Here is a 57,671-nt window from a genome sequence, read left to right as displayed (position 1 = left end):
GGCAAAGACAGAGTCCACTTGATGACCAAAGTTTTGAACTATGTGATTGAAAATAATAAATAGTTTCTTTAGAAGCTAATCCTGCTGTACACTATATCTTTGTTGCCGAACACCGGCAACAAAGGATGCCGTTTCCATCAGGGCTAAAAACCCCAAATTCCATTACAATTATTATTGGAATTTGGGATTTTATTTTCTATTAGGTCTTTTGTTTTTTCTTTCTCGCTGCAGGAAACAACACATTATTCAAAATCAACCGATATCCTGGAGAATTGGGATGTAAATCAAGAACTGTGGGGGCGTCTCCCACTCTATGTTGATAATCTTCGGGATCGTGTCCGCCAAAAAAAGTATACATTCCTTTTCCTTTTTCCCCATGAATGTAACGCGCTTCACCGTTGAGTTCACAACTTCCCATTAGTAACACATTCGATTTGATAAGATTCGAATCGAAAGCTGTTGTTTGCCCCATAAATCCTTTTATTAATTGAGTGTGATTTTGACACAACATACTTGGAATTGGGTCCCATTTGGCCGAGAATTCCATCAAAGTAAAATAATCTTTCTCCATTGGAATTCTTCTTTTTTCGGTCATATCAATATCAGAAAACTCATAATGTTCTGGTCTTCGGTCTAAAATAAAATCTTTGAACGCAAAAGAATTGGCATAATTTATCTTTGATTGATAATTAGGTTCACTCGCATCTCCATCGAACATAGGTTCGCAAATATCAACACCATCAGCCGCCAACGCAATATCAAAACTATCGGTCGCGGAACACATGGCAAACATAAATCCTCCTCCGATGACGAAATCTCTAATTTTTTTGGCAACTGCAGCTTTTTGAACAGATACTTTTTTGTACCCTAATTTGGTCGCTAAAATTTCAGATGCTGCCTTTTGTTCAATATACCATGGTGAATTTCTGTTGGAACCAAAAAACTTACCGTATTGCCCAGTAAAATCTTCGTGATGCAAATGCAACCAATCATAAAGAATCAATTGATCCGCTAAAACCTCTTCGTCATAAATGGGTGTAAACGGAATTTCGGCATAGGTCAAAACCAGCGTTACTGCATCGTCCCAAGGCTGTTTTCCTTTGGGAGTATAAACCGCAACTTTGGGCGCTTTTTCGAGCACAACCGCTTCCATATTTTGTGAGGGACTGGCTATTTCAGCAAGAATTTGATTCGTTTCGGCATCGCTCAGTACTTCAAAACTTACACCACGAATTTGGCATTCTTTCCTAATTTCTGGTGCATCGGCCAACAAAAAAGAACCACCACGATAATTGAGCAACCAACTGGCTTTGTATTTTTTATCAATACACCAATAGGTAATTCCGTATGCTTTCAGATGATTTTGCTGCGTGGTTTCGTCCATTGGCAACAAAATAAAAGAAGCCTTAGACGAAAACGAAATCAGGATTAATAGGATAATGAATAGCTTTTTTGGATGCATTTTGGATTAATTATTTATATCGACGAGATATATTGCAAATCACAAAAATAGGCAAAACAACTCATTTTTACGGATTCTATCTTGAAATACATTTCTTCTATTAACTGTGCAATCCTATTTATCTGTAAAACCTGTAGTTAAAAAACAATAAAAAGTATTCCATCTAAATAAAGTAGATCTCACTAGTCGAGCAAAAATGAATTTTAGAAAAATGTCGTTTTAACGAATATTTATGCAATTTGTAGAAAAAAAATACAAATATGATTTCACTTACCTAATTTAGATTTTTTTAAATAATGACGTACAATAAAATAGTATAAAAATTAAATTGAGCAATTAAGAAGCAACTAAACTATTGATACAAAAACAATTATTAATCCACATTAAAAAAAAATTATTTACCAATTATTTATTACACTTAAACCAATTTACAAATGAAAAAAACACGACTCTTGCTTTTTGCTTCGATATTATTTTCGAAGTTTTTGTTTGCACAAACACCTTACATTGGAGAAATCAGGCTTTTTGCTGGAAATTTTGCTCCCTACGGCTGGGCTTTTTGCGATGGTAGCTTACTGCAAATTAGTGAAAATGACACTTTATTTGCCTTGATCGGAACCACTTATGGTGGAGATGGTCAATCGACTTTTGCTGTCCCAGATTTACGTGGCAGAGTCCCGATTGGGGTTGGGCAAGGAGCAGGTCTAAGCAATCGTGTGTTGGGAGAGAAAATCGGCCAAGAAACTGTAACTATTACTGCAGCCAATGTACCTTCACATTCGCATACAGGGCGCATTGTAGTTAGTAATGCTAACGCAACTACGACCGTCCCTAGTGCTAGTTCAAGTATTGGTACATCAGGAAGTTTTTCAGGAAGAACTTTTTTGCCTAATTTGAGCTATAATACATCTGTACCCGACATTCTCTTACAAACAGTGACAACTTCGTCCGTGGGAACATCGACCCCTGTAAGCATCACAAAACCTCGGTTAGGAATAAACTATATTATTTCTTTATTTGGAATTTTTCCATCACAAAACTAAAAGCTTAAAAAATGAAAAAGAAATACATTCTACTAGTATTATTTATAATTTCCGCAAATTCAATTTTTGCACAGGATCAATTAGTTGGAGAAATTAGACTTTTCCCCTTTAATTTTGTTCCTAAAGGATGGGCTAAATGCGAAGGTCAATTAATACCCATTTCCCAAAATACAGCTCTTTTCTCACTTTTAGGAACAAATTACGGGGGAAATGGAACGACTAATTTTGCCTTGCCAGACCTCAGAGATCGTATGGCGGTGGGTGCTGGCCAAAGTCCGGGATTAAGTGCTATAGTTTTAGGCCAAAGTGATGGTAATTCAACTATAACCTTAACTCCAGCCAACCTGCCAGCCCACACACATTCAGTCGATGTAAAAGTGAGTTCAAGCCTTGGAACTACGAGTGTGCCCTCTGCAAATACATCACTTGCTGCACCAGTACAAGTATTTAATAGTGCTTCACGTCCTGTAGCGGAATATAACGCAACTGCTCCTGACATAACTCTATCTAATAACACAACTTCTACAACAGGAGGCTCCTTACCATTCAGTAAAGAACAACCTTTACTTCCATCGGTATATTGTATTGCTTTGCAAGGAATTTTTCCACTACGAAATTAAACATATAACACATGAAAAAGATATTTTATACTGCATTAGTTTTGTTTCTATTAACAAAATCAATTTATGCTCAAGAACAATATATTGGAGAAATTAGACTTTTTGCGGGCAATTTCGCGCCAAAAGGTTGGGCTTTATGCCAAGGACAACTACTGCCTATCAATCAAAATCAAGCCTTATTTTCTCTTTTGGGAACCACTTATGGGGGCGATGGCAGAACTACTTTTGCTTTGCCAGATTACCGGGGCCGTGCAGCCGTTAGCGCTAGTTCGGTATACCAACAAGGAGTAAAAACTGGAACTGAAAATATTACTATAACAGCAACTAATTTGCCTGCTCATAGTCATAGTGAACCTTTAAAAGTGAGCTCAGCTAAAGCTGCTGCGAATGCACCTACAGCGAATTCATCTATCGCGTCACCTGCTATAACCGTTAATTCTGCAACACGAGATATTCTTGGGTATAATACTGCTAGTCCAAACACGCCGCTATTAGGAACAACCTCGACCACAGCCGGTAGCACAACGCCAACAGCAATAAATATTATGCAACCCTCTATCGTTCTGACTTATATCATTGCTTTACAAGGAATTTTTCCATCACAAAATTAAAAAACAAATCAAATGAATAATAAATACAGACACCTATTAATAGTTTTTCTGTTTGGAGGAACCATTATCGCTCAAACGACGGAAACTTTCGAAACCGAAACGGATAATAACACTAGTTTTACAGATAATAGCTTAGTTTTTTCAATTACATCTCTTGCAGGCGGAATATTTGATATTGGAAATTTTACAGGAACAGGCTGGAATGGTACTGCAGCCGATAATAAATATATTGATAATTCAGGAACCGCAGATATTGGAATTCCTGTTCAATTTAAAATTAAAAGTCCAGTGTCAACTTCCTTCAAATTAAAATCTTTTTATTTATTTTTAAGTCAATCCAACTTAAATGCAGGATCCGGGTCTTGCACAATAACTGGAAAACTTGCAGGATCGACAGTTTTCACAGCGACCGCAAGTACTGGATTTAACTCGAATCCATTGGTAAATAATGGCTTTACATTTATAAATTTGACTACTTACGGAGGAACTGATAATTCAAATAAATCTATAGATGAGTTCACAATAACTACTACAGGTACATTTGAATATGTCGCGCTTGATGCTATGACTTGGACAAATAATGCTCTTAGTGTAGATCAATTTGATGCAGCTGCATTCAATTATTATCCAAATCCTGTAAAAAACACCCTGAATTTAAGGTATTCAAAAGAAATAACATCAGCTAAAATAAGTAATATGTTAGGTCAAACGATTTCTGAAAAAATGATAAATGCAAAAGAGACAGAAATTGAAATGTCAACTCTTTCAAAAGGAACATATATATTAGAAATAAAATCTTTGGATAGCTCGAAAACATTCAAAGTAATTAAGGAATAATTTACAATTTGGTTTAAAATAAAAAAAGAGGTTTTGATCGACCTCTTTTTTTATTATCCAAAAATCACCTTAAAAGGGCATGTCATCATCCTCATCATCGTTCAAATTACTGCCAAAAGCTTCATTTGCAGACGGCAGATGTTTGGTTTGAAAAGCATTTTCATCGTGGTTCATGCTTGAAGGCAAATCATCATAATTACCACTAGAATCATCAAGGTTATCAAACTTACCGAGATGCCCAATAAATTTTAATCGGACATTGTCGATTCCACCATTACGATGTTTGGCGATCATAATTTCTGCTTGACCTGCCGTTGGGGATTGTTCGTCGTCATCCCATTCATCAATTTTATAATATTCTGGACGATATAAAAACGAAACGATATCCGCATCCTGCTCGATAGCTCCCGATTCACGAAGGTCAGAAAGCAAAGGCCTTTTGCTCGAACCACGAGTTTCAACGGCACGCGACAACTGCGACAGTGCAATGACAGGCACATTTAACTCTTTGGCTAAAGCCTTTAAGTTTCGAGAGATGGTTGAAATTTCCTGTTCCCTATTGCCTCCCCCTTTACTATTTCCGCCGGCAGTCATCAATTGCAAATAATCAACAATGATGATTTTGATCCCGTGTTGCGAGACCAAACGCCTGGCTTTAGCCCGCAAATCAAAAATGGAAAGTGAGGGTGTATCATCTATGAATAAGGGTGCTTTTTCCAAATTTTTCACCTTTGTGCTCAACATAGTCCATTCGTGAGGCTCTAATTTTCCGGTACGCAATTTCTCAGAAGACAAACCTGTTTCTGAGGAAATCAAACGTGTTATCAATTGTACTGATGCCATTTCTAAGGAAAATAAGGCTACAGGATGCCCGAAATCAATCGCAATATTTCTAGCCATCGAGAGTACAAAAGCAGTTTTCCCCATAGCCGGTCTGGCTGCGATAATAATTAAATCACTGGGCTGCCAGCCAGAAGTTAGCTTATCTAAATTTGTAAACCCGGTTTCTACACCACTCAATCCCTCTTGTTTACTGATTTCTTCAATTCGTTTTTTGGCTTGCAAAACCAAACTTTGAGCCGTTTCCGAACTGCGTTTGATGTTTCCCTGAGTTACTTCATATAATTTGGATTCGGCTTTGTCTAATAAATCAAAAACATCCGTTGTCTCATCATAAGAATCCTCGATAATTTCGGTCGAAATTCGAATTAAACTCCGTTGAATAAACTTTTGCAAGATAATTCTAGAGTGAAATTCAATATGAGCTGAAGACGAAATTTTCTGAGTCAGTTGAATTAAGTAAAAATCACCTCCTGCCAGTTCTAATTTTCCGTTTTTTTTGAGTTGAGCTGAAACGGTTAATAAGTCTATAGGTTGCGTATCGGTAAAGAGTTGAACTATAGCCTCAAAAATATATTTATGAGAATCTTTATAAAAAGCATCGGATTGCAAAATATCGATTACATCATCGACCCCTTTTTTGTCAATCATCATCGCACCAAGCACTGCTTCTTCTAGGTCGATAACTTGTGGGGGTAATTTTCCTTTTTCAAGGTTGATAATTGTAGTTTTGTCTATACGAATTGGGTTTATATTTTTAACGTTTTCCATAGAACGAAAGTAATCAATATTAGAAAAAAAAACCAATAGAGTTATTACAAAATATTGTTCATAAACTATTTATTTTTGTTAACAAGTCAAAAAAAATCCGAAACGGTAAGGCTTCGGATTTACATAATATTTATAAGATTTTACTCTTTAAACTCTCCCATTTTACTGTATTTATCCATCCTTTGGGCTACTAATTCTTCTGTTGATAAGTCTTTCAATTCATTAAAGCCTTTCATGATATATTGCTCAACTGTTTTGAAAGCTGTATCTCTGTCGAAATGAGCACCACCAAGAGGTTCTGGAATAATATCGTCGACTAATTTTTGTTTTTTCATGTCTGAAGATGTCAATTTCAGTGCTTCTGCAGCTTGTTCTTTGTAATCCCAACTTTTCCATAAAATCGAAGAACAAGATTCTGGAGAAATTACAGAATACCAAGTATTTTCCATCATATATACTCGATCTCCCACGCCAATTCCTAATGCACCACCTGAAGCACCTTCGCCAACGATAACCACAATAATTGGCACTTTCAATCGAATCATTTCGAAAATATTTCTTGCGATAGCTTCTCCTTGTCCGCGTTCTTCGGCTTCGATACCCGGAAAAGCCCCTGGAGTATCAACAAAAGAAAGTACCGGAATTCCGAATTTTTCGGCCATTTTCATCAATCTCAAGGCTTTTCTATACCCTTCAGGGTTTGCCATTCCAAAATTTCGGTATTGACGGGTTTTAGTATTGAAACCTTTTTGTTGACCAATAATCATAAAGGATTGCCCATCTATCTTTCCTAAGCCACCAATCATCGCCTTGTCATCTTTGAAACCTCTGTCGCCGTGAAGTTCTAAAAAAGTATCGCCACAAAGTGCTTTTATATGATCTAAAGTGTAGGGTCTGTTCGGATGTCTTGACAATTGAACTCGTTGCCAAGCGGTTAGATTTTTGTATATTTTTCTTTTCGTTTCTTCGAGTTTTTTGTTGATTTGTTTACACGTATTCGACACATCAACCTCAGATTCTTGTCCAATAATTTGGCACTTATCCAACTGGTCTTCAAGTTCTTTTATTGGAAGTTCAAAATCTAAATATTCCATAAGTTTTATTCGTTTATGCTTTGATTTGCAGTGCAAATATAAAATTTAAAATTATCAAAAACGCATATTTAGCATCAAATTACTAACAAATTGATAGTGAAACGCTTTGGTGCAAATTAATTTTTTTTGGAAAGATAATGCTTCAGAATTCCGTTGAGAATAACGGTAATTACGATCAAAACGGCGCCAATATAAAACTCAATACTCATTTTTTCCTTTCCACCGATAATAAAATACGCCAAAACAATGCCGTATACCGGCTCTAAACTAGTGGTGAGCATCACCGTGTAAGGCGATAGAATTCGCATCACTTTCACAGAAGCTGTAAAAGCATAAGCCGTACAAACTGACGATAAAATAAGTAGGTACATCCAATCACTACCCGATAATACAAAGAAATCAAAGTTGAATTTATTTTGGAATAGAAAGTAAATTGTAATAAAAAAAACACCCGCAAGGAATTCGTAAAAAGTAATCACCGAAGGCTCGTGTTTTTCGATTAATTTGCCGTTCATCAGTGTAAATAAAACCCCAATTACTATCGAAAGTAAGGCATAGAGAATCCCCGTGAAATAATTGATTTCTACTTGCAAAATCATAGCGAGAGCACTGATAATGATAAGACCAAATAAAACCTCGTACCACAGCATTTTTCTACCATAAAAGATGGGTTCCAAAATAGAGGTTATAAAAGCTCCTAAAGAAAACACTGCTAATGTAATCGACACATTAGAAAGGTGTATGGCTTCGAAAAAAAAGATCCAATGCACCGCAATCAGGAATCCGACCAAAATTAATTTGACAAATTCTTTGATATGAATTCGGAAAGACCCTTTTTTGAAAAGAATAAAAAGAAATAAAAAAACGGCCGCCAACAGCATTCGATACCAAACTAGCGCGTCTGCCTGAATGGAAATCAAGGCTCCCAAAATGGCGGTAAATCCCCAAATAAAAACAATGAGATGAAGATTTAAATAGCTTTTTATATTACTCTTTTGCATTCCGTAATAATATAATGGCTAAAATCCCGAAAATGATATTGGGAAACCAAACTGCTAATAAGGGAGGAAAACTTGATTTTTCGGCCAAAGTGCCAAAAATTTTGTCAAAAAACACAAACGAAAAGGCCACTGCAATGCCAATGGCAAGACTCAATCCCATACCGCCGCGTCGTTTCATTGAGGAAACCGAAACGGCAATGATGGTCAAAATAAATGCAGAAACTGGAATACTGTATTTTTTATACAAAACCACCAAATACACATTAACATTGGAGGAGCCACGCTTTTTCTCTTTTTCGATAAATCGGTTTAATTTCACCAAACTTAGGGTTTCAGCGATATACACCACAGGCGTTAAATCCTCTAAATCAAAATTGAATTTGGCTTCTTTTTTATCTAACTTTTCAATTTTATCATCCAATCCGCCTACTGTTCTTTTGACATAATCATAAAGGGTGTATCGCTTGGTTTTGGGGTTCCATTGTATCCTTGAGGCCGATATTTTGTAGGCTAATTTGTCTTTGGTAAATTTTTCATAAGTAAAATTATAGGCCGTTTTAGAAGCCACATCAAAACTATTGACGTAGATAAATTCATCATTACTAATTTGTCTAAACACATCCGTGCTTTCGCCTCGCATCGCCTGCTTGCCGTCGCCGCGGAGATAGGTGTACCTAAAATTATTGAACCCTTCACTGGACTTGGGAACAATAAAAAAGCCCATTAACAAGATAATTATCGAAACGATGGAAGCGCCGATGATAAAGGGTCGTAGAAAACGAGTAAACGAAATTCCAGAACTGAGTATCGCAATAATTTCAGTATCATTGGCTAATTTTGAAGTAAACCAAATTACCGATAAAAACAAAAATATGGGAAATAATAAATTGGTAAAATAGATTGTAAAATGATAGTAATAAATCAAAATATCCACAACAGGAATTTTGTTTTCGATCATTTTATTGATCTTTTCTGAAACATCAATTACAATTCCAATAGGGGCAAATAATCCCAACATCACCCCAAAAGTGGTCAAGTATTTTTTAAGGATGTATTTGTCTATTATTGTTAACATTTTTTTGTTTAAGGTTTAAAAGTTTAAGAGTTTAAGGTTTAAAATTGTTGGGGTTGAACAACTTTAAACAACTTTAAACTTTAAACAATTTTTATAATCTCTGGCTCATATTTCGCACCATCATTTCTTTCCAAGTTCTGAAGTCGCCGGCTAAGATATGTTTTCTGGCTTCTCGAACCAACCACATATAAAAACCAAGGTTGTGTATCGTGGCAATTTGCTTTCCAAGATATTCATTGGCTGCAAACAGGTGACGCAAATAAGCTTTGGTATATTCGGTATCTACAAAAGTATGCCCCATTTCATCTACCGGCGAAAAATCGTCTTCCCACTTTTTGTTTTTGATATTGATAGTTCCGTTGGCGGTAAACAACATCCCGTTTCGAGCATTTCGAGTGGGCATCACGCAATCGAACATATCAATTCCAAGTGCAATATTCTCTAAAATATTGATTGGAGTTCCCACTCCCATCAAATATCTTGGTTTGTCTTCGGGTAGAATTTCGCAAACCACTTCGGTCATGGCGTACATTTCCTCGGCAGGTTCTCCCACCGAAAGTCCACCGATGGCGTTTCCTTGTTGTCCAGCATTGGCAATGTATTCCGCAGATTGTCGACGCAAATCCTTATACGTACTCCCTTGAACTATCGGGAAAAAAGTCTGGTCGTATCCATATTTTGTTGGCACTTTTTCCAAATGATTAATACAACGATCCAACCATCGATGTGTCATGTGCATCGAACGTTGCGCGTAGCGGTAATCACAAGGATAGGGCGTACATTCATCGAAAGCCATAATAATATCAGCGCCAATGGTACGTTGAATTTCCATCACATTTTCGGGCGTGAAAACATGATACGAACCGTCGATATGCGATTTGAATTTTACGCCTTCCTCCTTTATTTTTCGGTTGGCCGAAAGCGAATATACCTGATACCCACCAGAATCGGTCAAAATATTGCGATCCCAATTCATAAATTTGTGCAAACCACCAGCTTTTTCAAGGATTTCGGTCTGTGGTCGTAAATATAAATGGTAGGTGTTCCCAAGAATAATATCTGGGTTAATTTCTTCTTTCAGTTCGCGTTGGTGTACTCCTTTTACCGAAGCAACGGTGCCGACAGGCATAAAAATTGGGGTTTCGATCACGCCATGGTCAGTAGTAATGCTTCCTGCTCTGGCTTTGGTATGTGGATCTTTTTGTACTAAATCAAATTTCATAGATCATTTTTCAGTTGGCAAAGATAATTTATTTAAGATTTAGTCCCGACACTTCGGGCTAGGTTTTAAGATAATATTTAACAAACCCATTTGTTCCCTTCCAAAAATTCATCAGGGCATACTAAATCAGTTGTGCTGCTCTTTGAAAATTTCCAATAAAACATCGGCTTCAATAATGGGGCTGGAATGCATTTTCATCATTTTGAGCATCCGGTTGGTCACAACAGGATTCAATCCCATATCAATTCCAATTTGGATAATGGCAATTTCTTCCTTGCTATGAATGACCCCGTCCGAATGCATTAATAAGGCCAAACGGTAAAATTGATGAAAACGCTCGTATTCCGATTTAATAACAAGAAGTGGTAATTCCTGATGAAACAAATCCTTGAAAACTTCCGTACTAATGTTCAACTCTTTGGCAACGATGGCCAAAAAAGCATATTCCTTTGGATGCAAATTACCATCTATTGTGGCAAAAGCGATCATTTCTAAAAGTAAACTTATTTTTTCTTCGTTTGTTTGCATCAAATTATTATTTTTAGCTAAAATATTCTTTTTAATCCAAAATACAAAACCTAACAAATGATTCAGCGATTGGCACTATTCCTTTTTGTTTTTATTGCGACAGACCAAATTTTAGCCCAAGCAAATACCGCTTCAAAACAAGTTACAACTTTCAGTATTGAGGCACCACAATTGAATTGTACCAAGAAAATTTGGCTGTATTTACCCAAAAATTATCAAAACAGCAAAAAGAAATATCCTGTAATTTACATGCATGACGCCCAAAATCTTTTCGATGCCAAGACCTCTTTTGTTGGTGAATGGAATGTGGATGAAAAACTCGATAGCCTCAATGCTCAGGTGATTGTCGTAGGTATCGAACACGGAAACGAGAAACGAATGGACGAACTTACACCCTATAAAAATGCTAAATATGGCGGAGGAAATGCCGATCAATACCTTGATTTCATTGTAAAAACACTTAAACCAGCAATTGATTCCAAATACAGAACAAAAACCAACACCAAAAACACAGGCATTATGGGGAGTTCGCTCGGCGGATTGGTTTCTTATTATGCCATTCTGAAATATCCAGAAGTATTCGGAAAGGCAGGAATTTTTTCGCCCTCTTTTTGGTTTAACCGCAAGGAAATAATGGAATTGACCGAAAAAACTACAAAGATAAAAACGAAAATATATTTCCTTTGCGGGGACAATGAAGGTGATGCCGATATGGTTTTGGACCTCAACAAAATTGATGATTTAGTATCGGAAAAAAGGTGCGAATGCAAAAATTTGACCAAAAAGCAAATTGTAAAAGGCGGACAGCATAACGAAAAATTATGGCGAGATGGATTTGCAAATGCTTATATTTGGTTGTTTTAAAAATTTATAAATGAAATACACGCTATTATATATCTTATTATTGCTTTTGTCGGTCAATGCATTTTCTCAAAAAATTCCGCATCGAAAAATCAAAAAATTGATCGAAAAATCCGAAATTCTTCAGGAACATTTTACCGGTTTTGCGCTTTTTGATCAAGATAAAGACCAAATGATTTTTGAACAAAACGGAACTAAAAACTTTGTCCCGGCATCGAATACCAAAATGTACACATTGTATACGGCTCTAAATATGCTAGGCGATTCGATTCCCGCTCTAAAATACAGCACCAAAGGTGATTCCTTGATTTTTTGGGGAACCGGCGACCCAACTTTGACGTACTCTAGTTTCAAATCGACAAAGGTGTTGGATTTTTTGAAGGCTTCAAACAAAAAACTGTTCTTAGTTTCTAACAATTACAAAGGTAATTTTTATGGCTACGGTTGGAATTATGATGATTATTTAGAAGATTTTCAACCCGAGTTGACCGCTTTTCCGGTGGATGGAAATACAGCCAAAGTCTACAAAAATGAAGCTGGTGGCATCACCGTAAATCCTCCTTTTTTGCAATCTTTTTTCAAAGTGGATCCTAATTTTAGTGATGACTATTTCCTGATTCATCGCGATTTTTATTCCAATCAATTTAGCTTTCCTGCTAAAATTGATAAAACAGGTTACCTTCAAGAAATTCCATTCAAGACCAGTCCTGAACTGACCATTTCGCTTCTCGAAGAAAAAATTAACAAAGATATTAGCCTCATCGACATTCCATTGCCAAAAGATTTCAAAATAATTTACAGCGAAAAAACAGACGATGTATTAAGAAAAATGATGTTGGTCAGCGACAATTTTATAGCCGAACAATTGCTACTGGTCTGTTCGTCGACGATGGCAAATGATTTGTCTACCCAAACGATAATCGAATACAGTAAAGCCAATTTTATGAAAGAATTTGCCAACGACATTTCTTGGGTGGATGGTTCTGGCTTATCACGTTATAATTTATTCACGCCTAACACCTCGATTAGTTTGTTGAAAAAAATTAGTGCCAAAATCAATGATGAGGAACGACTGCACAGTTTATTTCCAGCTGGCGGTGTTTCGGGAACTTTAAAAAGAGCTTATAAAACAGATAATGACAAGCCATTTGTTTGGGCAAAAACAGGTACACTTACAAATGTTTACAACCAAAGTGGTTACATTATCACTCGAAAAGGCAAGAAATTAATCTATTCGTTTATGAACAACAACTTTACCAGAACAACGGATGAAATTAGAACTGAAATGGCGCGAATCATTACTGCAATCCATAATAAATACTAGATCTTGTGCAATGTAATAATTGTTTTCCACATTACTTTTAAAACGTACCTTTGTAAAAAATAAAAAAATGACCAATAACGATATCCTCAAAAAATTGCGTGTCGCACTGATGTTGCGCGATGACCAAATAGTTGACATTTTAGAACTTGTTGATTTTAGAATTTCTAAATCAGAATTGAGTGCGTTTTTTCGTGCCGAAGACCATCCTAATTATGTAGAATGTGGCGATCAAATACTGCGTAATTTCCTCAACGGATTGGTGATTCATTTGCGAGGTACAAAAGAAAATCCAAAGAATCCGAATGAGGTTTTAGCCAAACATAAAGCTCAAATACCAGCAAAAGAGGGTGCTTCAGAGCGCAAGGAGTTCAAAGCGAAACCAATAGATCAGGAAAAAGCCAGAGGCGATCAAAGTCCTGCTAAAACGAAACCATCAGCCAAAAAGAAACCTTTCAAAAAACCTGCTCCAAAAGTGCAAGTCGTAGAGAAGGTAAAATTCAATTTTGGGAAAAACAAGAAATCCTGAAAACTCAGGATTTCTTGTTGATATTCGATAAAATTTAAACAGTGAGATTTTAGCCCATAAAAACAGAATCCGATTATCAAGCTGCGTTAAAAAGATTTGAGCTTCTTTTTGATGCTCCAATGGGTGACGCCTGAAAGTGATGAGGCAGATATTCTTGCGCTATTAATTGATGAATTTGAAAATAGAAATTATCCCATTGCTGCACCGAATCCTATTGAAGCTATAAAAATAAGAATATCAGAAATGAAACTTAAACAAACTGACTTAGTTGATGCCATGGCTGGAAAAAGCAGAGTTTCCGAAATTTAAAATCGTGAACGGAAACTTGCCGTTTAGTAAAATTTTAAGTTGATGACTTTTTTTTAATTCTTAATTATTCAAATAACTGATAAACAAAACTTACCGATAAAAACTACTCCTCTTCCTTCTTAATCACTTTTTTAGCTACTTCAATTTTAAATTTCTTGCCTTTCATTTTTTCGTCCTTGATATTATGCAGTAAATCTTTCACCTTGTTGAATTTTACTGCGGCGAAGGAAATAAAATCTTTCACTTCGATTAATCCTAAATCGCCTTTCTCCAATTTCCCCTTTTGGGAAAAGAACCCTACAATATCAATCTTATTCAATTTGTTTTTCTTTCCTCCGCTGATGTAGATGGTTTGGAACTCTGGTGGTTTTGGCAAAGTGGTTGCATTTTCCACCTTCAAAACTTCCATTCCATAATCGACGTAATCTAGTTTTTTCTCGCTTTCGTTTATGATAAGATAAGCCGTTCCGGAAGCCTGCATTCGAGCCGTTCTACCGTTTCTATGCGTGAATTCGTCTTCTTTCAAAGGCAAATGATAATGAATCACGTGTTTCATTTCGGGAATATCGAGTCCACGAGCTGCCAAATCAGTCGTGATTAAATAACTCATACTGCCGTTTCGGAATTGGATTAAAGCGCGTTCCCGTTCGTCCTGATCCATTCCGCCGTGATAATACGTAGCATAAATACCTTTTTCGTTCAAAGTATCGCTTATTCGTTCGGCAGCGTCACGATGATTGCAAAAAACGATGGCCGATTGCGATTTCAAGGAACAAATCAGGTTGAATAAACTTCCCATTTTGTCTTTCTCTTTCGAAATGACCATTTTCGTGGCCAAATTACTGGTTACTTCTTCATTTGGAATAAAATCCAAAATGGTAGGATTGACCACTCTCGTATATTTTGGAATTTCAATATCGGATGTTGCCGAAACCAAAATACGTTTGTTTAGTTTGGATAATTTTCCAATGATGAAAGACATTTGCTCGTGAAAACCCAATTGCAAGGATTTATCAAATTCGTCCAGAATCAAGGTTTCTATTTTGTCCAAACGAAAAGTGCCTCTATCAATATGATCGGCGATTCGTCCCGGAGTTCCAATTAAAACCGCAGGTGGATTGCTTAAATTTTTGATTTCGGTTTCGATGGAATGACCGCCGTAGCAAACATTTACTTTATAGTCTGTTCCCATTTTTTTCCAAACTTGCTCAATTTGAAGCCCTAATTCACGTGATGGAACCAGAATCAAACATTGAACGGAAAGTATTTCAGGTTTCAACATTTCTAAAATGGGCAAGAGGAAAGCCAGTGTTTTCCCTGAACCTGTTGGCGAAAGGAGTAAAATATTGTTGTCGCTCAAAATAGTTTCTTGGGCAGCGACTTGCATTTCATTTAGGTTTTCGATACCTAAATTGAAAAGTATATTATTGGAATGATGTCTTCTATTCATTTTGCAAAGATAAAGGCAAATCTGAATTAAAAATTAGCTTTTACAAAATACTAGTTAGAAAAAGTTAGTTACTTTTGGAAAATCGATAAAAAACTCAACTATGCGCTTTATAAAATTAGCTGTACTCCTTTTTTCAACGATGCTGTTGGCACAAAAAAATTCGAAATATGATACTTATTTTGAGAAAGGAAATGGCAACCAAAGTGCTGATTATGCTGAAATACTGCGATATTATCAAGAATTAGACACCGATTTTGAAACGATAAAAGTCAAAAATATGGGTTTGACAGATAGTGGCGAACCATTGCAAATCGTAATTTTTAACGCAGACAAAGAGTTTAACTTTGATGCAACATCTTCCAAAGCAATCATATTAATCAACAACGGCATTCATCCTGGCGAACCTGATGGGATTGACGCAAGTATGCAATTGTACAGAGATTTAGCTTTGGGAAAAATTAAAATTCCAGCAAATGTGATTCTTATTGCAATTCCAGTGTACAATATTGGCGGCTGCTTGAATAGAAATTCCACAACTCGTGTCAACCAAGATGGACCTGAAGCCTATGGTTTTCGGGGTAATGCTAGAAATTTTGATTTAAATCGTGACTTCATAAAATCAGATACTAAGAATACTTTGAGTTTTGTTGAAATTTTTCAAAAATACAATCCGGATGTTTTTATTGATAACCACGTGAGTAACGGCGCCGACTATCAATACACCTTGACTTATATTATGACTGAACCCAAAAAACTAGGAAATACTTTGGGAGATTATATGAAAAATGAAGTTACACCATCGATTACTAAAGATTTGCAACAAAAAAAGATAGAAACTACGCCTTACGTCAATGTTTGGCGCGGAACTCCTGACGAAGGTTTTCAGCAGTTTTTTGACAGTCCAAGATATACCACAGGCTATACATCATTATTCAATTCTATTGGTTTTGTGGTAGAAACACATATGTTAAAAGACTATGCAAGTCGCGTAAAAGCCACCTATGAATTTATGACGTCCACAATAAATTATGTAGATAAAAATTATAAAACCATTAAAAACAAGCGTTTAGAAAATGAAAAACAATTTGAACCCCAGAAAAAATATACTTTAAAATGGGAGATTGATTCTTCGAAAATTACTAAAATACCCTTTTTAGGATACGAAGGGAAGATCAAGAAAAGCGATCTTACTTCGGGTTCTCGATTGTATTACGACCAACAAATTCCTTATTCAAAATCGATTCCATTTTTGGCCGATTTTAAGTCCGCTCAGGAAATCACCATTCCGAATGGATACCTTATTCCGCAAGGATTTTGGCCTGTAATCGATTTGCTTAAAGCTAACAACCTAAAATTTTCAAGATTAAAAAATGACACTATTATAGTGGTCGAAAGCTATCGCATTGCCGATTATTCCACTTCAAAAAACGCATACGAAGGACATTATGCCCATTACAATACAAAGGTGACATCTTCTACAATAAAAATGCACTTTAAAAAAGGTGATTATCTATTTACAACCCAACAAAAAGGAGTCAAATTTTTATTAGAAACACTAGAGCCTGCAGCAGTGGATAGCTATTTTAATTGGAACTTTTTTGACACTATACTGCAACAAAAAGAAGGTTATTCCGATTATGTTTTTGAAGATTTAGCCAATGACTATTTGAATAAAAATCCTGACCTGAGAGCAAAATTAGAACAAAAGAAAACAGAAGATAAAGCTTTTGCCGAAAACCCAGAAGCACAATTAGATTGGGTTCACAAGAACTCGATTTACTACGAAAAAGCACATTTACAATATCCTATTTATCGAATTGTGGAGTAATTATTGACTAATCCCATCCACTTCGAATAATAATTTTATGTTTTCATACGATTTTTTCAGTACTTCAGGAATTTCATTAGGACTAAGCCAAACCGCTTTTTCGATGCCTTCCTCCTGCTGGCCTACTGGAATTCCTTCAAAATCGGACTGCATTTCAAACCATTGGGTAATTTTGAGTTTATAGACACCATTCCGTTTGAAAATATGATAGGTCTTTTGCAATTTTTTGGTAATTCGCAATTGGTCGACACCAGTTTCTTCTTCGACTTCTCGCATGGCGGTTTTTTCAATATCTTCCCCTTTCTCGGTGCCTCCTTTCGGTAAATCCCATTTTCCACCTCGATAAATAAATAGAACTTCGCCCTTTTTATTATAAACTAAGCCTCCACCAGCTTTAGAAACCGGAATTTTAGATTTCAAAGTTTTCAAAATTTCCTTTTCATCAGGATGATAAAGATAGGCTTTTTGAATTTTATTTTGAAAAATTTTGACTATAATTTGCTCTATATCAACACTTTCTAATAAAAAAAGTTGAAAATTAGTCTCCTTAGAGATTTCATTTGTCAAAAAAAGTGGTTTGTCGTTCACAAAAACTTTATACATTTGTACTATGATATTTAATAAAGATACCGCCGAGAAAACTGCCGAATTACTTTTGCAAATTAATGCAATTAAATTGAATCCAAGAAATCCTTTTACCTGGGCTTCAGGATGGCAATCCCCTATTTATTGTGATAATCGAATAATTCTTTCATTTCCAACCATTCGGAATTATGTAAGAGACGAATTTTCGAAAAATATTGAAAAAAAATTCGGCAAACCCGATGTCATCGCCGGTGTGGCAACAGGCGCGATTGGAATTGGAATATTGGTTGCCGAAAGTATGGGTTTACCCTTTGTATATGTAAGGCCGGAACCCAAAAAGCATGGCCGACAAAATCAAGTTGAAGGCTTTTTGCAAAAAGGGCAAAATGTAGTGATTGTAGAAGATTTGATCAGCACGGGCAATAGTAGTTTGCTTGCCGTAGAAGCCTTGCGGGCTGCAGGCGCTAATATTAAAGGAATGGCAGCTATTTTCACCTATGGATTTGATGTTGCCCAAGAAAACTTTCAAAAAGCCAATGTCGATTTATTTACCTTGAGTAATTATCAAAATTTATTGAATTTGGCAGTCGCCAAACGATATATAACCGAAATGGAAGAAGCTACCTTGAGAGAATGGAATCAGAGTCCATCGACTTGGGGTGTTGAAAAAAATGAATAATAAAATTTCAACCATAAACAATAAACAATAAACTTCAAACAATACACTTAAATGAACTTAGAAAGTCCAAAAGTTACGGTCGAAAAATCGGCTGAATATTTATACACTCAATTATCAGATATCAGAAATTTTGAAAAATTAATGCCCGAAAACATCGCCAAATTCGAAGTTCTTGGCGACGATATTTTCAATTTTGGTCTGAAAGGCATGCCCGAAATAAAATTAAGATTAAAAGAAGGAGTTCCTCATTCCAAAGTGATTTTGAATGCTGCCAGCGACAAACTGCCATTTACTTTAGTGGCCAATATTGATGCAGTTTCTGAAAATTCATCTGAAGTAAAACTAGATTTCGAAGGCGAATTTAACCCGATGATGGCCATGATGATCAAAGGACCGATTTCTAAATTTATCGAAACTTTGGCATTGAATATGCCAAAATTGTAAATTCAAACTCATTATAAAAAAACCTTTTAGTGACCACTGAAAGGTTTTTTTAGTTAATACAACATCTGAATTTCCTTGATATCAAATTCAGCAATGGAATCATCTTCTAAAAGTACGCTTAGTTTTCCTGAATCGGAAACGCCTTGAATTATCCCCATAAAATTTTGCTGATTTTGGTCTGCAAAAGCCATTGGAATTCCTATTTTGAACAGTCTATTGGAATATTCCGACCAAAACAAATCTGAATTTTGTGCCCAAATCTGACTATTTTGTTTTAATTTTTCGATAATTTTCATCAGAATTTTTTCTTTATCGAAAGTCGTTTTGCAAATTACCGCCAAGGAAGATGCTTTGGGTAAATTTTCAAAATTGATTTGGTTCACATTCAGCCCCAAACCCACAATCGAATGAATTCTTCCGTCACTTTTAATACTATTTTCAATCAAAATGCCACCTACTTTTTTAGTATATGACATAATGTCGTTAGGCCATTTGACACTTAATTCTGGAATGTTAAAATCTTCTAATGCCTGAATAATCGAAATAGAAACTACAATATTAATATCAAATAAACGATTCACATCAGTAACAAAATCATAAACTAAAATACTCATTATTAGATTTTTACTTGGTTCAGAATCCCAAACCGCCCCCATTTGTCCTTTGCCCTTAGTTTGATTTTCGGCCGTAACCACGGTAAAATTATCCAGTATTTGCTTACTTGCTAATCCCCTGAGGAAGTCGTTCGTAGAATCTATGGCATCGAGTTTGATTAGTTTCATAGGCAGTTATTTAGGAAACAGAATTTAATATTATGTTAACGTTCAAAAATAATCACAAAAAATGGTAACTTTACCAACTTATATTAAAAATATTTCATGACAAAAAAGATAGTAAATAATGATGTTCTATTGGCAAACATCATCAAAGGAATAGAAGAAGTAAAAGGAAATGATATTGACATTCTTGATTTAAGAGAAATAGACACCGCCGTTTGTGACTATTTTGTTATCTGCAACGGAAATTCAAATACTCAAGTTAACGCCATTGTTAACTCTATCCAAAAAGTAGTTTCAAAAGAATTGAAGGACAAACCTTGGCACGTAGAAGGATCGGACAATGCCGAGTGGGTGCTTATGGACTATGTGAGCATTGTCGTGCACGTTTTCCAGAAACACATTCGCGAATATTACAATATTGAAAGCCTTTGGGGCGATGCCAAAATTACTAAAATCGAAAATAAATACTAAAGAAATAAACCTCCAATGGCAAAAGATAATAAACCGAATTCGAATAATTTTAAAGTAAGTCCATGGTTAGTGTACACGGCTATCTTATTGATTTTCTTAACCATAAGTTTTTTCACGGGTGGTTCCAATTTACAAGAACCCGTTTTATTAGATCAAACAAAATTCAATGCTCTATTAGAAAAAAGTCAGATTGAAAAAATAGTCATCTTCAATAAAAAAGATGCAGAAATTTACTTAAGCCCTTCTGCACTAAAGGATGATGCCAATAAAAAAGTGGCCAAAGATCTATTGAATAATCAAAACAAAGGTCCACATTATAAAGTGAGCCTTGGAGACGTTCAAATATTTGAAAGAAAATTAGAAAAAGCAGTTACTGAGGGTAAACTTAAAAATTATGATTTTCAAGAAAGCAGCAATTGGAGCGAAATCATAATCAGCCTTTTGCCCATCATCATTATCATCGGCGTTTGGATTTTTATTATGAGAAGAATGTCAGGCGGCGGAGGTGGCGGCGGACAAATTTTTAATATCGGAAAATCGAAAGCCAAACTTTTTGACGAAAAAACGGATATCAAAACCTCTTTCAAAGATGTTGCAGGATTAGAAGGTGCCAAAGAGGAGATACAAGAAATTGTTGAATTCTTGAAAAACCCAGAAAAATACACCAATTTAGGCGGAAAAATTCCGAAAGGAGCATTACTCGTTGGTCCTCCGGGAACCGGAAAAACACTTTTGGCAAAAGCCGTCGCAGGTGAAGCTCAAGTGCCATTTTTCTCGCTATCGGGTTCTGATTTTGTGGAAATGTTTGTTGGAGTTGGTGCCTCGAGAGTTCGCGATTTATTCAAGCAAGCCAAAGAAAAGTCCCCTTCAATCATTTTTATTGACGAAATTGATGCGGTGGGAAGAGCCAGAGGAAAAAACAATATGTCGGGTGGAAATGACGAACGCGAAAACACATTAAACCAGTTACTCACCGAAATGGATGGTTTTGGAACCAATTCGAATGTAATCGTTTTGGCTGCCACCAACAGAGCCGATGTTTTAGACAAAGCCTTGATGCGTGCAGGTCGTTTCGACAGACAAATTTTTGTAGATTTACCGGACATTCGCGAACGCGAAGAAATTTTCAAAGTGCATCTCACTCCATTGAAAAAAGTTGAGAATCTAGATACCGACTTTTTAGCCAAGCAAACACCCGGTTTTTCAGGTGCCGATATTGCCAATGTTTGTAACGAAGCCGCTCTGATTGCCGCTAGAAATAACAAAACGGCAGTAGACAAACAAGATTTTCTTGACGCAGTAGACCGAATTATCGGTGGGCTTGAAAAGAAAAATAAAATCATTACTCCTGAAGAAAAGAAAGCCATCGCAATACACGAAGCTGGACACGCCACCGTTAGTTGGATGCTGGAGCACGCCGCTCCACTGATCAAAGTGACGATTGTTCCTCGTGGTCAAAGTTTGGGTGCCGCATGGTATCTTCCCGAAGAGCGACAAATTGTTAGAACAGACCAAATGCTAGACGAAATGTGCGCTACTATGGGCGGAAGAGCTGCTGAGAAAGTAACTTTCGACAGAATTTCGACGGGGGCGTTAAGCGACTTAGAAAAAGTAACCCGCCAAGCGCGTGCAATGGTGACGATTTATGGTTTGAACGAAAAAATCGGGAATGTAACCTATTATGATTCCACAGGCCAAAGTGAATATAGCTTTTCTAAACCCTATTCGGATGAAACTGCTCAAACAATCGATAAAGAAATTTCAATATTAATAGAAAGCCAATACGAACGAGCCATCAAAATCTTAGAAGAAAACAAAGACAAACTCAATCAGCTCGCAGATATTCTTATTGAGAAAGAAGTGATTTTCAAAGACGACTTAGAAACCATTTTCGGAAAAAGAACCTTTGACGACAATCTGACAGAAGTAGTGTCGTAATCATAAAAACGCATATTATTTTAAAATCTTAATTCAAAAGTGACTTTTGAATTAAGATTTTTTTATCTTTGAACGTTTTCAATTAATTTATCAAGTAGCATCGAAATATATGAGTCTTTTTAAAAAAATATTTAGCTCTATAAACCCCTCTTCAGACGAAGGAAATGACATCGAAAAGAATAAATTTTCTATTCAGAATGATGCGCCAATAGAAGAAAAATTCATTTATAATTTCAATAAAAATGGTGGTAAATTTTTGTATTGCGAAAATGAAACGGAACTAAAAGATCATTTTGAACACATTCTAGAAGAAAACGATTGGTTTGAAGGCGAAGCGCTCTGCTATGAACCGGATCTTCTTGGTATGCTAGAAGAAAATAAAATCAAGCATCATAAAACAAAAACACCTTCTTTCCTCTTGGCTAATTGCGAAAATTTAATTGCAGACGAGGGATCTATCTTGTTTTCATCGAAGCAAATAAAACAGCACAAACCCAACGAACTCCCTGTAAACATTGTAATTATTGCTACTACTAGTCAAATAATCGAAACCAAAAGCGATGGTTTGAGCGTAATTAAGAAAAAATACATTAAAGACTACCCTACCAATATCACAACCATAAAATATTTCAAGAAAGCGGTTGACGAAGATTTTACGCAGTACGGAAGTTCTGCTAAAAATCTGTATTTATTGCTTTTAGAAGATTTATAAGATGAATGAAACACTTAAGAGAACTATTTCTGGTGCTGTTTATGTAATGTTATTGCTGTCTTCGATTCTCTATTCGACAGAAAGTTTTTTTGTTTTATTTGGACTCTTTTTAATCATTGCGATTTACGAATTTTGTAATCTGATTCAGATTAACAAACTACCTTCAATATTATTTGGAATTCTATTGTATACCGCAGTCACTTTGCTCAGTTGCTACAACAAAATTACGACTGATTTCATCAATAAAACATTCAATACGCAGCTAGATTTGTCCATCAATGTGAAACAATTAGACCTGATTCTCTTGGTTATCGCCTTGGTTGTATCTATTAAATGCATTCTATTTTTGTTTTATGACAAAATTCAAAAGTCGAGTATTTCCTCGAAATCACTTTATTTATTAGGGTATATCATTTTACCATTTATATTTATCACCAAAATATCTTTTGGAGTCAAAGATTACAATCCGAAAATCATCATAGGCTTGTTTATCATCATTTGGACTAATGACACCTTTGCCTTTATTGTTGGGAAATCGATTGGAAAAAACAAATTATTCGAAAGAATATCGCCTAAAAAAACCATCGAGGGCTTTGTCGGAGGTATTGTTTTCTCCATTTTAGCTGGTTATTTAATATCCAAATATTATATAAAGGCAAGCCCAGAATTTAGCTCCACCTCTATCATGATTTGGGTTATAATAGCGCTCATTGTGGGAATTATGGGCACCATCGGCGATTTAATTGAATCTAAATTCAAACGAATTGCCGGCGTAAAAGACAGCGGAAAAATCATGCCGGGCCACGGAGGTATTCTAGATCGCCTAGATAGTGTTATATTTGTAGCACCAATTATATTTTTATTTTACCAAATTTTATACTATGTTTCATAAAGAAGGCGCTCAATCTATTTTAATCGGTACTGTTGTTACGGCAATCGTGCTGCTATTATCTGATAAATTTATCGATACCACTTGGATTAAAATGACAATCCAAATCATAACTTTTTTGTTATTGATTATCATTTTACAATTTTTCAGAAATCCAAAACGCAACTTTATTTTAGACGAAAACCAAATTCTTGCCCCAGTCGATGGTAAAGTCGTGGTTATTGAGGAAGTATTTGAAAGCGAATATTTCAAAGAAAAACGCATTCAGGTTTCTATTTTTATGTCACCTCTCAATGTTCACGTAACGCGGTACGCAATGGGTGGCATCATAAAATTTAGCAAATATCATCCCGGAAAATTCTTGGTGGCTTGGCATCCAAAAGCTAGCGAAGAAAACGAAAGAACTACCATTGTAGTCGAAAATAAAAACTTTGGCGAGGTATTGTACCGTCAAATTGCAGGAGCTTTGGCCAAGAGAATCGTCAATTATGCCAAAGAAGGAATGCAAGTAGTTCAGGGAGAAGATGCAGGTTTTATTAAATTTGGTTCCAGAGTCGATTTATTTTTGCCTTTGGGTACACCTATCAATGTCGTACTGAACCAAAAAGCAGTTGGTGGAAAAACAATTATCGCCACAAAAGGCTAATGACTACTAAAGATTTAGATACACGTTTTCAAGAAGCGGTAGCAATTGCTTCGAATATGACTCAGGCATCGCTCCCGCAGGATGTCCAGTTACGACTTTATGCTTTTTACAAACAAGCAACATTTGGCTCGCTCAGTTTTAATCATTCTGAAAGTTATGATTTAAGAAATGCTTTCAAAACCAATGCTTGGTTTCAGATAAGCCATCTATCCGTGGAAGAAGCCAAAGAACAATACATAGAAATTATAAATTCCTTATTGGAAAAATAGGTTTAATTATGAAAAAGATAAGTGTACTTCTAGCCCATTTATTTCTCCTTAGCATTTTAGTTTCCTGCAATAATAAAAAATACACCGAAGTAGTCGAAGTACCCTTACCAACCGCCGAAGAAAAGGTAATTATGGGAATGCCTGATGATGTTAAGGCAAATGAAGGGTCTTTTCTACTAGAAAAACTACCGTATTCGTACGATGCATTGGCGCCAAACATATCGGTTTTTACAATGGAAAATCATTATTCAAAACATTATTTAACCTACACCAACAACCTCAACAAAGCGATCGAAGGAACCCCATTAGAAAATCTGACCATCGAAGAAGTATTGGCTAAATTAGATCCAAGTGTTCTTGACATTAAAAATAATGCGGGCGGATACTACAATCATTCCCTGTATTTTAAATGTATGGGACCAAAAGCGGGAGGTCAACCCAAAGATACTTTGGCAGCAGCCATCACCAAAAAGTTTGGCTCTTTCGATAATTTTACCACTGCTTTCAAAGACGAAGCTACCAAACAATTTGGTTCTGGTTGGGTTTGGCTCATCGTGGATCGGTCCGGCAGCCTTCAAGTAACTAGCACTCAAAATCAAGACAATCCGATGATGCGAAATGCTACTATCCCCGGAAAACCAATTCTGGCACTTGACCTATGGGAGCACGCTTATTATTTGGACTATCAATACAAAAGAAAAAATTATGTCGATGCATTTTTCAACGTAATCAATTGGAAAAAAGTAGGCGAAAATTATGTCGAAGCCATCCAGAAGTAAATCGAAAATACATTAAAAAAAAGGTTAAAATGGAAGTAACATTTTACCCTTTTCTTTTACAATTAAAGAACCCAATCCATAAGATTCAAATACAAACAAGAAGCCCTATTTTTCTCTAAACAAAAGTTGTGGGTTTTAAATCTCAAATAAATCAATTTGAGAATTATCCAGTACTTAATTCTTGGCTTTTTGACGGTATTCTTTTGGTGTGGTTTTTGTCAATTTTTTAAACAACTGATTGAAATTGGAAGCCGTTTTATAACCACATTTATAAGCTATTTCAGAAATTCCTAAATCGGTTTCAATAAGCAATTTACAAGCATTCGAAACCCGAATTTCATTTAAATACTCCACAAAACTTTTTTGGGTTTTTAATTTGAACATTCGACAAAAGGAAGTCGGCGTCATATGCGATATTTCGGCAATTTTTATCAGCGAAATCTCTTCATTATAATTGTCTTTCAAATATTCAAAAACAGCTGATAACTTATCTTTTTTACCGGATGCATCCGCGGGAATATAAAACTCAGTATTGATGAAAGAAATATCCGAACTTTCCGAAAGTAAAGCTAAAATTTTGAAAAGTCCTAAAATCATTTCAAAGTCCTTTTTTTGAAGGAGTTTCTCTAATTTTTTTGCAATTAATTGATTTGTTTTACCCGTTATTACGACACCACGAGCTGCCTGCTTAAAAAAAGAATTGATCTTTTGTGCTTCTTTTAATTCGTAAAAAGAAGGTCCAAAAATTTCTTTATTAAAATAAACTACAATCGCTTTGGCTTTTAGAGTGCTAATACCTTGATAATATATTTCATCATTGAGCCAAACGTGAGGGATGTCTGAGCCTAAAAAAACCATATCGCCAGGCACAAATTGTTCTACGGAATTTCCTATAATTCTTTTGCCGTAGCTCTCTTTAACATATACAAGTTCTAACTCAGGATGCGAATGAAAAGGGGCTTGAAAAAAAGAATCCTCGCGTGAAATCACCGAAACTGAGCTGTTGTGATACGAAGTTATTTTTGTATTTTCAATTTTCATTTTTCAAAGATAATTAATAATTAAACAAAGATAATATTGAGTTAATAATTATACCAATGTCATTCTATCTTTATACTTTTAATCAAGTAACAATTTAATATACAAACCGTGGCAGTAGCACCTCATCCAAGTGGGAAAAACCCGCACATTTCCTCTGATTCTAAAAAATGGATTTTCCCATTTGTACTGGTAACTAGTTTATTCTTTTTCTGGGGATTTGTCCACAATTTAGATCCTATTCTGATTCCGCATTTGCGAAAAGCATTTAACCTTTCTGATTTGCAATCGTCTTTGGTCGATTCATCTGTGTTTATTGCCTATTTCGTTATGGCGTTGCCTGCGGGTTACATTATGCGAAAATATGGTTATAAAGCAGGAATTATGTTAGGATTAATCCTTTTCGGAATTGGTTCTATTCTTTTTGTTCCAGCAGCAAATTCATTGCAGTACAGTTATTTTCTAGCTGCCTTATTTGTTATTGCTTGTGGTCTAACTTTTCTAGAAACAGCTGCAAATCCTTATGTCACCATTTTAGGTCCCGCTGAAACAGCGACCAAACGTTTAAATTTTTCTCAATCTTTTAACGGTTTAGCAGCTTTTATCGCTCCAGCCTTTGTTGGACCGCTTATTTTATCTGATAAAAATTACACCCAAGCCCAAATCGAAGCAATGACACCTGCCATAAAAAACGCCTATATCGTCTCGGAAGCGGATAGCGTAAAAATGCCTTATCTTATTTTGGGAATCATCATTTTAGCTGTAGCCGTAATTTTTTATTTTACCAATATGCCCGATGTGAAAGACGAAGATGTCGATGGTGCTGACGGCGCTAGTTTTGGTGGTGCGTTAAAATCAATGCGTTTGCGATGGGGAATTTTAGCACAATTTTTTTATGTGGGAGCGCAAGTTTGTGTGGGTAGTTTTTTCATTAAAATGGCAACCACTTCGGCTGGAATTGACGAAGATTCTGCAGCCAAGTTTTTAGGATTTTTTGGTTTGGCATTTATGTTGGGACGTTTCTTTGGGACGTTTTTAATGCAATACATCAATCCCCGAAAACTTTTAATTATTTATACTTTAATCAATATTGCGCTTACAGTTATCGCCATAACAGGGACAGGAATGTTGGTTGTTTATAGTTTAATTGCTATTGCGTTTTTTATGAGTATTATGTTTCCAACAATATTCTCAATGGGAATTGACGGCTTGGGACACAACACTAAAATTGGTTCTTCCTTAATCGTAATGTCGATTGTAGGCGGTGCCTTTTTGCCACCTGTTTTAGGAATCATTTCCGACCAAACTGCGAGTATTCAATACGGTTATATCGTGCCGTTAGTTTGCTTTTTAGTCATTTTATTATTCGCATTTAACGTACACAAAACAGACAAAGCCTAAATAGTTGTTTATGATTAATAATAAATAATTTTAAAAATTAAACACATAGATACATAGAAAATAAGAAATTTATAGTCCATTTTTAATGGGTTCACATAGCTATGATTTTCTTAAAAAAAGTGAAACGTCTTTTAAAATTTACAAAATCTATGTTTCTATGTTTTAAAAAAATAAAAAATAAATTATGCCGAAAGGGTACAAAGCTTAACATTTAGATATACAAAATGTCACAAAACGAATTAAAAAAAATAGTGGTTAAATTAGATCCAAAAGACAATGTTTTGGTAGCATTAACCGATTTAGAAAAAGGAAAAATAGTAGTTTTCGAAAATGAATCTTTCGAAATGCAAGATGTAATCAAAGCCAAACATAAATTTTATATGTCCGATTTCCATTTGGGTGATGAAATTTTTATGTACGGTGTTTTGGTTGGAAAAGTACAAACGAATGTTGCCAAAGGAAGCTTAATGACTACCGACAATTTGAAACACGCCGCCGAACCTTTTGATTATCGTTCTTTTGATTATACTTGGCAAACGCCCGATATTTCGAAATACAAAAACAGCACTTTCAACGGATTTAAAAGAAAAGATGGTCGCGTAGGTACTGCCAATTATTGGTTATTTGTTCCGACTGTTTTTTGCGAAAACCGAAATCTCGATGTTATTAAAGAAGCTTTGCACAATGAGTTGGGCTATTCTGTAAGTGACAAATATACCACTTACACGCACCAACTTTTAGAAGCGTACAAAAACGGAGTCGATGTAGAAAATATTGGTACAGATTTAATGCCAACTGCCAATTCAAATCGCATTTTCAAAAATGTAGATGGTATAAAATTCCTAAACCATCAAGGAGGTTGTGGTGGAACGCGCCAAGATTCGGCAACACTTAGTTCGTTGTTAGCATCCTATGCCAATCACCCAAATGTAGCTGGAATTACAGTTTTGAGTTTGGGTTGTCAGCATTTGCAAGTAGCCGATTTTAAAAATGATGTCCTCAAACAAAATCCATTATTCGATAAACCTTTACTAATTTTCGAACAACAAAATGCCCAAAGCGAAGAACAATTAATTGCCGAAGCCATCAAAAAAACATTTTCGGGACTTATCGAAATCAACAAATTAGAAAGAACGCCACAACCTTTAAGCGAATTGTGTATTGGCGTAAAATGTGGTGCTAGCGATGGTTTTAGCGGTGTTTCTGCCAATCCTGCCGTGGGTTACACTGCCGATTTGGTAGTTGCCCTTGGCGGAAAAGTACTCCTTGCTGAATTCCCTGAATTGTGTGGTGTCGAGCAAAACCTAATCGATCGTTGCGAAACCGAAGCAGCTGCACAAAAATTCATCAATTTAATGCGTTCGTACGACGATTTGGCTCACAAAGTAGGTTCTGGTTTTCATATGAATCCGTCTCCTGGAAACATAAAAGACGGTTTGATTACAGATGCGATAAAAAGTGCTGGTGCTGCCAAAAAAGGCGGAACGGCGCCAGTAGTCGATGTTTTGGACTACACCGAATTGGCAACAAAACCAGGATTAAGCTTGGTTTGCACACCCGGAAATGATGTAGAAGCAACCACCGGAAAAGCAGCCGCTGGAGCAACTTTAATTTTGTTTACCACAGGTTTGGGAACGCCAACAGGAAACCCTGTTTGTCCAGTAATAAAAGTCGCTACCAATTCTATTTTAGCGAATAAAATGAGCGATATTATCGATATTGACTGTGGACCAGTTATTAGTGGCGAAAAAACTATCGAAGAAATGGGTGAAGCTATTTTGGATTATTGCATCAAAGCCGCAAGTGGCGAAATTATTCCAAAAGCAGTGCAGTTAAACCAAGACGATTTTATTCCGTGGAAACGGGGAGTTTCACTATAAAATGGTTTTACAATTAAATCCAAACAAAATAATTTAAACCATTAAGAAATTAAGGTCTTTAAGACTTAATTACCTTAATTTCTTAATGGTTTAAAACTAAAGATCATAATTTAAACTTAACATCCTAATAAAATGTTCTCATTACAAAATAAAAAAGCAGTAGTTACAGGCGGCGGAAGCGGTATTGGCAAAGCCATTTCGGTTTTGTTTGCCAAACAAGGCGCCGAAGTACACATCATCGAATTAACCGTAGAAAGTGCTCAAGAGGCGGTTTCAGAAATAAGTGCCAATGGCGGAAAAGTAATTTCGCACGCTTGCAATGTAGCCAATCACGAAGCGGTTGTTGCCGTTTTCGAAAAAATTGGCGCCATAGATATTTTGGTTAACAATGCCGGAATTGCCCACGTTGGAAAAGTAGATACGACGCCTGAAGCGGATTTTGACCGAATAATGAATGTCAATGTCAAAGGTGTTTACAACTGTTTGTATGCTTCGATTCCGCAAATGCGATTGTCAAATGGTGGTGTTATTCTTAATATGGCCTCGATCGCCGCTTGGGTCGGAATTCCAGATCGATTTGCGTATTCTACTGCTAAAGGGGCAGTTATGGCAATGACATTATCGGTAGCCAGAGATTATATGAGCGAAAATATTCGTTGCAATTCCATTTCGCCAGCACGCGTGCATACGCCTTTTGTCGATGGATTTATTGCTAAAAATTATCCTGATAACCAAGCAGAAATGTTTGATAAATTATCCAAATCACAACCCATTGGACGTATGGGAAAACCAGACGAAGTCGCAGCATTAGCTTTGTTCTTATGTAGCGACGAATCTGGATTTATAACAGGCTGCGATTATCCTATTGATGGCGGTTTTATAAAATTAAATAACTAAAGTTTTAGATTTTTTTAGGTAAGAAAATAATTTAAACACATAGAAACATAGAAAAGAAGAGTTAGATAGCCCTCTCCAAGGGTTCACAGTAGCTATGCTTTTCTTAAAAAAAGTGAAACGCCTTTTAACCATTGACAAGTTCTATGTTTCTATGTGTTAAAAAAAATAATAACTAACTAGTGAAATACTGATGAAAGTAGCCTTATTCATTCCTTGTTACATCGACCAGTTTTATCCCAATGTCGGCATTGCATCGTTGCAATTATTGGAGAAATTGGGTTGCGATGTTTCATTTCCGTTGGAGCAAACTTGTTGTGGTCAGCCAATGGCAAATAGCGGTTTTGCAAGTTTAAGCAAAGGTTGCGATGCCAATTTTGTAAAAAACTTTCGTGGTTTTGATTACATAGTTGCGCCTTCAGGAAGTTGTGTTTTGCACGTAAAAGAACATTTGCACGACGACAAAAATCCTTTAGAAGCAGAAAAAATTAGAAATTCAGTGTATGAATTGACAGAGTTTTTGACCGATATTTTGAAAGTAAAAAACATAAACGCTCGTTTTCCATTCAAAGTAGGATTGCATAACAGTTGCCACGGACAGCGAATGTTGAACCTTTCGTCGATGTCAGAACGCGTGTTGCCAGCCTTTTCAAAACCACAAGATTTACTGAATATGGTGCAAGATATTCAATTGATAAAGCCCAAACGCAACGACGAATGTTGCGGTTTCGGTGGTACTTTTTGCGTATTCGAAGAGGCGGTTAGTGTCAAAATGGGGAAAGATAGAATCAGCGAACACCAAGCCAACGATGTAGATTACATCACCGGCGTTGACTCTAGTTGCTTGATGCATCTCGAAGGGATTCTAAACCGTCAAGGAAATAAAATAAAAACCATTCATATTGCGGAAATATTGAATAGTAGTTTGTAATGAATTTAAATGGTTAAGTATAATTAAAAAATGAAACGCATAGAAACATAGAAAAAAGAAAAGATAGACCAATTCTTGGTTTTCTCATAGCTATGTTATACTATCTAAAATGAAGTGTCTCAATTAATTCAATAAAAGCTATGTTTCTATGCGTTTAAAAATTAAGTCCAAGGTTAAATTAGAAGAAAAGTAAACAAATATAACTCAGGCTCATTTCGCTGTTTTTTGGAGAGGGCTGGGGTGAGGAAAACAATAATTATGACACCAAAACACGCTGACTTAGCAGAACAATTTATCACCGACGAGCCAAGAACCAATTGGCACGACGAAACACTTTGGTTTGTTCGTGAAAAACGAGACAAAGCGGTACACGGTATTCCAGAATGGGAAGATTTGCGCGAATGGGGTTCTCAAATAAAGAATCATTCGCTCTCGAATTTATCGCAATATTTAAAAGAATTCGAAGAAAAAGCTACTGCCAATGGCATTCAAATTCACTGGGCAGCAACAGGCGAAGAACACAACCAAATTATTCATAAAATCATTCAAAAAAACAACATTCAACGGATTGTGAAGAGCAAAAGTATGCTTACCGAAGAATGTCATTTGAACGATTATTTAGAACATCGAGGTATTGAAGTAGTCGATTCTGACCTTGGCGAACGCATCGTGCAATTTCGAAAAGAAGCGCCAAGTCATATCGTTTTGCCGGCCATTCACCTGAAAAAACAGGATGTAAGCGAAACTTTTCACGAACATTTAAACACCGAAAAAGGCAACAACGACCCACAATATTTAACCGAAGCGGCTCGCGGACATTTGCGGGATAAGTTTGTAGAATCTGAATTATCGATTACAGGAGTCAATTTTGCCATTGCCGAAACGGGCGGATTTGTGGTTTGTACCAACGAAGGCAACGCCGATATGGGTGCGCACAGTGCTGCGGTTCATATTGCTTGTATGGGTTTCGAAAAAATTATTCCGAAAGCTGAACATTTGGCAGTTTTCCTCCGATTATTGGCTCGAAGTGCTACCGGTCAACCGATTACTACTTTTTCGAGTCATTTTCAAAAGCCACGAGACGGTCAAGAAATGCACATTGTGATTGTCGATAATGGTCGCAGCACACAATTAGGTCGAGAAGATTTTAGAAATTCGCTGAAATGCATTCGTTGTGCAGCTTGTTTCAATACCTGCCCAGTGTATCGAAGAAGTGGCGGACACAGTTACCACACTTCAACGGCGGGACCAATTGGCTCTATTTTGAATCCTAATTTGGATATGAAAGCCAATTCTGATTTGCCTTTTGCCTCCACACTTTGTGGTAGTTGTACCAATGTTTGTCCCGTAAAAATCAATATACACGAGCAATTGTGGAAGTGGCGACAAGAAATTGTGAAAAATGGCTATGTCGATACTACTAAAAAAATCGGTATGAACGGAATGGCGGTGTTGTTTTCGTATCCAGCCATTTACCGTCTTACAGGAAAAATCGGACGATGGGTAATGCGTGTTGTACCATTTATTACCAATAACCAATTGAATCCTTGGTACAAACAACGAGAAATGCCAAAACCGCCCAAGGAATCTTTCCGAGATTGGTATAAGAAAAACGGTAATTCACAAAAAAATTAGGAGTAACAATGAGTTCAAGAGATAAAATACTAAATGCTATTGCAGCCAACCAACCGGATTTGGTTGCGCCGCCAACCATCGATTTAGATACCGTAATAAGTTACGAAGATAATTATACTCAATTTAAAAAAGTGCTGGAAGGAATTGGCGGAAAAGTTGAATTGCTGTCTGATATTGCCATTTTAAATAATCAAATTCAAAAAGATAAAGCCAGCGGACAACTGGTAATCAATATGATTGACGATGTTGACAAGCAAATTGTAATGCTAACGTCTTTCGAATTAGAAAAATTAGAAAAAGTCTATCTCAGAGCCACGCTAGGTGTTGCTGAAAATGGTTCGGTTTGGTTGTATGAAAGCCAAATGGGGAATCGATTATTGCCCTTTATTTGTCAGCATTTGATGTTGGTTATCCATAAAAAAGACATCGTAACTACAATGCATCACGCCTATCAGCAAATTGATATTGCCAAAGAAGGTTTTGGTGTTTTCATCGCCGGACCATCTAAAACTGCCGATATCGAACAGTCATTAGTCATTGGTGCTCACGGCGCAAGAACGGCGACGATTTATGTAGTAGAATAGCAACTAATTTTAAAATTTATAACCAAAATGAAAAAACTTCTTTTAACAATTGCAATCTTTTTATTATTTCTTGGAAATGCACAAGCGCAGCTTCCTAAAGAAACGCCCGAGCAAAAAACCGAACGAATGAAATGGTGGACAGAAGCGCGTTTCGGAATGTTCTGTCACTGGGGATTGTATGCAATGCCAGCACGCCACGAATGGGTTCGTAGTAACGAAAAAATTACTGACGAAGACTACCAAAAGTATTTTGAATTGTACAATCCCGATTTGTTTCAACCCAAAGAATGGGCACGAATGGCAAAAGAAGCGGGAATGAAATATTTTGTCATTACCGCCAAACACCACGAAGGTTTTTGCAACTGGGACAGCAAGTTTACCGATTATAAAATTACCAACACGCCTTTCAAACGCGATGCTTTGAAAGAAGTTGCCGATGCAATGCGCGCCGAAGGAATTAAAGTTGGATTTTATTATTCCTTAATCGATTGGCACCATCCTGATTTTACCTTAGACCAATTTCATCCTTTGAAACCAAAAGACAATAAAGTTAAAATGGACAGCATCAATAAAACTCGGGATATGAACAAATACCGAGCCTATATGAAAAATCAGGTTACAGAATTGCTGACTAATTATGGCGAAATTAGCTTAATGTGGTTTGATTTTTCTTATGCTGAAAAAGGGAATAAGGAATGGGATTCGGAAAATTTATTGAAATTAGTACGAAAATTACAACCCAAAATAATGGTAAACAACCGTTTGGATTTGAACAAAGTAGAAGGCGGTTGGGATTTTGTAACACCCGAACAATATATGCCAGCCAAATGGCCAGAAGTTGATGGCAAAAAAGTGCCTTGGGAATCTTGTCAGACTTTTTCAGGGTCTTGGGGTTATTATCGCGATGAAAAAAACTGGAAAAGTCCAAGTCAGCTCATTTCAATGTTGATCGAAAATGTGAGCAAAGGCGGCAATTTATTGCTGAATGTGGGTCCAACAGCTCGTGGCTATTTGGATTACAGAAGCGAAAGTGCCTTAAAATCAATGGGCGAATGGATGAAATACAACAGTCCTTCTATTTACGGATGTACCCAAGCTCCAGAGGAATTCAAACTTCCTGCCAATTGCTTGTACACCTACAATCCAAAAACTAGACGCTTGTATTTGCACCTCATCAACTATCCAACGGGTAAAATTGCCTTGGCGGATATGAAAGATAAAGTTAAATATGCACAATTTTTACACGACAATTCAGAAATAAAATTCATTGCTAAATCGTCGCACCAACCTGATTCAGAGAAAGTAGAAGGCGAATTGGTTTTGGCTTTACCAGTTAATAAACCGAATGTTGAGATTGCGGTAGTTGAATTGATATTGAAATAATAAAAACACTTTTGAAATTAATTATATTTATAAAAATTTAGAAAAATGAAACTAATACGTTTTGGAGCAGCTGGTCAAGAAAAACCAGGCATTTTAATTGGAGAAAAAAGATTCGATGTTTCTTCAATTGTTACCGATTACAACGAATCCTTTTTTGCAGAAAATGGATTAGAAAAATTACAAAAAGCTTTAGAAAGCAATCCTAGTTTGCCAGAAGTGGATGCTGATGTTCGTTTGGGTTCGGCAGTGGCTAGACCTTCAAAAATTATTTGTATTGGATTGAATTATGTCGATCACTGTCGTGAAACGAATGCACCAATTCCCGACGAGCCTATCATATTCTTCAAATCAACAACCGCTTTGTGTGGACCGAATGATGATTTAGTTATTCCAAAAAACAGCGAAAAAACCGACTGGGAAATTGAGTTGGCATTTGTAGTGGGTAAAAAAGCAAGTTATGTTGCAGAAGCCGATGCGATGGATTATGTAGCTGGTTATTGTTTGCACAACGATTATAGCGAAAGAGCCTATCAATTGGAACGTGGAGGTCAATGGGCAAAAGGAAAAGGTTGCGACACATTTGCACCACTTGGACCCTTTATGGCAACAACCGATGAAATTGAAGATGTAAATAATTTGTCGATGTGGTTGACCGTAAACGGAAAAACATATCAGAACAGTAATACCTCGAATTTAATTTTCAAAATTCCATTTTTGGTGCATTATTTAAGTCAGTTTATGACTTTACTTCCAGGCGATGTCATCAGCACAGGAACACCTCCAGGAGTTGGATTGGGCATTAAACCAAACCCAGTTTACATCAAAGTAGGCGATGTGGTTGAATTAGGAATGGAAGGTTTAGGAAGCAGTAAACAAGTGGCGGTAGCTTACAAATAGAGATTTTAGATTGTAGAATATTGATTCTTGAATGCAGATTAACGATTTTTGATTTAGGATTGAGCTATGCTAAATATTGACTAATTGAGTAGTTTGATAAATGTAGCATCGTTAATACCAAACTGGAATAAATTGTCTGGTTCATTGATATCAGAAAATCTTAAATCAAGAATCGTTAATCAAAAATCTTAAATCAAAAAATAAATTGTTATGAATACGCAAAAATACTGTCTCGCATTAGACCTGAAAGACGATGCACAATTAATGGCGCAATACAAGGCTTACCATCAAGAAGTGTGGCCAGAAATCATTGCAAGTATCAAGGAATCAGGCATTACGGTTTTGGATATTTACAATGTGGGCAACCGAATGTTTATGATTATCGAAGCCAACGAAGACTTTTCGTTTGACAAAAAATCGGCTGCGGATGCTTCTAATCCCAAAGTGCAAGAATGGGAAGACTTGATGTGGAAATTTCAGCAAGCACTGCCTTGGGCAAAGCCGGGCGAGAAATGGATGTTGATGGAGAAAATATTCGAGCTTTAATTGGCCACGGATTTCAAGGATTAAACAGATTTACACGGATTTTTTTCATACACTTGTTTTTTCTATTTGTCATTCCGTAGGAATCTCAAACACTCGAGAGTAGGGACGCTTACAGCGTGACAAACAGCCTTAATAAGTATCAAAAAATTCGTGGTAATTCGTGAAATTCGTGAAATTCGTGTTTAAAAACTTTTTATCAAATGAAAAAAATAGACAGTCACCAACATTTTTGGAAATACCATCCGGTTAAAGACGCTTGGATTACTGATGATATGAAGGTAATTCAGCGGGATTTTCTACCTGAAGATTTGCAACCAATATTGCAAGAAAATAACGTTGATGGTTGTATTGCCGTACAAGCCGATCAAAGCGAAGAAGAAACCCATTTTTTGCTGGGACTTGCTGAAAATAATGACTTTATAAAAGGAGTTGTAGGTTGGATTGATTTGCGAAGTCCAGATTTAGTTTCGAGATTAGACTATTTTTCCCAGTTCAAAAAACTGAAAGGTTTTCGGCATATTGTACAAGGAGAAGCGGATGAAAATTTCCTTTTGGGTACAGCTTTTTGCGAGGGAATTGCCCAATTAGAAAAGCATCATTTTACCTATGATATTTTAATTTTTCCAAAACATTTGCCCGTGGCGTTCGAGTTTGTAAAACGCTTTCCCAATCAGAAATTTGTCATCGACCATTTGGCAAAACCCAATTTCAAGCAAACCGATTTTGCCGATTGGGAAAAAGGAATGCGAGAAATAGCATCTTGCCCCAATGTATATTGCAAAGTTTCGGGTTTGGTTACCGAAGCCGATTGGAAACATTGGAAAACAAGCGATTTCACCTATTGTTTAGATGTAGTAACCGAAGCTTTTGGAATCAATCGTTTGCTATTTGGCAGTGATTGGCCGGTAAGTTTGTTGGCAGCAACTTATAAAGATTCGTTCGATATTGTTGCTGATTATTATTCTAAATTCTCGAAGGAAGATCAAGAAAAAATTTGGGGTGGCAATGCCATCGCATTTTATAATTTATAAAATAGAAAAAAATGAATTTAAACTTAAAAGACAAAGTAGTAATTGTAACTGGCGGGGCCAAAGGTATTGGTTTAGGAATATGTAAAGTATTGGCACAAGAAGGCGCTATTCCTGTTATAATTGGTCGCAAAGAAGCAGACAATCTTAAAGCAGTAGCCGAAATTGAAGCAATGGGTTTTACAGCCAAAAGTGCTCAAGCAGAACTTTCAAATCCAAACGATTGCGAAAAAGCAATACAAGAAGTCATCTTAAATTGTGGCCGAATTGATGGATTAGTTAATAATGCCGGAGCCAACGACAGTGTTGGATTAGAATCTGGAAACTACGAAAGCTTTATGGCTTCATTGCATAAAAACTTAGTGCATTACTATTTAATGGCGCATCACGCTTTGCCAGAATTAAAAAAATCAAAAGGAAGCATCATTAATATTGGGTCAAAAACTGCCGATACAGGTCAAGGTGGAACATCAGCTTATGCAGCTGCAAATGGTGGGCGAAATGCACTAACAAGAGAATGGGCGGTAGAATTAATACCTTATTCAATAAGAGTTAATGCTTTAATTGTTGCAGAATGTCATACGCCTTTGTATGAAAATTGGTTGCAAACTTTTGATAATCCTACTGAAAAATTAAAAGAAATTACCGATACGATACCTTTTGAAAATAGAATGACTACTGTGGAAGAAATTGCCAATATGGTGGTTTTCTTACTTTCTGATAAATCCAGTCACACCACAGGTCAATTGATTTATGTGGATGGTGGTTATACGCATTTAGACAGGTCGTTGTAGTTCATTTCACTAAAACTGTTACTAGCGAAACATCTCAATACTAAAACAAACTACCTGTCATTGCATAATCCTGACAGGATTGAAAAATCTACAACTGAAAAATAAACGATTCAGAAGGGCCAATGCTGATTTGTGCTTTTCCTTCTCCGTTTTCAACCTTCAATTGCGTCGTTTTCTTTTGATACAATTGATCGGTGATGGCATAAGTTCCATCTTTCAAATTCCATTTTTGGATAATATCAGCTGGGATTCGCAATTCGAAATTACTGGAAGCCTCAGCATAAAAATTAGTTACCACAATCAGTTTTTGAGTGTCAGACCAACGAACATAAGAATAAATGGCAATGTCGTAACCGGGTGTAATGTTTCGGTTAGCCGTTTGAATTTCTTGAAATTTGCCCATCAAAGCCGAACTGCTGATAGAAAAATTCAACAATCGTTTGTAAAAATCACGCAAATCTTTTTCGCTTTGAGAAAGTTGACCTCCATCAAAAACACCACCATTCATCCATCGTTGATGATTGGGAACTCCGATATAATCGAAAATTGAAGTTCGAGAATGTGTTCCGAAACCAGCGTTTTCATTTCCAGCTTCTCCTACTTCCTGACCAAAATAAATCATTGTTGGCGCCGTACTAATTGTCGCAGAAACCACCATTAGTGGTTTTCCTTTTTCTGGCGTTCCTGCAAATTCTGGACTTGCCAAGCGTTGTTCATCGTGATTGTCTAAAAACTTCAACATATTATGTTCAATATCAGCCATTCGATGCTGAATATCAGAAAGTCCATCTGGCCAAGTTTTTCCTTGAATCACGGCTTTCAAATGATCGTAAGTTTCGACTTTGTCATACAAATAATCCATTTTTCCGAGGCGAATATAATTTCGATACTCATTCGGATTATAGACTTCTGCCATCAAGAAAGCATCAGGATTCTTTACTTTTATTGCCGAATTCATATAGCTCCAGAACTCATAAGGCACCATTTCGGCCATATCATAACGGAAACCATCTACTCCTTTGGCTGTCCAATACAAAGCGATATCGCGAAATTTTTTCCAAGAACTCGGCACCTCTTTATCAGCCCAAAAATCGAAATGTTCCTGACAGGATTTGGTATCAAAACCTGAAGGAAGTTCTGGAAAATCTTTGGAGCCATCGGGACGAATTCCATAATTGACTTTTACCGTTTCGTACCAATCGTTTTTGTCTGGTTTTGCCAATCTCGAACCGTTACCGGTCCATTTTGCTGGGAATTCTTCAAATTTTCCGTCAATTAGTGGATTGCTTTCACCGTTTAAAGGTTTACCCGCATCAGGTATTTCAAAACGGGTATTGGGGATATAATAAAAGTTATTGTCGCTTTTGTATTCTACCGAAACATCATCATCGGCACCAAAATCTTTTACGCCTTTTGGATTGCTTTTTCCTTCGTATTTTCGAGCAATATGATTGGGAACAATATCAATTATGACTTTCATTCCCGCTTTGTGAGTTCGTGCAATCAGGTCTTCAAATTCTTGCAAACGATTCGCAGGATTTACTGCCAAATCGGGGTTTACATTATAATAATCTTTCACAGCATAGGGCGAACCGGCACGACCTTTAACCACTTCAGGGTCGTCGTTGGAAATGCCAATCGAAGTGTAATCGCGAACCAAAGCGTGATGCGGAACTCCTGTGTACCAAACTGCCGTTACACCCAAATCCTTAAGCTCTTTCAAGGCTTTGTCCGTAAAATCATTGAACTTTCCTACTCCATTTTCTTCGATGGTTCCCCAAGGTTTATTAGTGGTATTTTTATTGCCAAACAACCTAGTAAATACCTGATAAACAACTTCTTTATTAGGTGCTGTTTGTTTTTTTTCTGTTTCCATTTTTCCTGCTGATGTTTTACAAGCTGTTGCCAAAAGTACTGTGCTAATACTTGCAACAATAGTTATTTTTTTTATCATAGTAAATTATTTTTTCAGATTTTAATACCTAATTATGAAATTCAACTCAAATGAATTAAGAACATCTAAAAATACATTTTTTTTGACTTCAATTTGAGAATTCTTCAAAATTTATCGAGAACTATGCCCTAAAATTCGAACTACAACGAAACAGTATTGCTTTTTGTTGATAATTTTTTTCTAAATCGAAATTGCCATTAAGACACAAAATTACTTTTATCTGTTATAAAATTTTAAAACCACATAGAATGAAATAAATATAAAGAAAAAGTCTGCATAGGCATTTCATTTAATCAAAGAATGGAGAATAATCGATTTTTTAATCAGCCAAACTATGAGCCACTATGCAAAATGAAACGTCTCAACAACTAATTGAATGCCAAAACTTTTCTATGTAGTTTGAAAAAGTAATGCCCTATACAATAATGTAGATAATTGCCTTTAAGACTCAAAATTACTTGTAACTCTTATAAAATTTTAAAACCACATAGAATGAAATACATTTAAAGAAAAAGTCTGCATAGGCATTTCATTTAAACATAGATTGGAGAATAATCTTTTTTAATCTAACAAACTATGAGCCACTGTGCATAGTGAAACGCCTCAAAAATTAATTTAATATACGGATTTTTCTATGTGGTTTAAAAAAGCAATACCCAATTCAACATTATAAATTTATGGCTTTGTGGGAAGAATTAAATTGTGGCAATACTGACAAATACACTTATAAATAAATCATAATATCGTTTAGGGTTGTTTGCTTTTTCTTAAATTTGGCGAAAAATACATCCATTGAATAAATTTTTCTTTTTCATTAGTTGCTGTTGGGTAGTTTTGAGTTTCCAAAACCTTTTGGCGCAAGCTCCAAAAAAAATTATCATTGAAAATTCTGATTTCTTTGATGTCAACCAAGTCGAAGCTCCAGATGCGGCTTTGCTCACTGGCAATGTTCGTATCAACCACGACGGCATCATTATGACCTGCAACAAAGCCTATTATTTTCAAAACGAAAACTACATCAAAGCCTTTGGAAATGTGCAATTGGTTCAAGGTGATACTTTGTATTTGAATAGCAAATACGCCGAATACAATGGTAATATGAAAAAAGCTTTTGCCACTGGTGATGCCAAAATGCGTTCGCCACAATCGACTTTAGTTACCGATACCATCAATTTTGACCGCAACACCCAAGAAGTTTTTTACAACACCAACGGAACCATTACCAACAGAGACAATATTCTAAAAAGTAAATCGGGAAAATACTATGTTGCTGAGAAAAAGTTCCAATTTCTGACGGCTGTTACCATTACAAATCCTAAGTATGTAATGAAATCAAACCACTTGGATTATTATACTAATTCAGGACATTCGTACCTTTTTGGACCCTCGACGATAACTAGCAAAGCCAATTATATTTATACCGAAAAAGGCTTTTATGATACCAAAAAAAATCTAGCCCATTTTCTTCGAAAGTCCTACATCAAATACGACGACCGATTGATTGAAGGCGATAGTTTGTATTATGACCGCAATGTAGAATTTGCATCTGCCACCCGAAATGTAAAAATTACCGACTCTATCAACAAAGGGATTGTGAAAGGACACTACGCCGAACTGTATAAAAACAAAGACTCGATGTTTGTCACCAAAAGAGCCGTAGCGATTAATCTGGTCGAAAACGATTCGGTTTATATCCACGGAAAAAAACTGATGGTTACTGGTCCTGAAGGCAACCGAATTATTCGCGCTTTCAAAAACGTACGTTTTTATAAAACCGATATGAGTGGCAAATGTGATTCCATTCATTCTAATTCGAAAACGGCTTTGACAAAACTAATTGGAAACCCTATCCTTTGGAACGGTGAAAGCCAAATCACCGGTGACATTATGCATCTCATTGGCGATAAGAAAACCCAAAAACTCGATTCGCTCAAAGTCTTGAATAATACTTTTATAATCTCGAAAGACACAATTGGTACGGGCTATAACCAAGTCAAGGGTCAAAATCTGTTTGGTAAATTCTTGGAAGGAAAACTCCACGAAGTAGATGTCATAAAAAATACCGAGGTCATTTATTATATGCGAAATGATGCCCAAGAACTCATTGGTATCAACAAAAATGTGAGCAGTAAAATCAATATCATTTTTGATAAAAACGAAATAGAAGACATCACTTTTTTCAAGCAAGTTGAAGGCACGATTTATCCCGAAAAAGACCTGCCTGAACCCGACAGAAAACTGAGAGGAATGATCTGGCGTGGCGAAGAACGAATAAAATCGAAAGACGATATTTTTCCGCCAGAAGAAAATATAGAAAACGACAAACTGGTCAAACAAGGCAAAGACGAAGAAGCCAAGGAAAATGTCCCAATGAAAGTCCGGAAGGAAACTTTGAATTACGATAAGAAGAAGAGAAAGTAGATTGCAGGTGGCAGGTTGCAGATAGCAGTTTTACAGAAATAATATGCCCTTTATTTGTCATTCCGACGAAGGAGGACTCGAGCAACAGCGAACAGGCGAAGCAATCCCAACAAACGAGAGCAATTGATGAGATGCCACCTTCGTCGGAATGACAAGTTTCAAGAAAAAAAATTTAAAAAAGTGAACAACAATTATATCAAATATGGAATACTTTCTTTTTTAGGTTTATTAACCATAAAAATGTACATCCATTTTGGAGATTATTGTTCTGGAATGTTTGAAGGATTAATATGGCTGTTTCTTTGTTTTATTTTTATCCTATCTTCAATAGTCATAGTAGTATATGATTTAATTAAAAGAAAATTTGATTATAAAATTTACATTATAATTTTAATAGTTTTTCTTCTGAATTTATTTTTTATAACTCAACCATTAGATGAATCTGAAAACAATAAAGATGCAGTATTGATTGGCTACGTTGATCATTTTTATGATAAACAAATAACACTTAATGAGAATGAAAGTTTCGTCATAACAATTAAACAAGTGGAATGGACTTGTTATAAAAAAGGAAATTATGAAATTAAAGATAATATTCTCACTTTAAAAAAAGACAATCTAATACAAGAGACTGACAGTCTTTTTACTTACAAATACAAAATAGACTTGAAAAACAAAGTTTTAATTCCTCTGGAAAAAGGTTTTAATAAAATTACAATCCAATCAACAAACAAAACTCCGTAATCTTTGCGTTCTTGCGTCTTTGCGGTAAAAAAAAACAACAACGTGAACGATTTCCTAAAATACCAAGCCCAAACGTCTCCTTATCCTTTAGGAATGAAGGTTTCGCATGCCAAAGGGTCTTATATTTTCGACACCAACAACAAAAAATACTTGGATTTTGTCGCTGGGGTTTCGGCTTGCACTCTTGGACACCAACCGCCAAGAGTCAATCAGGCGATAAAAGACCAATTGGATAAATATTCACACGTGATGGTCTATGGCGAATATTCGCAAAGTCCCGCAGTCGAATATTGCAAATTGATGGCTTCGTTCCTACCTGAACCATTAAAAAAAACCTATTTGGTCAATTCCGGTACAGAAGCTATTGAAGGTGCTTTAAAACTCGCCCGAAGAACCACAGGAAGAAGCCAATTGATTTCTTGCCATAACGCCTATCACGGCAATACAATGGGTTCGATGAGCGTGATGGGATTCGAAGAACGCAAACAAATTTTTCGACCGTTGATTCCCGATGTCGATTTTATCACTTTCAACAACGAAGCCGATTTAGAAAAAATAACCACCAAAACTGCCGGAATTCTACTCGAAACCATTCAAGGTGGTGCTGGATTTATTCAACCTCAGAACGATTTCCTTAAAAAAGTTCGCGAACGTTGCACCGAAGTAGGTGCGATGATGATTCTCGACGAAATCCAGCCGGGTTTTGGCCGAACTGGAAAACTTTTTGGATTCCAAAATTACGATGTCATCCCCGATATTGTGGTGATGGGAAAAGGAATGGGTGCCGGAATGCCAGTGGGTGCTTTTACCGCTTCGTCTGAAATGATGGACTTGTTGAGTCACGATCCAAAACTAGGTCATATCACGACTTTTGGTGGCCATCCTGTCATTGCGGCAGCCTGCTTAGCCACTTTGCAGGAAATTACCGAAACTAATTTAATGGCGGAAACTTTAGAGAAAGAAAAGCTCTTCAAATCACTTTTGGTACATCCTTTGATTAAAGAAATTCGAGGAAAAGGATTGATGTTGGCAGCAATGACAGAAAGCGCCGAGATTACTAATGAAGTGATTCTAAAATGCCAAGACAAGGGATTGATTCTGTTTTGGCTTTTATTCGAAGCCAATGCCATAAGAATTACACCACCATTAACCATTTCGGAAGATGAAATTCGGGAAGGTTGCGCCATAATGCTGGAGGTGATGGATGGAATATTGATTTAAGATTACTGATTAGCGATTTTTGATTTCAGATTGAAAAATTAACATTGCCATAAAAATTGACATTTTGTTTTTTTTTAAGGAAATCAAAAATCAGAAATCGTTACTCTACATTCTGCAATCAAACCTGTTAATTAAATTGTTCACAACAATTCAAAATTTTCCTCACAATAACATCTAGGTTGCCTACTTTTATTTGGGCAAACTCAAAAAAAATAACCTATGCAATTAAGCGAAGAAGAAGAGGACTATAACTTATCCTTATCTAAATTTGAGTCAATGTTGAAAACCAACAAAGTGCTCTTTTTTGACTCTGAGGAATTCGAAGAAATCATCCTTCATTATCTCGATATCGGGAAGGCCAACTTGGCCAAAAAAGCCTTAAAATTAGCATTAGAGCAACATCCTCGCTCTACAGGACTCAAGTTAGTACAAGTAGAGATGCTAGTTTATGACGACAAGCTCGAACAGGCTGAAAAGCTATTGAACGAATTGTACGCCATCGAACCCACCAACGAGGAAATTTACATTCAAAAAGCCAATATTTATTCTAAAAGAGACAATCACGAAAAAGCGGTTGAATTGCTCAATATTGCGCTAACCTATACCGATGATTATGCCGACGTCTATAATTTGATTGGGATGGAATACCTCTTTATGGACAATCTAGAAATGGCCAAAGATAGCTTCATCAAATGCTTAGAAGTCGATCTCGAAGAACAATCCGCACTTTATAACGTGGTGTATTGCTTCGAATTTTTAGATCAAAATCGGGAGGCTATTGCTTATTTGGCAAAATACATCGATCAGAATCCCTACAGCGAAATCGCTTGGCATCAAATGGGTCGTTTGCATTATGGCTTAAAAGAATACGAGAGTGCCATTCGCGCTTTTGATTATGCGACACTCATCGACGACGAATTTATGGGTGCGTTTATGGAACGCGCCAAAGCACTAGAACGATTAAAAAAATACGAAGAAGCCATCGAAAGTTACAACAGGACTATCGAATTAGACGATGCCACTTCTTATGCTTTGCTTCGAATTGGAAAATGCTATGAAAAGCTAGGTAATAAAGTGCAAGCTCTAAAATATTTCAACAAAACAGTGCACGAAGATCCACTTTTGGACAAAGGTTGGATTGCTATTACTGATTTTTACGTGCGCCAAAAGAACTTCCAAAAAGCCTTGTTTTTTGTCAATAAAGCGCTGGCTATCGATAATCAAAACAGGTTGTATTGGAAAAGATATGCCACGATTAGCAAACAAATGAACCATTTTGAGGAAGCTGAATTTGGCTATCGGAAAGCGGTGGAGTTTGGGGATCATTCTCTAGACACTTGGTTATTTTGGGTTGATATTTTGCAGTTTTTAGGCGAATTTGATAGTGCTGCTCAAACTTTATTGCAAGCGACAGAATATTTCCCAGAAGAAAACGAAATCGAATATCGTTTGGCAGGCTTGTATTTTATGGCACAGAATAACATCAAAGCCAAGTTTCATTTGAGCAACGCCTTGCGGTTAAATTTTGACAATTATATCATTTTAGAAGACTTATTCCCAGTAGTTTGGTCTCGAAAAATGGTACAAAACTACATTGCCAAACACAAAAAGTAATTTTTAATAGTCTGACTTTATTAATGTTAAAAGTTTAAACCACATAGAAAAGTTATTATTCTTTAAAAGAAAAGGCACTTAGCTTATCATAGAATTCATAGCTATGAGCAAATGAAATACCTATGAAAAACTTTGTGAATTATACATTCAATATAACTATGTGGCTAAAAACTATTTACAGAATCTCTTGCTACAACAATAAAAAAACTGACACAGATTTCACAAATTCTCACAAATTAGTTAGTGGAAATTGGTGAAATTCGTGTTTTAAAAACAAAAACAATGCTAGATACAATTCGCAAACGTTTTGGTTTACTGGGGCGCAACATCAGTTATTCTTTTTCGAAAGGTTATTTTACCGATAAATTCAGTAAGGACAGTATCTTTGAAGGCTGTACTTATGAGAATTTTGATATTCCCGAAATCACTGCTTTCCCCGAAATTATAAAAAACACGCCCGACCTCAAAGGAATGAACGTGACGATTCCGTACAAAGAAGTCGTGATACCGTATTTGGATAAATTGTCTAAAATTGCCACCGAAATTGGCGCCGTAAACACCATCAAATTTACCAAAAAAGGCAAACTGAAAGGGTACAACACCGACTATTACGGTTTTATGAAATCATTGGAACCCTTATTGCAACCTCATCATAAAAAAGCCTTGATTCTGGGAACTGGTGGTGCCTCTAAAGGGGTAGCGTATGCCTTGGAAAAATTGGGAATTTTATACACTTTTGTTTCTCGAGAAGCCAAAGAAGCTGTTATCGATTATGACCGTATCAATCTGACTACTTTTGAACATTACCAAATCATCATCAACTCGACTCCTGTGGGAACTAGTCCAAATACAGATGCATTTCCACTAATTCCCTACGAATATTTCACCGACAAACATATCGCTTACGATTTGATTTACAATCCTGCAGAAACCCAATTCCTAAAAAAAGCCAAAGCACAAGGAGCACAAATCAAAAACGGACAGGATATGCTGGTTTTTCAGGCGGAGAAAGCTTGGAGGATTTGGAATAAGTAATTTCTATCATTTATAATACCCAATGAAGCTAATCTCAATATTGGTGATTTTTTCGACATCTTTTTTAGGATGCAACAACCCACCTGTTAAAAATACAGATGCTAAAAATCCAACTATTAATGTTGCGAATACTAGATTAAAAGCAAAGGAAGCATTGTCTTTTTGTAAAACTAAAAAGTTCAATGAGGACTTTTGTATTTTGATTGATATGAGTTTGCATTCAGGTGTCAAAAGGTTTGTCGTTTGGGATTTCAAAAAAAACAAAATAACAAACAGTTTTTTGGTAGGACACGGATGTGGGGATAATCCGTGGAACTATGATTTTTCAAAAGAAACTCCAAAATTCAGTAATGTTGATGGGAGCCATTGTTCATCGCTTGGTAAATACAAGATTGGAGCAAGAGCTCATAGCGACTGGGGAGTAAACATTAAATATTTTTTACACGGACTGGAATCGACAAATAGTAATGCATTCAAACGCTTTATTGTATTCCATTCGTGGGAAGTTGTTTCAGATGAAGAAATCTATCCGAAGGGAACTCCCGAAGGTTGGGGATGCCCAACAATTTCTAATAACAGCTTTAAAATAATCGATCCTTTATTAAAAGTAAGTACCAAACCTGTTTTGATGTGGATTTACAAATAGATTCATTATAAAAGGCAAAACATCAGAATAAGCCTGGAGAATTTAGAATAAATAGTTGTAATTTTTAGATAAAATTCTATTACTACACTCATTTTCAATAACAAAATGGACTGACTATAGACTTAACAAACGTTAATGTTTTAAGCTCAAAAGTTAATATAAAAGCGGACTATTTACATTTGATATAAATTTGTAATTCAACCAACTACAAATTGCTGTAGATTTTGTAAAAGAGGAATTTATGAATTTAGGTGTAAATTTATTGCTCGCATTTTTATTTTTCGCTATGGACCCAATTGTTTTAGTAGATTTCAACAAGACAAGTAACTCGGACGACTGGAATATAGTCAATGACGTAGTAATGGGCGGGCGTTCCAATAGTCAATTTGGCATGGACTCCGACGGCCACGGTCGTTTTACCGGAGCCGTTTCATTAGAGAACAATGGCGGTTTTTGCTCTGTGCAGCATAATCTAGTAGCTAAAAGTCTTGGAAATAAAAAGATTTTCAGCATTCGAATAAAAGGCGATGGAAAGCAATACCAATTCCGAGTAAAATCAAATCGAAATGATTATTATTCCTACGTTTACCAATTTCAGACCAGTAAACAATGGGAAGTTATTGAAATTCCAATTTCAGAAATGTACGCTTCTTTCCGCGGCAACAAATTGAATATCCCCAATTATGATGGAGCTAAAATAGAACAACTAGCTTTTTTAATTGCTAATTATAAGCAAGAAAGTTTCGAGTTGCTGATTGACAAAATTGAAGTAAAATAATTGAAATCGAGACTGTTTATTTGTAACAAGCAATGCAGATCAGGCTCGCCAATAACTTCTTCTGTTAATTTACAATGATACCAGTGCTTAATAGAAACTCTAGTGGTAATAAAAATTAATTACCTTTGATGATCACTAAATATTCCACTTAATGTTGAAATTTTTTGAGGCTTTATTCTAGAATATAAGTTACCACATTTTCGCGATTAAGATGTACCAAAACCGCAACTCGAAGTAAAAGCCATGTATAGATTTAACATCCTAAAAAAAAGTATTAGCTCAATAGTCACATTGACTGATGAGGAATTCCTAGTTTTATGTGAATCTTTTACTTTGCGCAAGCTGGCTAAAAATGAGCTTTTTCTTGAAGAAGGCACTATTTGCGACTACATTGGATTTGTGAACTCTGGAATTCTAATTTATTTCCAACGCAAAGCAAACTGCGATGAAATTACCATAGACTTTTCTTTTGAAGAAGATTGGGTCACCGTCAACCAAAGCCGACTGACTAATTCAAAATCATTAATTAGTATCAAGGCCATCGAAACCTGCGAATTATTAGTTATTTCGCAAAAAAGATTGTCTGAATTATATATCCGTATTCCAAAATTAGAAAGATTGGGAAGGATTTTAATGGAACAATCATTTTTAAAGATTGCGCAGCAAAGTATAGATTTGCAATTACTTTCAGCAACAGATCGCTATAAAAAGCTGCTTTACCATTATCCGAATATCCTTCAAAGAGTGCCACTGTATCATATAGCAAACTATCTCGGAATTGCCCCGAAGTCTTTAAGCCGAATTCGGAAACAATTATTCGATTAAAAAAAAATGGTAACAAATGTGGAGCAATTGCCCTCATTTTTGTGCTGACATTTGCATCATAATTTAAAAACCATTATGATATGAAAAAGCAATTCACTCTTTTTGCTATTCTTTTCTCTGTAGCAACAACAATCTCAGCACAATCTGTTTCAAATGAAGCAAAACCGCAAAAACCAATTCAAAATTCTGAAATAGACAGTCTTATAATTAAACAAACTGTGGGCGTCGCTATCGATTTATTGCCCCCAATTCTGAGCGCAACAGCTGGTGATTTTGGTTATTCAGCGCAATTGTGGTATGGGTATAAAAAGTTTAGGGTTAGAGGTGTTATTGCAGGGTTTTCCACCCCAGACAATATTACTGGAAATGATGACTTTACAGATTTAAAAACAACCGCTACCGCTCTGATTTTCGACTATTTCCTTAAAAACAATTTCAAGGGATGGTGGTTTGGCACCGGTATGGAACAATGGAATAACAACATAACTTCTAAGTTGAATGATCAAGATTATCATTTTAAAAACTACGTAGCAACGGCAGGAAGTGGCTATATATTCAAAGTGTATAAAAATTTTTATATTGAACCTTGGGCTGCAATACATTATGTGATGGATAACAATAAAATAGCTGTAGAAAACACTGAATATAAAACCAAAAAAATTCAAGGAGAACTGTCTTGTAAAATTGGCTGGCATTTCTAAAAATAGAAATAAACAAACTAGCCCACTTTTGTTTTGTATTCTTAACATAATAAATAAAGTTGAAATAACAATCTAACCACTTCAAATACAAACATCTAACCGGAAACACAAATTCATTCATCGTAAAATCCAAAACATGCTATCGTAATCAGTTTATGTAAATCGCAATCAAAAAAACAAACACTTCTAGTTCCCAAATTGGTAAATAATTTATATCTTTGTAAAAAAGAGTTGAGAGTAATTGCGAAAAAGATATTGCGGGATTTTTGGGTAAAGCATGAAGATTGCGAACAACAATTGAAATCTTGGTTTCGAGAAGTTCAAAAATCAGAATGGAAAAATCCGAACCAAATTAAAGAAGAATATCCAAGTGCCAGTATTCTGAATAACAATCGAGTTGTTTTCAATATCAAGGGTAACAATTACCGATTGATTGCAAAAATAAGTTTTGAATACCAAATGGTTTGGATTCGATTTATTGGAACTCACGGAGAATATGATAAAATTAACGCCAACACCATTTAAATTATGAACATCAATCTTATCAAAACAGAAAACGATTACCATCAAGCATTAGAAAGACTTGAAGTAATTTTTGATTCAAAAAGAGGAACGGAAGAAGGCGACGAATTAGAACTTTTAGGAATGTTGATTGACCAATATGAAAACGAACATTTTCCGATTGATTTGCCAGATCCAATTGAAGCTATAAAATTCAGAATGGATCAAATGGGATATAGCCAAAATGATTTAGCAAAAATTGTAGGTTTTAAAAGCCGTGCGAGTGAAATACTAAGTCGAAAAAGAAAATTATCATTAGAAATGATACGACAATTACACAATGAATTAAATATTCCGACCGACGTATTAATACAAAGCTATTAAAAGTGTCTCTTCTAAAATAAGTTTACATATTTATACGCAATCCTAATCCTCAAACACAAATTCATTCATCGTAAAATCCAACACGTCAGACTTTACAGCAGTACGAATAATTTCGTCGATGCCTTTTTCGAGCAATAAGGGTGTGGTGTATTTTCGGCTGGTGGCGATTACCGTTTCTTCGAGCATCATTTTGAAAAAATATTTTCCGTTGGCAGCCCTAGCTTTTACGTAAGTGTACAGTTCGATATTGGCCTTTATGGCTTCGATACAATCTTCGCATTCCATCTTTAGCTCCATTGAAGGGCTGGTAAAAATAGTTTTCCCTTTTCGAGAAGTGAAGACAAATTTATAACGATCATCAAATCGCTTGCTGATAACGAAGGTTCCCATAATGAAATGCAGATTGTTAATGGAGTTAAAAAGGATAAAGAAGGGGCTCAACTTTCGGAAATTGTAGCATAAATTGGATTTATACCGTCACAATTTCGCTTTTAAATGGTCTTTCACTTCACCAAACCATTCGTTGCGAAGAATACTCAAAATAATACTGTCCCGTCGTGCTTCGCTTTCAAAAGTGGGCATATGATTTCTTAAAATACCTTCCACTTTACAACCGATGCTTTTCATTGCAGCAATGCTGAGCTGGTTATTATTGTCGGCACGAAATTCTACCCGTTCCATTCCAAGAGTTTCGAAAGCAAATTGCAAAAGAAGAAATTTACAATGCTTGTTTAGTCCTGTTCCGCGAAAATCTTTTCCGTACCAAGTGTAACCCAATTGCAAGGTTTTGAACGGCAATTGAATATCATAAAAACGAGTACTTCCAGCATATTTTTCTAATTTCTTGTCGAAAACGATAAAAGGAAATTCGGTTTTATTTTCTCTGGATTTTACAGCGTGCTGAATGTATTTCGTCAAATTTTCTTGTCCGTGTGCCGGAATTAGTGAATATTTCCAAGTTTCTGGCTCGTTGATGGCAATTTCCAATAAATGTTCAACATCCGATTCCTGTAATAGACGAAGTAAAACAAAGTCGTCTTCGATGATTAGATTTTGTGAGAAGTTAAAGTTTATTGGCATAGGATTTATATTGAATAGTACACGAATGACGCAGGTTAAAAGGATTTACACAGATTTGTTTAATGAAGATGTAATGAAATATGATCTATTCATTAAATTCATCGTAACGCACCGGAACCTGTGGATCGTAGAGCGGACATTTGAATTCTTCCAAAGTGTCGGCAAGCAAATTCATTGTTTTGCCTTCGGTTCCGTAGCAATGGATTTGGATGCTTTGTGGCGTGGTTTTGATTTGAAAAGCTCCTTTACCTTTGCTGTTTTTCCAGCTGTTTTCATCTACTTTTTCCCAACTCGAAAACACCGCTTGGATACGATTCAGGATGACTTGTACCGGAAGTATTTCGAGTCCTTCGACTTCTTGCTGTTCGACCAAGGCTTCGTACACCAAATGATGGTTGAGATAAATTCCGTCTTGATATTGCCAAAAAAGGAGTTCGTACATTTTAAAGTTAGAAGTTAGAAGTTGGAAGTTAGAAGTTATAAAAATTGTGTCATCAAGGATTAAACAACCTTAAACTTTAAACATTTTTTAATATTCGAAAGTACGGTATTCGCTGCTAATGGTTAGTTTTTTAGCGTCGGAAGATTCTACTCGACCCACGATTTGTGCGTTGACATTAAACGATTTTGAAATCGCGATAATATCCTGAGCAACGGCTTCGGGAACGTAAATTTCCATACGATGACCGCAATTGAACACTTGATACATTTCTTTCCAATCGGTTTTGGATTGCTCTTGAATGAGTTTAAACAATGGTGGAACAGGAAATAGATTGTCTTTTATGATATGTAGATTTTGAATAAAATGCAAAATCTTGGTTTGGGCTCCTCCGCTACAATGCACCATACCGTGAATTTCATTGGAAGTATATTGATCTAAAATTTTCTTGATGATGGGTGCATAAGTTCGGGTTGGCGAAAGTACTAATTGTCCCGCGTCGATGGGTGAATTTTCGACCGCATCGGTTAGTTTTACCTGACCGGAATAGATTAATTCTTCAGGAACGGCAGCATCGTAACTCTCCGGATATTTGGTGGCCAAATATTTCCCGAAAACATCGTGACGTGCCGATGTCAGTCCGTTACTTCCCATTCCGCCATTATAGCTTTTTTCGTAAGTGGCTTGACCGAAAGATTCCAATCCGACGATAACATCGCCCGCTTTAATATTAGCATTATCAATTACTTTAGAGCGCTTCATTCGAGCCGTAACCGTTGAATCTACGATGATGGTGCGAACAATATCGCCTACATCGGCAGTTTCGCCACCGGTGGAATGAATGGTTACGCCAAAAGAATCCAATTCTTTGATTAATTCCTCTGTTCCGTTGATGATAGCCGAAATAACTTCGGCAGGAATTAGGTTTTTATTTCTTCCGATGGTGGATGAAAGCAAGATATTATCCGTTACTCCCACGCACAATAAGTCGTCGATATTCATAATCAAAGCGTCTTGTGCAATGCCTTTCCAAACCGAAATGTCTCCAGTTTCTTTCCAATACATATATGCCAATGACGATTTGGTTCCTGCTCCATCTGCGTGCATAATGAGACAATATTCTTCGTCATTAGTTAAATAATCAGGGACAATTTTACAAAATGCTTGTGGAAATAATCCTTTGTCGATGTTTTTGATGGCGTTATGTACATCTTCTTTAGATGCTGAAACGCCTCTTTGTGCGTACCGTTTACTAGAATCTGAACTCATTTTGTAGTATTGAAATTTTGTTGATTGTCCGCCTTGGCAGGATAGCGCAAATATAAATCTTTTTTTTGGGTTTTGCCTATTGCGTTTCAGGGCATTCGCTTTTGAAAAAAAATTGACACAGATTTGCTTCGCCTGTCCGCTATCGCTCGGGTCACAAATTGACACAGATTTCAATCTGTTTTGATTACACGAATTCTTAAAAACAACTAAAATTCGTAGAGTTTAATTTAAAATAGTAATACAATTTGTGCTGATTCGTGCAATTCGTGTGTGAAAATTTTAAACGCGAATACCTTGATGGCGTTTTTAAGCATTTGCTTTTAAAAGGCAGACACGCATTTCACCAATTTACCCGAAAAATAATTTTTTAAAATTTCACAAAATTTGGCACACAGATTTAGCAGATTCTACATATTACAAAAAAAAATGCCTCTCCTGTTTTTGGCAAGGCATTTTAATAAAAGAAATGTCGTCTTATTTTGTCAACAACAATTCTCTGTATTTAGTAAGTGTCCAAATTTCATCATCAATCAATAACTCCAATTTATCGCTATGATTTCTGATTTCTTCGAAAAAAGGTTTCACTTTATTGCAATAGGCTTCGGCCATCGCTTGAGCATCGGTAAGATGATTAGCTATTTTTCGTTCGTTGGTCATCTCTTCCACTTTAGAATTAATACCTTCGATATGACCTGAAATTTCTCGAATTATTGAAATTTGTTCTTTGGCCAAAGTTTTGAACTCATCGCCAAAAATATCTTTTAATCCTTTCACATTTTCAATCAAAGTGTTTTGGTAGCGAATAGCCGTTGGAATCACGTGATTGATAGAAAGATCTCCAAGAACTCTGCCTTCGATTTGGATTTTCTTGGTGTATTCTTCCAATTCGATTTCGTAGCGCGCTTCCATTTCTACGTGATTTAGGATTCCCATTTCGGAAAATAAGTTCAAAGCTTGTTTAGAAACTCTGGCTTTCAAAGCTTCGGGAGTCGTTTTGAAATTGCTCAAACCTCTTTTGGCAGCTTCTTTTTCCCACGCTTCGCTGTACCCATCGCCTTCGAAAAGAATATTTTTAGAAACCTTGATGTACTCTCGGAGCACATTAAAAATAGCTTCGTCTTTTTTCAGACCCTTACCATCTATTAAAGCATCTACTTCGACTTTAAAATCTTTCAATTGTTTGGCAACAATAGTGTTCAAAGTAGTCATAGCATTCGAACAATTGGCAGACGAACCAACTGCTCTGAACTCAAATTTATTTCCAGTAAAAGCAAAAGGCGAAGTTCTATTACGGTCAGTATTATCTAAAATTACTTCTGGAATTTTGCCTACGACATTCAATTTTAAATCGGTTTTTTCTTCAGGCGATAATTTACCATCGGTTACCCCTTCTAATTCTGCCAAAACTTTGGTCAATTGTTCGCCAATAAAAACCGAAATAATAGCAGGTGGCGCTTCGTTGGCGCCCAATCTATGATCATTACTTGCTGTTGCTATTGCAGCTCTCAAAAGGGTTTCATAATCATTGACCGCTTTGATAGTATTGATAAAGAAGGCCAAAAACTGCAAATTACTCATCGGTGTTTTGCTAGGGCTTAACAAATTGACACCAGTGTCTGTAGCTAATGACCAGTTGTTGTGTTTCCCTGAACCATTAACTCCTTTGAATGGTTTTTCGTGCAATAACACCTTAAAATCGTGACGTTCGGCCACTTTTTGCATTACATCCATCAACAAACAGTTGTGATCTACCGCCAAATTGGTTTCTTCGAAAATAGGTGCCAATTCAAATTGATTGGGAGCCACCTCGTTATGGCGTGTTTTTACCGGAATTCCAAGCAACATACATTCTTGTTCTAAATCTCGCATATAGGTCAAAGCGCGACTCGGAATGGAACCAAAATAATGATCATCTAATTGTTGCCCTTTGGCCGAAGTATGACCTAACAACGTTCGACCCGTCATCATCAAATCAGGACGTGTATTTGCCAAGGCACTATCTACCAAGAAATATTCTTGTTCCCAGCCAAGGGTTGCCGTAACTTTTTTTACATTTTTATCGAAATATTTACAAATATCTGTTGCAGCTTCATCGATGGCAGAAAGTGCTCTTAATAAAGGAATTTTATTGTCTAATGCTTCGCCAGTATACGATATGAAAACCGTTGGAATACACAGAGTAGTTCCGTAAATAAAAGCAGGTGATGTCGGGTCCCAAGCAGTATATCCTCTCGCCTCGAAAGTATTTCGGATACCGCCGTTAGGAAAACTAGAGGCATCGGGCTCTTGCTGAACCAGTTGTCCGCCGCCAAATTTTTCTACGGGATCACTGCCATCATACGAGGTTTCGAAAAAAGCGTCGTGTTTCTCCGCTGTACTTCCCGTCAAAGGCTGAAACCAATGCGTATAATGCGTCACACCTTTAGACAAAGCCCATTCTTTCATACCCATAGCGATATAATCGGCTAGTTTTCTGTCAATTTTCGTACCGTTTAAAACAGCACTTTGCACCGCCTTTAAAGCATCAGAAGTCAAATATTGCTTCATTGCTTTTTCATTAAAAACATTGGACCCAAAAAGAAGAGATTTTCGATTCATCTCTGCAAATTGAACCGGTTTTCTGCTGGAGGCTTCATTTAAAGCTTGAAATCGTAAAGTGGCCATAATTTGAATAATTTTGAACAAAGGTAATTATTAATTTTAGCATATAAAAAATTTAAATTTTATAAATTTACCCCTATAATTATGGGGTATTCATAAAAATAACATTCTATATACTATTTTACACCCCATTAATTTACACAAACAATACTTTTATTTTATATTTGCATAATATTTAAAAAACACAATTAATTTATAATATCATGGCAAAAATCAAATTAGAATACCTTTGGTTGGATGGTTATGAACCAACTCAAAACCTTAGAAGTAAAACTAAAGTAGAAGAACACGAAAATTTTAAAGGAACATTAGAAGAAATTGGAAATTGGTCATTTGACGGGTCTTCAACAAGACAAGCAGAAGGTGGATCTTCTGACTGTATGTTAGTTCCTGTAGCTATTTATCCAGATCCAACTCGTATTAATGGATATTTAGTAATGACTGAGGTTATGAATGCTGATGGAACTCCACACCCATCAAATGGTAGAGCGACTATTGATGATGATGGTGATTTCTGGTTTGGTTTCGAGCAAGAGTATTTCATTATGGATACTAAAACTTTGTTGCCACTTGGTTTCCCTGTAGGAGGTTACCCAGCGCCACAAGGTATGTACTACTGTTCAGTAGGTGGAAAAAACACTCACGGAAGAAAATTAGTAGAAGAACACGCTGATTTGTGTATCGCTGCTGGTCTTAATTTCGAAGGAATCAATCAAGAAGTAGCTTGTGGACAATGGGAATTTCAATTGTTTGCCAAAGGAGCAAAATTAGCTGGAGATGAAATTTGGGTTGCT

Annotated in this window: 59 protein-coding genes (2 of these 59 running past the window's edge); 42 read left to right on the top strand and 17 right to left on the bottom strand. The window is 36.1% G+C overall.

Translation table 11 applies throughout. The features are described from left to right. Positions 1–63, top strand: the 3' portion of a protein-coding gene (locus E1750_RS15630) for a S9 family peptidase (RefSeq protein ID WP_133277670.1). It extends 2,070 nt beyond the left edge of the window; only the last 63 of its 2,133 coding nucleotides appear in the window; its start codon lies beyond the left edge, outside the window; it ends in the stop codon at positions 61–63. Between the two features lie 136 nt (positions 64–199). Here E1750_RS15630 and E1750_RS15625 read toward each other — a convergent pair whose 3' ends face one another. Next, positions 200–1,462 (bottom strand): asparagine synthetase B, encoded by a 1,263-nt coding sequence (locus tag E1750_RS15625; protein WP_133277669.1) that lies wholly within the window; start codon positions 1,460–1,462, stop codon positions 200–202. A gap of 434 nt (positions 1,463–1,896) precedes the next feature. Here E1750_RS15625 and E1750_RS15620 point away from each other — a divergent pair, with 434 nt between their 5' ends. From E1750_RS15620 to E1750_RS15605, 4 genes are read left to right on the top strand one after another with little or no spacing between them, the layout of a single operon-like run. Beyond that, complete coding sequence (locus tag E1750_RS15620) at positions 1,897–2,505, top strand: phage tail protein (protein ID WP_133277668.1); 609 nt, start codon at positions 1,897–1,899, stop codon at positions 2,503–2,505. A gap of 11 nt (positions 2,506–2,516) precedes the next feature. Further along, positions 2,517–3,125 carry a phage tail protein gene (locus tag E1750_RS15615; protein ID WP_133277667.1) on the top strand — a complete coding sequence of 203 codons (609 nt, stop codon included), beginning with the start codon at positions 2,517–2,519 and terminating at the stop codon, positions 3,123–3,125. A gap of 11 nt (positions 3,126–3,136) precedes the next feature. Further along, positions 3,137–3,736: a phage tail protein gene (locus E1750_RS15610; protein ID WP_133277666.1), complete on the top strand. Its 600-nt coding sequence runs from the start codon at positions 3,137–3,139 to the stop codon at positions 3,734–3,736. A 12-nt stretch (positions 3,737–3,748) separates the two neighbouring features. Further along, positions 3,749–4,573: a T9SS type A sorting domain-containing protein gene (locus E1750_RS15605; protein WP_133277665.1), complete on the top strand. Its 825-nt coding sequence runs from the start codon at positions 3,749–3,751 to the stop codon at positions 4,571–4,573. Positions 4,574–4,642: 69 nt separating this feature from the next. Here E1750_RS15605 and dnaB read toward each other — a convergent pair whose 3' ends face one another. From dnaB to E1750_RS15575, 6 genes are all read right to left on the bottom strand, one after another. Next, on the bottom strand, positions 4,643–6,184 hold the full coding sequence (gene dnaB, locus E1750_RS15600) for a replicative DNA helicase (protein WP_133277664.1): 1,542 nt from the start codon (positions 6,182–6,184) through the stop codon (positions 4,643–4,645). Between the two features lie 140 nt (positions 6,185–6,324). Continuing rightward, positions 6,325–7,278, bottom strand: coding sequence for an acetyl-CoA carboxylase carboxyltransferase subunit alpha (locus E1750_RS15595; RefSeq protein WP_133277663.1), 954 nt, complete (start codon positions 7,276–7,278; stop codon positions 6,325–6,327). Positions 7,279–7,394: 116 nt separating this feature from the next. After that, positions 7,395–8,279 carry a DMT family transporter gene (locus E1750_RS15590; RefSeq protein WP_133277662.1) on the bottom strand — a complete coding sequence of 295 codons (885 nt, stop codon included), beginning with the start codon at positions 8,277–8,279 and terminating at the stop codon, positions 7,395–7,397. After that, positions 8,266–9,354 carry an LptF/LptG family permease gene (locus E1750_RS15585; protein ID WP_133277661.1) on the bottom strand — a complete coding sequence of 363 codons (1,089 nt, stop codon included), beginning with the start codon at positions 9,352–9,354 and terminating at the stop codon, positions 8,266–8,268. Before E1750_RS15585 ends, E1750_RS15590 begins: the two co-directional genes overlap by 14 nt. Before the next feature lie 91 nt (positions 9,355–9,445). Continuing rightward, positions 9,446–10,576 (bottom strand): tRNA guanosine(34) transglycosylase Tgt, encoded by a 1,131-nt coding sequence (gene tgt, locus E1750_RS15580; protein ID WP_133277660.1) that lies wholly within the window; start codon positions 10,574–10,576, stop codon positions 9,446–9,448. Positions 10,577–10,702: 126 nt separating this feature from the next. Beyond that, positions 10,703–11,104, bottom strand: coding sequence for a tellurite resistance TerB family protein (locus tag E1750_RS15575; RefSeq protein ID WP_133277659.1), 402 nt, complete (start codon positions 11,102–11,104; stop codon positions 10,703–10,705). Positions 11,105–11,161: 57 nt separating this feature from the next. Between E1750_RS15575 and E1750_RS15570 the strand changes: the two genes are divergently transcribed. From E1750_RS15570 to E1750_RS17845, 4 genes are all read left to right on the top strand, one after another. Beyond that, positions 11,162–11,968, top strand: a complete 807-nt coding sequence (locus E1750_RS15570) for an alpha/beta hydrolase (RefSeq protein ID WP_133277658.1) — start codon at positions 11,162–11,164, stop codon at positions 11,966–11,968. 10 nt (positions 11,969–11,978) lie between these two features. After that, on the top strand, positions 11,979–13,289 hold the full coding sequence (locus E1750_RS15565) for a D-alanyl-D-alanine carboxypeptidase (protein WP_133277657.1): 1,311 nt from the start codon (positions 11,979–11,981) through the stop codon (positions 13,287–13,289). A 67-nt stretch (positions 13,290–13,356) separates the two neighbouring features. Beyond that, positions 13,357–13,815, top strand: coding sequence for a DUF1456 family protein (locus tag E1750_RS15560; RefSeq protein WP_133277656.1), 459 nt, complete (start codon positions 13,357–13,359; stop codon positions 13,813–13,815). A 96-nt stretch (positions 13,816–13,911) separates the two neighbouring features. Beyond that, the gene (locus E1750_RS17845; RefSeq protein ID WP_176582359.1) at positions 13,912–14,124 is read left to right on the top strand and encodes a helix-turn-helix domain-containing protein; all 213 of its coding nucleotides are present in this window, start codon (positions 13,912–13,914) and stop codon (positions 14,122–14,124) included. A 103-nt stretch (positions 14,125–14,227) separates the two neighbouring features. Here the strand turns inward: E1750_RS17845 and E1750_RS15550 are convergent, their stop codons facing one another. Next, positions 14,228–15,574, bottom strand: coding sequence for a DEAD/DEAH box helicase (locus tag E1750_RS15550; RefSeq protein ID WP_133277655.1), 1,347 nt, complete (start codon positions 15,572–15,574; stop codon positions 14,228–14,230). 100 nt (positions 15,575–15,674) lie between these two features. Between E1750_RS15550 and E1750_RS15545 the strand changes: the two genes are divergently transcribed. Next, entirely contained in the window at positions 15,675–17,402 is a 1,728-nt protein-coding gene (locus E1750_RS15545) for a M14 family metallopeptidase (protein ID WP_133277654.1), read from the top strand. Here the strand turns inward: E1750_RS15545 and E1750_RS15540 are convergent, their stop codons facing one another. Beyond that, entirely contained in the window at positions 17,403–18,005 is a 603-nt protein-coding gene (locus E1750_RS15540) for an NUDIX hydrolase (protein ID WP_133277653.1), read from the bottom strand. 7 nt (positions 18,006–18,012) lie between these two features. Between E1750_RS15540 and pyrE the strand changes: the two genes are divergently transcribed. Then, positions 18,013–18,666, top strand: coding sequence for an orotate phosphoribosyltransferase (gene pyrE, locus E1750_RS15535; protein WP_133277652.1), 654 nt, complete (start codon positions 18,013–18,015; stop codon positions 18,664–18,666). 51 nt (positions 18,667–18,717) lie between these two features. Then, complete coding sequence (locus E1750_RS15530; protein WP_133277651.1) at positions 18,718–19,110, top strand: SRPBCC family protein; 393 nt, start codon at positions 18,718–18,720, stop codon at positions 19,108–19,110. Positions 19,111–19,163: 53 nt separating this feature from the next. Here the strand turns inward: E1750_RS15530 and E1750_RS15525 are convergent, their stop codons facing one another. Continuing rightward, entirely contained in the window at positions 19,164–19,892 is a 729-nt protein-coding gene (locus E1750_RS15525) for a biotin--[acetyl-CoA-carboxylase] ligase (protein WP_133277650.1), read from the bottom strand. Positions 19,893–19,988: 96 nt separating this feature from the next. Between E1750_RS15525 and rsfS the strand changes: the two genes are divergently transcribed. The 7 genes from rsfS to E1750_RS15490 all read left to right on the top strand — a co-directional run bounded on the left by rsfS (position 19,989) and on the right by E1750_RS15490 (position 25,593). Next, positions 19,989–20,360, top strand: coding sequence for a ribosome silencing factor (gene rsfS / locus E1750_RS15520; RefSeq protein ID WP_133277649.1), 372 nt, complete (start codon positions 19,989–19,991; stop codon positions 20,358–20,360). Between the two features lie 15 nt (positions 20,361–20,375). Next, entirely contained in the window at positions 20,376–22,298 is a 1,923-nt protein-coding gene (gene ftsH, locus E1750_RS15515) for an ATP-dependent zinc metalloprotease FtsH (RefSeq protein WP_133277648.1), read from the top strand. Between the two features lie 109 nt (positions 22,299–22,407). After that, on the top strand, positions 22,408–23,010 hold the full coding sequence (locus E1750_RS15510) for a lactate utilization protein B/C (RefSeq protein WP_133277647.1): 603 nt from the start codon (positions 22,408–22,410) through the stop codon (positions 23,008–23,010). 1 nt (position 23,011) lies between these two features. Then, a complete protein-coding gene (locus E1750_RS15505; RefSeq protein WP_133277646.1) occupies positions 23,012–23,902 on the top strand; it encodes a phosphatidate cytidylyltransferase in 891 nt (296 codons plus the stop codon). Then, positions 23,892–24,545, top strand: a complete 654-nt coding sequence (locus E1750_RS15500; protein WP_133277645.1) for a phosphatidylserine decarboxylase family protein — start codon at positions 23,892–23,894, stop codon at positions 24,543–24,545. Before E1750_RS15505 ends, E1750_RS15500 begins: the two co-directional genes overlap by 11 nt. Beyond that, positions 24,545–24,814, top strand: coding sequence for an acyl-CoA-binding protein (locus E1750_RS15495; protein WP_133277644.1), 270 nt, complete (start codon positions 24,545–24,547; stop codon positions 24,812–24,814). Before E1750_RS15500 ends, E1750_RS15495 begins: the two co-directional genes overlap by 1 nt. Before the next feature lie 8 nt (positions 24,815–24,822). After that, positions 24,823–25,593 (top strand): superoxide dismutase, encoded by a 771-nt coding sequence (locus E1750_RS15490; protein WP_133277643.1) that lies wholly within the window; start codon positions 24,823–24,825, stop codon positions 25,591–25,593. Positions 25,594–25,767: 174 nt separating this feature from the next. On the opposite strand, the gene E1750_RS15485 is transcribed toward E1750_RS15490, so the two are convergent. Continuing rightward, positions 25,768–26,634, bottom strand: a complete 867-nt coding sequence (locus E1750_RS15485; protein ID WP_133277642.1) for an AraC family transcriptional regulator — start codon at positions 26,632–26,634, stop codon at positions 25,768–25,770. Positions 26,635–26,742: 108 nt separating this feature from the next. On the opposite strand from E1750_RS15485, the gene fucP reads away from it, so the two are divergent. From fucP to E1750_RS15430, 11 genes are all read left to right on the top strand, one after another. Next, the gene (gene fucP / locus E1750_RS15480) at positions 26,743–28,032 is read left to right on the top strand and encodes an L-fucose:H+ symporter permease (protein ID WP_227873908.1); all 1,290 of its coding nucleotides are present in this window, start codon (positions 26,743–26,745) and stop codon (positions 28,030–28,032) included. A gap of 224 nt (positions 28,033–28,256) precedes the next feature. Further along, positions 28,257–29,912: a UxaA family hydrolase gene (locus E1750_RS15475; protein WP_133277641.1), complete on the top strand. Its 1,656-nt coding sequence runs from the start codon at positions 28,257–28,259 to the stop codon at positions 29,910–29,912. Between the two features lie 132 nt (positions 29,913–30,044). Beyond that, positions 30,045–30,809 (top strand): SDR family NAD(P)-dependent oxidoreductase, encoded by a 765-nt coding sequence (locus E1750_RS15470; RefSeq protein WP_133277640.1) that lies wholly within the window; start codon positions 30,045–30,047, stop codon positions 30,807–30,809. 190 nt (positions 30,810–30,999) lie between these two features. Then, complete coding sequence (locus E1750_RS15465; RefSeq protein WP_133277639.1) at positions 31,000–31,737, top strand: (Fe-S)-binding protein; 738 nt, start codon at positions 31,000–31,002, stop codon at positions 31,735–31,737. Positions 31,738–31,995: 258 nt separating this feature from the next. Next, the gene (locus tag E1750_RS15460) at positions 31,996–33,372 is read left to right on the top strand and encodes a lactate utilization protein B (RefSeq protein WP_133277638.1); all 1,377 of its coding nucleotides are present in this window, start codon (positions 31,996–31,998) and stop codon (positions 33,370–33,372) included. A gap of 8 nt (positions 33,373–33,380) precedes the next feature. Next, a complete protein-coding gene (locus E1750_RS15455; RefSeq protein ID WP_133277637.1) occupies positions 33,381–33,956 on the top strand; it encodes a LutC/YkgG family protein in 576 nt (191 codons plus the stop codon). A gap of 27 nt (positions 33,957–33,983) precedes the next feature. Further along, the gene (locus E1750_RS15450) at positions 33,984–35,339 is read left to right on the top strand and encodes an alpha-L-fucosidase (RefSeq protein WP_133277636.1); all 1,356 of its coding nucleotides are present in this window, start codon (positions 33,984–33,986) and stop codon (positions 35,337–35,339) included. 45 nt (positions 35,340–35,384) lie between these two features. Further along, a complete protein-coding gene (locus E1750_RS15445; protein ID WP_133277635.1) occupies positions 35,385–36,236 on the top strand; it encodes a fumarylacetoacetate hydrolase family protein in 852 nt (283 codons plus the stop codon). A 210-nt stretch (positions 36,237–36,446) separates the two neighbouring features. Beyond that, on the top strand, positions 36,447–36,782 hold the full coding sequence (locus tag E1750_RS15440) for an L-rhamnose mutarotase (protein WP_133277634.1): 336 nt from the start codon (positions 36,447–36,449) through the stop codon (positions 36,780–36,782). Between the two features lie 200 nt (positions 36,783–36,982). Continuing rightward, the gene (locus tag E1750_RS15435) at positions 36,983–37,813 is read left to right on the top strand and encodes an amidohydrolase family protein (protein WP_133277633.1); all 831 of its coding nucleotides are present in this window, start codon (positions 36,983–36,985) and stop codon (positions 37,811–37,813) included. 11 nt (positions 37,814–37,824) lie between these two features. Then, positions 37,825–38,604 (top strand): SDR family oxidoreductase, encoded by a 780-nt coding sequence (locus tag E1750_RS15430; protein WP_133277632.1) that lies wholly within the window; start codon positions 37,825–37,827, stop codon positions 38,602–38,604. Between the two features lie 88 nt (positions 38,605–38,692). On the opposite strand, the gene E1750_RS15425 is transcribed toward E1750_RS15430, so the two are convergent. Next, on the bottom strand, positions 38,693–40,558 hold the full coding sequence (locus E1750_RS15425) for an alpha-amylase family glycosyl hydrolase (RefSeq protein ID WP_133277631.1): 1,866 nt from the start codon (positions 40,556–40,558) through the stop codon (positions 38,693–38,695). 792 nt (positions 40,559–41,350) lie between these two features. Here E1750_RS15425 and E1750_RS15420 point away from each other — a divergent pair. The 11 genes from E1750_RS15420 (at position 41,351) to E1750_RS15370 (ending at position 51,428) form a co-directional block, all read left to right on the top strand. Further along, entirely contained in the window at positions 41,351–42,979 is a 1,629-nt protein-coding gene (locus E1750_RS15420) for an OstA-like protein (protein ID WP_133277630.1), read from the top strand. 180 nt (positions 42,980–43,159) lie between these two features. After that, positions 43,160–43,723, top strand: a complete 564-nt coding sequence (locus E1750_RS15415) for a hypothetical protein (RefSeq protein WP_133277629.1) — start codon at positions 43,160–43,162, stop codon at positions 43,721–43,723. A gap of 93 nt (positions 43,724–43,816) precedes the next feature. Then, on the top strand, positions 43,817–44,944 hold the full coding sequence (locus E1750_RS15410; RefSeq protein WP_133278165.1) for an aspartate aminotransferase family protein: 1,128 nt from the start codon (positions 43,817–43,819) through the stop codon (positions 44,942–44,944). 219 nt (positions 44,945–45,163) lie between these two features. Next, a complete protein-coding gene (locus tag E1750_RS15405; protein WP_133277628.1) occupies positions 45,164–46,558 on the top strand; it encodes a tetratricopeptide repeat protein in 1,395 nt (464 codons plus the stop codon). A gap of 282 nt (positions 46,559–46,840) precedes the next feature. Next, positions 46,841–47,593, top strand: coding sequence for a shikimate dehydrogenase family protein (locus E1750_RS15400; RefSeq protein ID WP_133277627.1), 753 nt, complete (start codon positions 46,841–46,843; stop codon positions 47,591–47,593). 22 nt (positions 47,594–47,615) lie between these two features. Then, positions 47,616–48,239, top strand: a complete 624-nt coding sequence (locus E1750_RS15395) for a murein L,D-transpeptidase catalytic domain-containing protein (protein ID WP_133277626.1) — start codon at positions 47,616–47,618, stop codon at positions 48,237–48,239. 241 nt (positions 48,240–48,480) lie between these two features. Beyond that, the gene (locus E1750_RS15390) at positions 48,481–49,017 is read left to right on the top strand and encodes a CIA30 family protein (RefSeq protein WP_227873906.1); all 537 of its coding nucleotides are present in this window, start codon (positions 48,481–48,483) and stop codon (positions 49,015–49,017) included. A gap of 243 nt (positions 49,018–49,260) precedes the next feature. Continuing rightward, positions 49,261–49,842: a Crp/Fnr family transcriptional regulator gene (locus tag E1750_RS15385; RefSeq protein ID WP_133277625.1), complete on the top strand. Its 582-nt coding sequence runs from the start codon at positions 49,261–49,263 to the stop codon at positions 49,840–49,842. 80 nt (positions 49,843–49,922) lie between these two features. Next, positions 49,923–50,543, top strand: coding sequence for a hypothetical protein (locus tag E1750_RS15380; RefSeq protein ID WP_133277624.1), 621 nt, complete (start codon positions 49,923–49,925; stop codon positions 50,541–50,543). A gap of 231 nt (positions 50,544–50,774) precedes the next feature. Beyond that, positions 50,775–51,068, top strand: coding sequence for a type II toxin-antitoxin system HigB family toxin (locus E1750_RS15375; RefSeq protein ID WP_133277623.1), 294 nt, complete (start codon positions 50,775–50,777; stop codon positions 51,066–51,068). Positions 51,069–51,071: 3 nt separating this feature from the next. After that, positions 51,072–51,428: a helix-turn-helix domain-containing protein gene (locus E1750_RS15370; protein ID WP_133277622.1), complete on the top strand. Its 357-nt coding sequence runs from the start codon at positions 51,072–51,074 to the stop codon at positions 51,426–51,428. A 42-nt stretch (positions 51,429–51,470) separates the two neighbouring features. Here E1750_RS15370 and E1750_RS15365 read toward each other — a convergent pair whose 3' ends face one another. The 5 genes from E1750_RS15365 to E1750_RS15345 all read right to left on the bottom strand — a co-directional run bounded on the left by E1750_RS15365 (position 51,471) and on the right by E1750_RS15345 (position 56,880). Further along, the gene (locus E1750_RS15365; protein WP_133277621.1) at positions 51,471–51,818 is read right to left on the bottom strand and encodes a DUF1508 domain-containing protein; all 348 of its coding nucleotides are present in this window, start codon (positions 51,816–51,818) and stop codon (positions 51,471–51,473) included. Positions 51,819–51,905: 87 nt separating this feature from the next. Continuing rightward, positions 51,906–52,508, bottom strand: coding sequence for a GNAT family N-acetyltransferase (locus E1750_RS15360; RefSeq protein WP_133277620.1), 603 nt, complete (start codon positions 52,506–52,508; stop codon positions 51,906–51,908). A gap of 85 nt (positions 52,509–52,593) precedes the next feature. After that, positions 52,594–52,950, bottom strand: a complete 357-nt coding sequence (locus tag E1750_RS15355; protein WP_133277619.1) for a hypothetical protein — start codon at positions 52,948–52,950, stop codon at positions 52,594–52,596. 87 nt (positions 52,951–53,037) lie between these two features. Next, complete coding sequence (locus E1750_RS15350; protein WP_133277618.1) at positions 53,038–54,216, bottom strand: AIR synthase related protein; 1,179 nt, start codon at positions 54,214–54,216, stop codon at positions 53,038–53,040. A 474-nt stretch (positions 54,217–54,690) separates the two neighbouring features. Next, entirely contained in the window at positions 54,691–56,880 is a 2,190-nt protein-coding gene (locus E1750_RS15345) for a glutamine synthetase III family protein (RefSeq protein ID WP_133277617.1), read from the bottom strand. A 200-nt stretch (positions 56,881–57,080) separates the two neighbouring features. On the opposite strand from E1750_RS15345, the gene E1750_RS15340 reads away from it, so the two are divergent. Then, on the top strand, positions 57,081–57,671 hold the 5' portion of the coding sequence (locus E1750_RS15340) for a glutamine synthetase beta-grasp domain-containing protein (protein WP_133277616.1). Its footprint extends 423 nt past the window's final position; only the first 591 of its 1,014 coding nucleotides appear in the window; the start codon lies at positions 57,081–57,083; its stop codon lies off the right edge, out of view.

It is taken from the genome of Flavobacterium nackdongense (assembly GCF_004355225.1).
In the GTDB taxonomy this organism is placed as follows: domain Bacteria; phylum Bacteroidota; class Bacteroidia; order Flavobacteriales; family Flavobacteriaceae; genus Flavobacterium; species Flavobacterium nackdongense.
This window is presented reverse-complemented; position numbering and strand designations above follow the sequence as displayed.

Coding starts and splice junctions, on each gene's coding strand:
- E1750_RS15380 (WP_133277624.1), top strand. CDS start 49,923: ATGAAAAAGCAATTCACTCTTTTTGCTATTCTTTTCTCTGTAGCAACA.
- E1750_RS15550 (WP_133277655.1), bottom strand. CDS start 15,574: ATGAATAGAAGACATCATTCCAATAATATACTTTTCAATTTAGGTATC.
- E1750_RS15450 (WP_133277636.1), top strand. CDS start 33,984: ATGAAAAAACTTCTTTTAACAATTGCAATCTTTTTATTATTTCTTGGA.
- E1750_RS15455 (WP_133277637.1), top strand. CDS start 33,381: ATGAGTTCAAGAGATAAAATACTAAATGCTATTGCAGCCAACCAACCG.
- E1750_RS15435 (WP_133277633.1), top strand. CDS start 36,983: ATGAAAAAAATAGACAGTCACCAACATTTTTGGAAATACCATCCGGTT.
- E1750_RS15560 (WP_133277656.1), top strand. CDS start 13,357: ATGACCAATAACGATATCCTCAAAAAATTGCGTGTCGCACTGATGTTG.
- E1750_RS15395 (WP_133277626.1), top strand. CDS start 47,616: ATGAAGCTAATCTCAATATTGGTGATTTTTTCGACATCTTTTTTAGGA.
- E1750_RS15620 (WP_133277668.1), top strand. CDS start 1,897: ATGAAAAAAACACGACTCTTGCTTTTTGCTTCGATATTATTTTCGAAG.
- E1750_RS15430 (WP_133277632.1), top strand. CDS start 37,825: ATGAATTTAAACTTAAAAGACAAAGTAGTAATTGTAACTGGCGGGGCC.
- E1750_RS15495 (WP_133277644.1), top strand. CDS start 24,545: ATGACTACTAAAGATTTAGATACACGTTTTCAAGAAGCGGTAGCAATT.
- E1750_RS15525 (WP_133277650.1), bottom strand. CDS start 19,892: ATGAAACTAATCAAACTCGATGCCATAGATTCTACGAACGACTTCCTC.
- ftsH (WP_133277648.1), top strand. CDS start 20,376: ATGGCAAAAGATAATAAACCGAATTCGAATAATTTTAAAGTAAGTCCA.
- E1750_RS15565 (WP_133277657.1), top strand. CDS start 11,979: ATGAAATACACGCTATTATATATCTTATTATTGCTTTTGTCGGTCAAT.
- E1750_RS15625 (WP_133277669.1), bottom strand. CDS start 1,462: ATGCATCCAAAAAAGCTATTCATTATCCTATTAATCCTGATTTCGTTT.
- E1750_RS15460 (WP_133277638.1), top strand. CDS start 31,996: ATGACACCAAAACACGCTGACTTAGCAGAACAATTTATCACCGACGAG.
- E1750_RS15360 (WP_133277620.1), bottom strand. CDS start 52,508: ATGCCAATAAACTTTAACTTCTCACAAAATCTAATCATCGAAGACGAC.
- E1750_RS15390 (WP_227873906.1), top strand. CDS start 48,481: ATGAATTTAGGTGTAAATTTATTGCTCGCATTTTTATTTTTCGCTATG.
- dnaB (WP_133277664.1), bottom strand. CDS start 6,184: ATGGAAAACGTTAAAAATATAAACCCAATTCGTATAGACAAAACTACA.
- E1750_RS15500 (WP_133277645.1), top strand. CDS start 23,892: ATGTTTCATAAAGAAGGCGCTCAATCTATTTTAATCGGTACTGTTGTT.
- E1750_RS15370 (WP_133277622.1), top strand. CDS start 51,072: ATGAACATCAATCTTATCAAAACAGAAAACGATTACCATCAAGCATTA.
- E1750_RS15445 (WP_133277635.1), top strand. CDS start 35,385: ATGAAACTAATACGTTTTGGAGCAGCTGGTCAAGAAAAACCAGGCATT.
- tgt (WP_133277660.1), bottom strand. CDS start 10,576: ATGAAATTTGATTTAGTACAAAAAGATCCACATACCAAAGCCAGAGCA.
- E1750_RS15465 (WP_133277639.1), top strand. CDS start 31,000: ATGAAAGTAGCCTTATTCATTCCTTGTTACATCGACCAGTTTTATCCC.
- E1750_RS15365 (WP_133277621.1), bottom strand. CDS start 51,818: ATGGGAACCTTCGTTATCAGCAAGCGATTTGATGATCGTTATAAATTT.
- E1750_RS15610 (WP_133277666.1), top strand. CDS start 3,137: ATGAAAAAGATATTTTATACTGCATTAGTTTTGTTTCTATTAACAAAA.
- E1750_RS15355 (WP_133277619.1), bottom strand. CDS start 52,950: ATGTACGAACTCCTTTTTTGGCAATATCAAGACGGAATTTATCTCAAC.
- E1750_RS15385 (WP_133277625.1), top strand. CDS start 49,261: ATGTATAGATTTAACATCCTAAAAAAAAGTATTAGCTCAATAGTCACA.
- E1750_RS15350 (WP_133277618.1), bottom strand. CDS start 54,216: ATGAGTTCAGATTCTAGTAAACGGTACGCACAAAGAGGCGTTTCAGCA.
- rsfS (WP_133277649.1), top strand. CDS start 19,989: ATGACAAAAAAGATAGTAAATAATGATGTTCTATTGGCAAACATCATC.
- E1750_RS15505 (WP_133277646.1), top strand. CDS start 23,012: ATGAATGAAACACTTAAGAGAACTATTTCTGGTGCTGTTTATGTAATG.
- E1750_RS15400 (WP_133277627.1), top strand. CDS start 46,841: ATGCTAGATACAATTCGCAAACGTTTTGGTTTACTGGGGCGCAACATC.
- E1750_RS15540 (WP_133277653.1), bottom strand. CDS start 18,005: ATGTATAAAGTTTTTGTGAACGACAAACCACTTTTTTTGACAAATGAA.
- E1750_RS15345 (WP_133277617.1), bottom strand. CDS start 56,880: ATGGCCACTTTACGATTTCAAGCTTTAAATGAAGCCTCCAGCAGAAAA.
- E1750_RS15475 (WP_133277641.1), top strand. CDS start 28,257: ATGTCACAAAACGAATTAAAAAAAATAGTGGTTAAATTAGATCCAAAA.
- E1750_RS15605 (WP_133277665.1), top strand. CDS start 3,749: ATGAATAATAAATACAGACACCTATTAATAGTTTTTCTGTTTGGAGGA.
- E1750_RS15440 (WP_133277634.1), top strand. CDS start 36,447: ATGAATACGCAAAAATACTGTCTCGCATTAGACCTGAAAGACGATGCA.
- E1750_RS15530 (WP_133277651.1), top strand. CDS start 18,718: ATGAACTTAGAAAGTCCAAAAGTTACGGTCGAAAAATCGGCTGAATAT.
- E1750_RS15510 (WP_133277647.1), top strand. CDS start 22,408: ATGAGTCTTTTTAAAAAAATATTTAGCTCTATAAACCCCTCTTCAGAC.
- E1750_RS15585 (WP_133277661.1), bottom strand. CDS start 9,354: ATGTTAACAATAATAGACAAATACATCCTTAAAAAATACTTGACCACT.
- E1750_RS15425 (WP_133277631.1), bottom strand. CDS start 40,558: ATGATAAAAAAAATAACTATTGTTGCAAGTATTAGCACAGTACTTTTG.
- E1750_RS15470 (WP_133277640.1), top strand. CDS start 30,045: ATGTTCTCATTACAAAATAAAAAAGCAGTAGTTACAGGCGGCGGAAGC.
- pyrE (WP_133277652.1), top strand. CDS start 18,013: ATGATATTTAATAAAGATACCGCCGAGAAAACTGCCGAATTACTTTTG.
- E1750_RS15590 (WP_133277662.1), bottom strand. CDS start 8,279: ATGCAAAAGAGTAATATAAAAAGCTATTTAAATCTTCATCTCATTGTT.
- E1750_RS15405 (WP_133277628.1), top strand. CDS start 45,164: ATGCAATTAAGCGAAGAAGAAGAGGACTATAACTTATCCTTATCTAAA.
- E1750_RS15595 (WP_133277663.1), bottom strand. CDS start 7,278: ATGGAATATTTAGATTTTGAACTTCCAATAAAAGAACTTGAAGACCAG.
- E1750_RS15485 (WP_133277642.1), bottom strand. CDS start 26,634: ATGAAAATTGAAAATACAAAAATAACTTCGTATCACAACAGCTCAGTT.
- E1750_RS15575 (WP_133277659.1), bottom strand. CDS start 11,104: ATGCAAACAAACGAAGAAAAAATAAGTTTACTTTTAGAAATGATCGCT.
- E1750_RS15570 (WP_133277658.1), top strand. CDS start 11,162: ATGATTCAGCGATTGGCACTATTCCTTTTTGTTTTTATTGCGACAGAC.
- E1750_RS15410 (WP_133278165.1), top strand. CDS start 43,817: ATGAAGGTTTCGCATGCCAAAGGGTCTTATATTTTCGACACCAACAAC.
- E1750_RS15490 (WP_133277643.1), top strand. CDS start 24,823: ATGAAAAAGATAAGTGTACTTCTAGCCCATTTATTTCTCCTTAGCATT.
- E1750_RS15615 (WP_133277667.1), top strand. CDS start 2,517: ATGAAAAAGAAATACATTCTACTAGTATTATTTATAATTTCCGCAAAT.
- E1750_RS15545 (WP_133277654.1), top strand. CDS start 15,675: ATGCGCTTTATAAAATTAGCTGTACTCCTTTTTTCAACGATGCTGTTG.